At 38.4% G+C, this 57671-nt stretch carries 63 protein-coding genes, 1 pseudogene and 1 riboswitch (1 of these 65 running past the window's edge); of the genes and pseudogenes, 46 read left to right on the forward strand and 18 right to left on the reverse strand.

Going from position 1 to position 57671, the window contains the following annotated elements:
* Positions 1 to 897: 897 nt before the first annotated feature.
* The 5 genes from glgB (at position 898) to RTR43_RS03915 (ending at position 8867) form a co-directional block, all read left to right on the forward strand.
* A complete protein-coding gene (gene glgB, locus RTR43_RS03895) occupies positions 898 to 2847 on the forward strand; it encodes a 1,4-alpha-glucan branching protein GlgB (protein WP_312469813.1) in 1950 nt (649 codons plus the stop codon).
* Positions 2789 to 3934 carry a glucose-1-phosphate adenylyltransferase gene (locus tag RTR43_RS03900; RefSeq protein WP_312469814.1) on the forward strand — a complete coding sequence of 382 codons (1146 nt, stop codon included), beginning with the start codon at positions 2789 to 2791 and terminating at the stop codon, positions 3932 to 3934. The genes glgB and RTR43_RS03900 overlap by 59 nt, the downstream gene beginning before the upstream one ends.
* A gap of 70 nt (positions 3935 to 4004) precedes the next feature.
* Complete coding sequence (locus RTR43_RS03905) at positions 4005 to 5036, forward strand: GlgC family sugar phosphate nucleotidyltransferase (protein ID WP_312469816.1); 1032 nt, start codon at positions 4005 to 4007, stop codon at positions 5034 to 5036.
* The gene (glgA, locus tag RTR43_RS03910) at positions 5033 to 6484 is read left to right on the forward strand and encodes a glycogen synthase GlgA (protein WP_312469817.1); all 1452 of its coding nucleotides are present in this window, start codon (positions 5033 to 5035) and stop codon (positions 6482 to 6484) included. The genes RTR43_RS03905 and glgA overlap by 4 nt, the downstream gene beginning before the upstream one ends.
* On the forward strand, positions 6474 to 8867 hold the full coding sequence (locus RTR43_RS03915; protein ID WP_312469818.1) for a glycogen/starch/alpha-glucan phosphorylase: 2394 nt from the start codon (positions 6474 to 6476) through the stop codon (positions 8865 to 8867). The genes glgA and RTR43_RS03915 overlap by 11 nt, the downstream gene beginning before the upstream one ends.
* A gap of 40 nt (positions 8868 to 8907) precedes the next feature.
* On the opposite strand, the gene RTR43_RS03920 is transcribed toward RTR43_RS03915, so the two are convergent.
* Positions 8908 to 9843 carry a 1,4-dihydroxy-2-naphthoate polyprenyltransferase gene (locus RTR43_RS03920; RefSeq protein ID WP_312469820.1) on the reverse strand — a complete coding sequence of 312 codons (936 nt, stop codon included), beginning with the start codon at positions 9841 to 9843 and terminating at the stop codon, positions 8908 to 8910.
* A gap of 420 nt (positions 9844 to 10263) precedes the next feature.
* Between RTR43_RS03920 and RTR43_RS03925 the strand changes: the two genes are divergently transcribed.
* From RTR43_RS03925 to RTR43_RS03975, 11 genes are all read left to right on the forward strand, one after another.
* The gene (locus tag RTR43_RS03925) at positions 10264 to 11664 is read left to right on the forward strand and encodes an isochorismate synthase (RefSeq protein ID WP_312469822.1); all 1401 of its coding nucleotides are present in this window, start codon (positions 10264 to 10266) and stop codon (positions 11662 to 11664) included.
* A gap of 1 nt (position 11665) precedes the next feature.
* On the forward strand, positions 11666 to 13414 hold the full coding sequence (menD, locus tag RTR43_RS03930) for a 2-succinyl-5-enolpyruvyl-6-hydroxy-3-cyclohexene-1-carboxylic-acid synthase (RefSeq protein WP_312469824.1): 1749 nt from the start codon (positions 11666 to 11668) through the stop codon (positions 13412 to 13414).
* Positions 13414 to 14223 carry a 2-succinyl-6-hydroxy-2,4-cyclohexadiene-1-carboxylate synthase gene (menH, locus tag RTR43_RS03935; protein ID WP_312469825.1) on the forward strand — a complete coding sequence of 270 codons (810 nt, stop codon included), beginning with the start codon at positions 13414 to 13416 and terminating at the stop codon, positions 14221 to 14223. Before menD ends, menH begins: the two co-directional genes overlap by 1 nt.
* An 18-nt stretch (positions 14224 to 14241) precedes the next feature.
* Entirely contained in the window at positions 14242 to 15060 is an 819-nt protein-coding gene (gene menB, locus RTR43_RS03940; protein WP_312469827.1) for a 1,4-dihydroxy-2-naphthoyl-CoA synthase, read from the forward strand.
* Positions 15061 to 15234: 174 nt separating this feature from the next.
* Entirely contained in the window at positions 15235 to 16386 is a 1152-nt protein-coding gene (gene tnpB / locus RTR43_RS03945) for an IS200/IS605 family element RNA-guided endonuclease TnpB (RefSeq protein WP_312469829.1), read from the forward strand.
* Between the two features lie 123 nt (positions 16387 to 16509).
* Positions 16510 to 18012, forward strand: a complete 1503-nt coding sequence (locus RTR43_RS03950) for an o-succinylbenzoate--CoA ligase (protein WP_312469830.1) — start codon at positions 16510 to 16512, stop codon at positions 18010 to 18012.
* Positions 17993 to 19099, forward strand: a complete 1107-nt coding sequence (gene menC, locus RTR43_RS03955; protein ID WP_312469831.1) for an o-succinylbenzoate synthase — start codon at positions 17993 to 17995, stop codon at positions 19097 to 19099. The genes RTR43_RS03950 and menC overlap by 20 nt, the downstream gene beginning before the upstream one ends.
* Before the next feature lie 205 nt (positions 19100 to 19304).
* Positions 19305 to 19820, forward strand: coding sequence for an AAA family ATPase (locus tag RTR43_RS03960; RefSeq protein WP_312469832.1), 516 nt, complete (start codon positions 19305 to 19307; stop codon positions 19818 to 19820).
* Positions 19821 to 20117: 297 nt separating this feature from the next.
* Positions 20118 to 20651, forward strand: a complete 534-nt coding sequence (locus RTR43_RS03965) for a GNAT family N-acetyltransferase (protein WP_312469833.1) — start codon at positions 20118 to 20120, stop codon at positions 20649 to 20651.
* 94 nt (positions 20652 to 20745) lie between these two features.
* Entirely contained in the window at positions 20746 to 21096 is a 351-nt protein-coding gene (locus RTR43_RS03970) for a hypothetical protein (RefSeq protein WP_312469834.1), read from the forward strand.
* Positions 21097 to 21224: 128 nt separating this feature from the next.
* Positions 21225 to 21485, forward strand: a complete 261-nt coding sequence (locus tag RTR43_RS03975) for a hypothetical protein (protein ID WP_312469835.1) — start codon at positions 21225 to 21227, stop codon at positions 21483 to 21485.
* A gap of 192 nt (positions 21486 to 21677) precedes the next feature.
* Here RTR43_RS03975 and RTR43_RS03980 read toward each other — a convergent pair whose 3' ends face one another.
* The gene (locus tag RTR43_RS03980; protein ID WP_312470025.1) at positions 21678 to 22160 is read right to left on the reverse strand and encodes an HXXEE domain-containing protein; all 483 of its coding nucleotides are present in this window, start codon (positions 22158 to 22160) and stop codon (positions 21678 to 21680) included.
* A gap of 492 nt (positions 22161 to 22652) precedes the next feature.
* Between RTR43_RS03980 and RTR43_RS03985 the strand changes: the two genes are divergently transcribed.
* The 6 genes from RTR43_RS03985 (at position 22653) to RTR43_RS25600 (ending at position 26076) form a co-directional block, all read left to right on the forward strand.
* Entirely contained in the window at positions 22653 to 23015 is a 363-nt protein-coding gene (locus tag RTR43_RS03985; RefSeq protein WP_312469836.1) for a hypothetical protein, read from the forward strand.
* A gap of 514 nt (positions 23016 to 23529) precedes the next feature.
* Entirely contained in the window at positions 23530 to 23850 is a 321-nt protein-coding gene (locus tag RTR43_RS03990) for a PadR family transcriptional regulator (protein ID WP_312469837.1), read from the forward strand.
* Positions 23851 to 23921: 71 nt separating this feature from the next.
* Positions 23922 to 24263 (forward strand): DUF1048 domain-containing protein, encoded by a 342-nt coding sequence (locus RTR43_RS03995; RefSeq protein WP_312469839.1) that lies wholly within the window; start codon positions 23922 to 23924, stop codon positions 24261 to 24263.
* 171 nt (positions 24264 to 24434) lie between these two features.
* Positions 24435 to 25196 carry an ABC transporter ATP-binding protein gene (locus RTR43_RS04000; RefSeq protein ID WP_312469840.1) on the forward strand — a complete coding sequence of 254 codons (762 nt, stop codon included), beginning with the start codon at positions 24435 to 24437 and terminating at the stop codon, positions 25194 to 25196.
* Positions 25197 to 25946 (forward strand): ABC transporter permease, encoded by a 750-nt coding sequence (locus RTR43_RS04005; RefSeq protein ID WP_312469841.1) that lies wholly within the window; start codon positions 25197 to 25199, stop codon positions 25944 to 25946. It begins immediately after the preceding gene.
* Between the two features lie 10 nt (positions 25947 to 25956).
* Complete coding sequence (locus tag RTR43_RS25600) at positions 25957 to 26076, forward strand: carboxymuconolactone decarboxylase family protein (RefSeq protein ID WP_396954530.1); 120 nt, start codon at positions 25957 to 25959, stop codon at positions 26074 to 26076.
* 305 nt (positions 26077 to 26381) lie between these two features.
* Here the strand turns inward: RTR43_RS25600 and RTR43_RS04010 are convergent, their stop codons facing one another.
* Positions 26382 to 26843 carry a transposase gene (locus RTR43_RS04010; RefSeq protein WP_312469843.1) on the reverse strand — a complete coding sequence of 154 codons (462 nt, stop codon included), beginning with the start codon at positions 26841 to 26843 and terminating at the stop codon, positions 26382 to 26384.
* Positions 26844 to 26865: 22 nt separating this feature from the next.
* Positions 26866 to 27015 (reverse strand): hypothetical protein, encoded by a 150-nt coding sequence (locus tag RTR43_RS04015; protein ID WP_312469844.1) that lies wholly within the window; start codon positions 27013 to 27015, stop codon positions 26866 to 26868.
* 278 nt (positions 27016 to 27293) lie between these two features.
* Here RTR43_RS04015 and RTR43_RS04020 point away from each other — a divergent pair, with 278 nt between their 5' ends.
* From RTR43_RS04020 to RTR43_RS04035, 4 genes are all read left to right on the forward strand, one after another.
* Positions 27294 to 27539: a hypothetical protein gene (locus tag RTR43_RS04020; RefSeq protein ID WP_312469845.1), complete on the forward strand. Its 246-nt coding sequence runs from the start codon at positions 27294 to 27296 to the stop codon at positions 27537 to 27539.
* A gap of 220 nt (positions 27540 to 27759) precedes the next feature.
* Positions 27760 to 28110: a VOC family protein gene (locus RTR43_RS04025; protein WP_312469846.1), complete on the forward strand. Its 351-nt coding sequence runs from the start codon at positions 27760 to 27762 to the stop codon at positions 28108 to 28110.
* Positions 28111 to 28292: 182 nt separating this feature from the next.
* On the forward strand, positions 28293 to 28694 hold the full coding sequence (locus tag RTR43_RS04030) for a DUF3139 domain-containing protein (RefSeq protein ID WP_312469848.1): 402 nt from the start codon (positions 28293 to 28295) through the stop codon (positions 28692 to 28694).
* A gap of 189 nt (positions 28695 to 28883) precedes the next feature.
* Positions 28884 to 29666 carry a hypothetical protein gene (locus tag RTR43_RS04035; RefSeq protein ID WP_312469850.1) on the forward strand — a complete coding sequence of 261 codons (783 nt, stop codon included), beginning with the start codon at positions 28884 to 28886 and terminating at the stop codon, positions 29664 to 29666.
* A 164-nt stretch (positions 29667 to 29830) separates the two neighbouring features.
* Here the strand turns inward: RTR43_RS04035 and RTR43_RS04040 are convergent, their stop codons facing one another.
* Positions 29831 to 30100, reverse strand: a complete 270-nt coding sequence (locus tag RTR43_RS04040) for a hypothetical protein (protein WP_312469852.1) — start codon at positions 30098 to 30100, stop codon at positions 29831 to 29833.
* Between the two features lie 83 nt (positions 30101 to 30183).
* A complete protein-coding gene (locus RTR43_RS04045) occupies positions 30184 to 31212 on the reverse strand; it encodes an IS1595 family transposase (protein WP_312469854.1) in 1029 nt (342 codons plus the stop codon).
* Between the two features lie 225 nt (positions 31213 to 31437).
* Between RTR43_RS04045 and spoIIP the strand changes: the two genes are divergently transcribed.
* From spoIIP to RTR43_RS04060, 3 genes and pseudogenes are all read left to right on the forward strand, one after another.
* Positions 31438 to 32592, forward strand: a complete 1155-nt coding sequence (spoIIP, locus tag RTR43_RS04050; protein WP_312469856.1) for a stage II sporulation protein P — start codon at positions 31438 to 31440, stop codon at positions 32590 to 32592.
* 235 nt (positions 32593 to 32827) lie between these two features.
* A pseudogene (locus RTR43_RS04055) lies at positions 32828 to 32982 on the forward strand (PEP-utilizing enzyme); the annotation flags it as partial.
* 357 nt (positions 32983 to 33339) lie between these two features.
* The gene (locus RTR43_RS04060) at positions 33340 to 33693 is read left to right on the forward strand and encodes an acylphosphatase (RefSeq protein WP_312469857.1); all 354 of its coding nucleotides are present in this window, start codon (positions 33340 to 33342) and stop codon (positions 33691 to 33693) included.
* Between the two features lie 296 nt (positions 33694 to 33989).
* On the opposite strand, the gene RTR43_RS04065 is transcribed toward RTR43_RS04060, so the two are convergent.
* Both RTR43_RS04065 and RTR43_RS04070 read right to left on the reverse strand, forming a co-directional pair.
* Positions 33990 to 34148 (reverse strand): DUF1540 domain-containing protein, encoded by a 159-nt coding sequence (locus RTR43_RS04065; RefSeq protein ID WP_312469859.1) that lies wholly within the window; start codon positions 34146 to 34148, stop codon positions 33990 to 33992.
* Between the two features lie 123 nt (positions 34149 to 34271).
* Positions 34272 to 35216 carry a metal ABC transporter solute-binding protein, Zn/Mn family gene (locus tag RTR43_RS04070; RefSeq protein ID WP_312469861.1) on the reverse strand — a complete coding sequence of 315 codons (945 nt, stop codon included), beginning with the start codon at positions 35214 to 35216 and terminating at the stop codon, positions 34272 to 34274.
* Positions 35217 to 35419: 203 nt separating this feature from the next.
* Between RTR43_RS04070 and RTR43_RS04075 the strand changes: the two genes are divergently transcribed.
* Positions 35420 to 35992: a beta-class carbonic anhydrase gene (locus tag RTR43_RS04075; protein ID WP_312469862.1), complete on the forward strand. Its 573-nt coding sequence runs from the start codon at positions 35420 to 35422 to the stop codon at positions 35990 to 35992.
* Here the strand turns inward: RTR43_RS04075 and yidD are convergent.
* Positions 35989 to 36216: a membrane protein insertion efficiency factor YidD gene (yidD, locus tag RTR43_RS04080; RefSeq protein WP_312469864.1), complete on the reverse strand. Its 228-nt coding sequence runs from the start codon at positions 36214 to 36216 to the stop codon at positions 35989 to 35991. The genes RTR43_RS04075 and yidD overlap by 4 nt on opposite strands.
* Before the next feature lie 142 nt (positions 36217 to 36358).
* Between yidD and RTR43_RS04085 the strand changes: the two genes are divergently transcribed.
* The gene (locus RTR43_RS04085) at positions 36359 to 36832 is read left to right on the forward strand and encodes an S-ribosylhomocysteine lyase (protein WP_248737792.1); all 474 of its coding nucleotides are present in this window, start codon (positions 36359 to 36361) and stop codon (positions 36830 to 36832) included.
* 39 nt (positions 36833 to 36871) lie between these two features.
* Here the strand turns inward: RTR43_RS04085 and ytzI are convergent, their stop codons facing one another.
* Together ytzI and RTR43_RS04095 are read right to left on the reverse strand one after the other, a co-directional pair.
* Positions 36872 to 37048: a YtzI protein gene (gene ytzI, locus RTR43_RS04090; protein WP_312469868.1), complete on the reverse strand. Its 177-nt coding sequence runs from the start codon at positions 37046 to 37048 to the stop codon at positions 36872 to 36874.
* Positions 37049 to 37159: 111 nt separating this feature from the next.
* Positions 37160 to 37417, reverse strand: coding sequence for a DUF6154 family protein (locus RTR43_RS04095; protein WP_312469870.1), 258 nt, complete (start codon positions 37415 to 37417; stop codon positions 37160 to 37162).
* 214 nt (positions 37418 to 37631) lie between these two features.
* Here RTR43_RS04095 and RTR43_RS04100 point away from each other — a divergent pair, with 214 nt between their 5' ends.
* Positions 37632 to 37955: a hydrolase gene (locus RTR43_RS04100; protein WP_312469872.1), complete on the forward strand. Its 324-nt coding sequence runs from the start codon at positions 37632 to 37634 to the stop codon at positions 37953 to 37955.
* Positions 37956 to 38119: 164 nt separating this feature from the next.
* Positions 38120 to 38599 (forward strand): RNA deprotection pyrophosphohydrolase, encoded by a 480-nt coding sequence (ytkD, locus tag RTR43_RS04105; RefSeq protein ID WP_312469873.1) that lies wholly within the window; start codon positions 38120 to 38122, stop codon positions 38597 to 38599.
* A gap of 21 nt (positions 38600 to 38620) precedes the next feature.
* Here the strand turns inward: ytkD and RTR43_RS04110 are convergent, their stop codons facing one another.
* Genes RTR43_RS04110 through RTR43_RS04120 form a run of 3 tightly spaced genes read right to left on the reverse strand, consistent with a single transcriptional unit; the run spans position 38621 to position 41222 of the window.
* Entirely contained in the window at positions 38621 to 39415 is a 795-nt protein-coding gene (locus RTR43_RS04110; protein WP_396954532.1) for an ABC transporter permease, read from the reverse strand.
* Positions 39408 to 40184 carry an ABC transporter ATP-binding protein gene (locus tag RTR43_RS04115; protein ID WP_312469876.1) on the reverse strand — a complete coding sequence of 259 codons (777 nt, stop codon included), beginning with the start codon at positions 40182 to 40184 and terminating at the stop codon, positions 39408 to 39410. Before RTR43_RS04115 ends, RTR43_RS04110 begins: the two co-directional genes overlap by 8 nt.
* 21 nt (positions 40185 to 40205) lie before the next feature.
* Positions 40206 to 41222 carry an ABC transporter substrate-binding protein gene (locus RTR43_RS04120; RefSeq protein ID WP_312469878.1) on the reverse strand — a complete coding sequence of 339 codons (1017 nt, stop codon included), beginning with the start codon at positions 41220 to 41222 and terminating at the stop codon, positions 40206 to 40208.
* A 120-nt stretch (positions 41223 to 41342) separates the two neighbouring features.
* Here RTR43_RS04120 and RTR43_RS04125 point away from each other — a divergent pair, with 120 nt between their 5' ends.
* The 4 genes from RTR43_RS04125 (at position 41343) to RTR43_RS04140 (ending at position 44016) form a co-directional block, all read left to right on the forward strand.
* The gene (locus tag RTR43_RS04125; RefSeq protein ID WP_312469880.1) at positions 41343 to 42131 is read left to right on the forward strand and encodes an alpha/beta hydrolase family protein; all 789 of its coding nucleotides are present in this window, start codon (positions 41343 to 41345) and stop codon (positions 42129 to 42131) included.
* Positions 42132 to 42171: 40 nt separating this feature from the next.
* Positions 42172 to 42414, forward strand: coding sequence for a DUF2584 domain-containing protein (locus tag RTR43_RS04130; protein ID WP_312469882.1), 243 nt, complete (start codon positions 42172 to 42174; stop codon positions 42412 to 42414).
* 125 nt (positions 42415 to 42539) lie between these two features.
* Positions 42540 to 43064, forward strand: coding sequence for an RNA polymerase sigma factor (locus RTR43_RS04135; RefSeq protein WP_312469883.1), 525 nt, complete (start codon positions 42540 to 42542; stop codon positions 43062 to 43064).
* Entirely contained in the window at positions 43045 to 44016 is a 972-nt protein-coding gene (locus tag RTR43_RS04140; RefSeq protein WP_312469884.1) for a hypothetical protein, read from the forward strand. The genes RTR43_RS04135 and RTR43_RS04140 overlap by 20 nt, the downstream gene beginning before the upstream one ends.
* Before the next feature lie 64 nt (positions 44017 to 44080).
* Here RTR43_RS04140 and pckA read toward each other — a convergent pair whose 3' ends face one another.
* Positions 44081 to 45667 carry a phosphoenolpyruvate carboxykinase (ATP) gene (gene pckA, locus RTR43_RS04145; protein ID WP_312469885.1) on the reverse strand — a complete coding sequence of 529 codons (1587 nt, stop codon included), beginning with the start codon at positions 45665 to 45667 and terminating at the stop codon, positions 44081 to 44083.
* A 285-nt stretch (positions 45668 to 45952) separates the two neighbouring features.
* Positions 45953 to 46091, forward strand: a riboswitch (SAM riboswitch).
* Between the two features lie 200 nt (positions 46092 to 46291).
* Between pckA and metK the strand changes: the two genes are divergently transcribed.
* Positions 46292 to 47491 (forward strand): methionine adenosyltransferase, encoded by a 1200-nt coding sequence (gene metK / locus RTR43_RS04150; protein WP_312469887.1) that lies wholly within the window; start codon positions 46292 to 46294, stop codon positions 47489 to 47491.
* Between the two features lie 447 nt (positions 47492 to 47938).
* The gene (gene asnB / locus RTR43_RS04155) at positions 47939 to 49843 is read left to right on the forward strand and encodes an asparagine synthase (glutamine-hydrolyzing) (protein ID WP_312469888.1); all 1905 of its coding nucleotides are present in this window, start codon (positions 47939 to 47941) and stop codon (positions 49841 to 49843) included.
* A gap of 166 nt (positions 49844 to 50009) precedes the next feature.
* Here the strand turns inward: asnB and RTR43_RS04160 are convergent, their stop codons facing one another.
* Positions 50010 to 50522: a gamma carbonic anhydrase gene (locus RTR43_RS04160; RefSeq protein WP_312469889.1), complete on the reverse strand. Its 513-nt coding sequence runs from the start codon at positions 50520 to 50522 to the stop codon at positions 50010 to 50012.
* A 141-nt stretch (positions 50523 to 50663) separates the two neighbouring features.
* On the opposite strand from RTR43_RS04160, the gene RTR43_RS04165 reads away from it, so the two are divergent.
* Positions 50664 to 51467 (forward strand): alpha/beta hydrolase, encoded by an 804-nt coding sequence (locus RTR43_RS04165; RefSeq protein WP_312469891.1) that lies wholly within the window; start codon positions 50664 to 50666, stop codon positions 51465 to 51467.
* A gap of 5 nt (positions 51468 to 51472) precedes the next feature.
* On the forward strand, positions 51473 to 52567 hold the full coding sequence (locus RTR43_RS04170; RefSeq protein ID WP_396954531.1) for a tetraprenyl-beta-curcumene synthase family protein: 1095 nt from the start codon (positions 51473 to 51475) through the stop codon (positions 52565 to 52567).
* 113 nt (positions 52568 to 52680) lie between these two features.
* On the opposite strand, the gene mnmM is transcribed toward RTR43_RS04170, so the two are convergent.
* Together mnmM and mnmL are read right to left on the reverse strand one after the other, a co-directional pair.
* Positions 52681 to 53253 (reverse strand): tRNA 5-(aminomethyl)-2-thiouridylate-methyltransferase MnmM, encoded by a 573-nt coding sequence (gene mnmM, locus RTR43_RS04175; RefSeq protein ID WP_312469894.1) that lies wholly within the window; start codon positions 53251 to 53253, stop codon positions 52681 to 52683.
* A complete protein-coding gene (gene mnmL / locus RTR43_RS04180; RefSeq protein ID WP_312469895.1) occupies positions 53250 to 54218 on the reverse strand; it encodes a tRNA modification radical SAM protein MnmL/YtqA in 969 nt (322 codons plus the stop codon). Before mnmL ends, mnmM begins: the two co-directional genes overlap by 4 nt.
* A gap of 211 nt (positions 54219 to 54429) precedes the next feature.
* Here mnmL and RTR43_RS04185 point away from each other — a divergent pair, with 211 nt between their 5' ends.
* The 5 genes from RTR43_RS04185 to RTR43_RS04205 form a co-directional block, all read left to right on the forward strand.
* Positions 54430 to 54693, forward strand: coding sequence for a YtzC family protein (locus RTR43_RS04185; RefSeq protein WP_312469897.1), 264 nt, complete (start codon positions 54430 to 54432; stop codon positions 54691 to 54693).
* A 16-nt stretch (positions 54694 to 54709) separates the two neighbouring features.
* Entirely contained in the window at positions 54710 to 54877 is a 168-nt protein-coding gene (locus RTR43_RS04190) for a glycogen biosynthesis protein GlgD (RefSeq protein WP_312469898.1), read from the forward strand.
* Between the two features lie 403 nt (positions 54878 to 55280).
* Positions 55281 to 56096, forward strand: coding sequence for a hypothetical protein (locus tag RTR43_RS04195; protein WP_312469899.1), 816 nt, complete (start codon positions 55281 to 55283; stop codon positions 56094 to 56096).
* 106 nt (positions 56097 to 56202) lie between these two features.
* Positions 56203 to 56715: a NapC/NirT family cytochrome c gene (locus RTR43_RS04200; protein WP_312469900.1), complete on the forward strand. Its 513-nt coding sequence runs from the start codon at positions 56203 to 56205 to the stop codon at positions 56713 to 56715.
* A 2-nt stretch (positions 56716 to 56717) separates the two neighbouring features.
* Positions 56718 to 57671: the 5' portion of an ammonia-forming cytochrome c nitrite reductase subunit c552 gene (locus RTR43_RS04205; RefSeq protein ID WP_312469902.1), read on the forward strand. Its footprint extends 498 nt past the window's final position; the window shows 954 of its 1452 coding nt (coding positions 1–954); it begins with the start codon at positions 56718 to 56720; the stop codon falls past the right edge of the window.

A 57671-nucleotide genomic window follows, 5' to 3' on the forward strand; every position in this document is an offset into this window, starting at 1 on the left:
TTAAGACACCGCCCTTTCACGGCGGTAACACGGGTTCGAATCCCGTAGGGGTCATACAAAAAAACTGATGATAACTAGTCATCAGTTTTTTTGTGTTCTTTTTTAAAGTCTCATATTTCATAGATTGTTGCTTTTATTAAAATTAAGGATGATCTGACCTTACCCTTCGAGTCGCTGATAAAAGTAACAAAGTCGCTGATATATCATAAAAGTCGCTGATAAAAGTACCTAAAACGCTGATAAACCATTTAAATTTGCTGATAAGCTGAATATAGCAAGACCTTTTAGAGAAAAATTGGTTGAATTAGCATGTAAAATCATGAAGCGAATCAAATTTTTCATCCTAATCAAAGGAATTAAGCAAAATTAGTAAGAAAAGCAACAGTATTGGCGAAATCAGCCTTTTAAAAAGGTCTTGGTAATGTTTGATGGTGATATTTTAAATTACCTAAAGCCCGAAAAGGCGGTGGAGCTGGGAATACGGTTACCTCTCAGATATTTATATGACCGAGATGGTCATAATGATTGAAAACCGACCCAAATCCAAAATAAATAATTATATCGATATAATATAAATCCATCTTCCTCTGTTGTAGAAATATTGTTACCGCTTACAAATCCCCTTTGCAGACAGATTTCAGATTATTTAATTATTAAAAAACAAATAATTTTTTTCCGTGAATTTTTATTAAAATTAATAAAAAACTTTATAGGTTTCTGTAGATTAATGTAAGATATTTTGTCGTCTTGTGCTGGAAAGTGATGAAGAATCCCTCTTTATATCCAGATAAATCAGTTGTTGTCAGAAAAGATAAAAAAGTATTTTGAGGATTATCATACATTTGCACTTATAATTGGTCTTTGAAATACATATTTTCATTGAGGATGAGGAGAGCCATGAAAGTGAACACAATATTTCCGACTGATTATCAGCTGCACCTATTTCATGAGGGAAACTTTTTTCACAGTCATCAGCTTTTTGGCGCTCATATCTTTAAGAATTCCGACAAAGTTTATACACGATTTTGCGTATGGGCCCCTAATGCCAGCAAGGTAAGGCTAACAGGAGATTTTAATAACTGGAATGGTGAAGGATATGAACTGCAGAAGGTTAATGATGAAGGAGTTTGGATTATTGTTGTAAATCAAGAACTGGAAGGAAGCCTTTATAAGTATGAAATTATCTCACAAACTGGAGAAAGGTTTCTGAAAGCAGATCCATTTGCCTTTTATTCAGAATTACGGCCAAATACTGCTTCGATTATTTATTCGTTCGCCAAATATGAGTGGCAGGACGAACATTGGATGAATCGAAAAGGGAAAAAGAACTTCCTATCAGAACCTGCAGTTATTTATGAAGTGCATCTGGGTTCCTGGAAAAAGAAAGCAAATGGTGATTTTCTTAGCTATAAAGAACTGGCCTCGGAGCTTATTCCATATATAATGGAGCATGGCTTTACCCATATAGAATTATTGCCGCTTGTCGAGCACCCGCTCGACGATTCGTGGGGATACCAAGGTACAGGTTATTATTCAATAACATCAAGGTACGGAACACCAGATGAGCTTAGATATTTTATTGATCAGTGTCATCAACATGGGATAGGTATCATACTTGATTGGGTTCCAGGGCATTTTTGCAAGGATGCACATGGATTATACCGGTTTGATGGAACACATATTTATTCTTATCGTAATGAGGGTGACAGAGAGAATGTCGTATGGGGCACTGCTAACTTCGACCTTGGAAAGGGAGAGGTACAAAGCTTTCTAATCTCAAACGCCCTCTTTTGGATGGATTATTACCATATTGATGGCTTTCGGGTAGATGCCGTTGCCAATATTATTTATTGGCCGAATTCACCAGAAAACAAGCGCGAAAATCTATTTGGAATTAACTTTTTGAAAAAGTTAAACAAGGTAGTCCACGAAAATGATCCACACTTCTTAATGATTGGCGAGGATTCAACCGATTTTCCTATGGTAACAACACCCGTCCGTTACGGGGGTCTTGGATTTGACTATAAATGGAATATGGGTTGGATGAATGACATGCTTGAATACATGGAAACACCACCTTATTCACGCTCAAAAGTCCATTCAAAAGTTACTTTTTCACTTTTATATGCTTTTTTAGAAAACTTTATGCTTCCATTTTCGCATGATGAAGTGGTCCATGGGAAAAAGTCGCTGCTAGATAAAATGCCGGGAGAGTATTGGGAAAAATTCGCCCAGCTAAGGCTTTTACTAGGCTATATCTTTGCTCATCCAGGAAAGAAACTATTGTTTATGGGCTTTGAATTTGGTCAGTTTTCCGAATGGAAGGATAAAGAACAATTAGATTGGAACTTAATGGAATATGACATGCATCAAAATTTAAATTCATATGTAATAGTATTAACAAAGCTTTATAAACGTTCGAAAGCACTTTATGAATTGGATCATTTGCAGGATGGTTTTGAATGGATTGATGTGAACAACCGTGATCAATCGATATTCTCCTTTATTCGAAAAGGGAAAAGACAAGAGGATTATTTAATTATTGTTTGCAACTTTACTGGTATTAGTTACCCAAGATATAAGATTGGTGTCCCTAATCCCGGTGAATACCGAGAAATACTAAATAGTGATCAGGACGAATACGGTGGAACTGGATTGATAAATAAAAAGACTATGATCGCATTAGAAGAGCCATTCCATAGCCAGCCATTTTCAATAGATTTAATGATTCCCCCGTTTGGCTTTCAAATCATACGACCGGTTAAAAAGCGAAAGGAGAGAAAAGGAAATGGTAAAGAAAAAATGCGTAGCTTGTGTTTTAGCAGGGGGGAAAGGAAGCAGACTTAATTCGCTGACAAAGGATCTTGCGAAGCCTGCAGTCCCGTTCGGGGGGAAATACCGAATTATTGATTTTACATTGAGCAATTGCGCCAATTCGGGCATTGATACGGTAGGAGTTCTTACCCAATACCAACCGCTGTTATTAAACTCATATATTGGAATTGGCAGTGCCTGGGATCTTGACCGCAAGGATGGAGGGGTTACTGTTTTACCCCCTTATAGTGAGTCGTCTGAAGTTAAGTGGTATACAGGGACGGCTAGCGCTATTTATCAAAACCTAAATTATCTTAAACAATACCAGCCTGAATATGTATTGATCTTGTCTGGCGACCATATCTACAAAATGAATTACGAGAGTATGCTCGAATTTCATATTGAAAAAAGAGCAGATGTCACCATTTCCTTAATCGAGGTTCCTTGGGATGAAGCGAGCCGGTTTGGCATTATGAATACGAAAGATGATATGAGAATTGTAGAATTTGAAGAGAAGCCTAGCAATCCGAAAAATAATCTTGCATCGATGGGTATTTATATTTTTAGCTGGAATATACTTAAGGAATATTTAGAAAGGGACGACCGAAATCCTGATTCAAGCCATGATTTTGGGAAAGATGTCATTCCATTGTTACTTGAGGAGAATAAGAAGTTGTTTGCTTATCCGTTTAAAGGGTATTGGAAGGATGTAGGGACGGTTCAAAGTCTATGGGAAGCGAACATGGATTTATTAAAAGAGGAATGCGATTTAGATTTGTTTAATCAGGACTGGAGAATTTACTCAGTCAACCCGAATCAGCCGCCACAATATATTTCTTCTGATGCAATTGTAAAGGAGTCACTGATAAATGAGGGATGTACCATCGAAGGGCATATCGATAAATCTGTATTATTTCAAGGCGTAACGGTTGGTAAGGGAACCATCATCAAAGAGTCTGTCATCATGCCAGATGCTATCATAGGCAATAATTGTTTAATTGAAAGGGCGATTGTCCCATTTGATGTAAAGATACCGGACGGGACTGTGATCCGTTCTTTTGATGATGAAATTATTCTAGTTACAGAGGAAATGTTAAGTGGACTATATTCTGCTTTTTAAATATTAGATCAGGAGCCTCAAGGGGTAACGCTCCAAGCTATTTTAGTAAAAAAAAGGAGGGGAATTAGGAGTGAAAAGAAAGCTTTTAGGCGTCATCGATGCCACAACCTATCACGATGATCTGGAAGATTTATTAACACATCGTTCACTAGCTGCACTGCCTTTTGCAGGCCGGTACCGGATTATTGATTTTGTCTTGTCAAACATGGTGAACTCAGGGATTCGCAGTGTAGCGATTTTTCCAAAAATGCAGTATCGTTCGTTAATGGATCATCTTGGGTCAGGGAAAAATTGGGATTTAAACCGCAAGCGCGATGGTCTATTCTTTTTTCCATCACCAATAGTAGATAGCGATGGTAATAGAATTGGTTCATTTGAACATTTTGCTGGTAATATAGACTTTTTTTACCGCAGTACCCAGGAGTATTCAATCATTTCAAATTGTTATACGATTTTTAATATGGACTTCAGACCAATTCTAGATTGGCATCGTCAGTCTGGCTGTGATATCACCGAAATCCACCATCAGGATGGCGGCTCAATGGAAATGTACTTAATTAAAACTTCCCTGCTAATAAAATTGATCGAAACAAGAAATGAAACAGGGTATACATGTATGAAGGATATCGTGAATAACCTTCACCATTTTTACAACATCTGCCACTATGAATATAACGGTTATGCCGTAATGATAGATTCAATCGAAAACTACTTTTCTACTAGTATGAATTTGCTCCAATCCGATATTTGGAAGCAATTATTTATTAAAGAACAGCCGATTATTACAAAGGTAAAGGATGAGCCACCAACCAAATATATAAAAGGGTCATATGTAAAAAATGTGATGATTGCGAATGGCTGCTTAATTGGCGGGACGGTGGAAAATAGCATCGTTTCCCGTGGCGTAAAGATTGGAAAAGGAGCCGTCATTAAAAACTGTATTATTATGCAAAAGTGTCATATTGAAGATAATTGTTATTTAGATTCAGTTATTTTAGATAAAGATGTAAAAGTGGACGCAGGAACCCATTTAACCGGAACAACTCGTTCACCTTATGTAATTCGTAAGGGGACAAAGCAAGGAGCGTTGATGAACTCGTGAAAGTATTATTTGCTGTTTCAGAATCGGGGCCATTTGCAAAATCGGGCGGACTTGCCGATGTTGCCGGTTCCCTTCCAAAAGAATTAACAAGCTTAGGAACAGATGTCAGGGTTATTCTCCCTAAATACGGAACCATTTCTGATAATTATAAGAAAGAAATGAAGAAACTCAGAGAATTTTCCGTTCCGGTCGGTTGGAGAAATCAATACTGTGGGATTGAGGAGCTTACACATCAGGGAGTAACTTTTTATTTTGTCGACAATGAATACTACTTTAAACGAGACCATTTATACGGCTATTTTGATGACGGAGAAAGATTTGCTTATTTTAACCGAGCCGTCTTAGAAGCAGTGGCACAGCTTGGCTTTTTTCCGGATGTGCTGCACTGCCATGACTGGCATACAGCGATGATACCTTATCTGTTAAGAACGGAATATTATAAGAAAAAAGGCTACGGTCAAATGCGAACGGTGTTTACCATTCATAACCTTCAATTCCAAGGTATTTTCCCACAAGAAGTAATAGGAGATTTATTAGGGATGGATGATCAATCCTTTCCATCGGATCATTTGGAATTTTTCGGAAATGTAAATTTTATGAAGGGAGCACTTGTTGCAGCTGATAAAATTACGACTGTGAGCCCGACCTATCGAGAAGAAATTCAAACTGTGGTCTATGGAGAAAAACTAGATGGTCTCTTAAGAGAAAGAAACGAGGACATTGTTGGAATAGTAAATGGAATAGATGTGGACTTCTATAATCCAGCTGATGATCCATTGATTTTTCAACCCTATACTGCTGATATTCCAGAAAATAAGGCTATTAATAAACGAGAAATTCAAAAACGATTTTCCTTGCCGCAAAGTTCGAGTACTCCTTTATTGGTGATGATTTCGAGGCTGACAAAGCAAAAAGGACTCGATCTAGTGAAATGTGTCCTCCGTGAAATTTTGCAAGAGGATTTACAGGTAATCATACTTGGGACTGGCGATTTTGAATATGAAGAACACTTAAGGCAGGCTGCACGCATCTACCCAGAGAAATTAAAGGTTCATACCGGTTTTAATGAGGACCTTGCCCATAAGCTATATGCAGCTGCAGATATGTTTTTAATGCCGTCCCTGTTTGAGCCATGTGGTCTTTCCCAGTTGATTGCTATGAAATACGGGGCAATTCCGATCGTTCGTGAGACGGGCGGCTTAAAAGACACAGTAGAGTCCTGGAACGAATTTACTGGTGAAGGAAATGGCTTTTCCTTTCGAAACTTTAATGCTCATGAAATGCTCGCTACCATTCAAAGAGCAATAAGGTTTTATCATGAACCCGATACGTGGGACTCGATAATAAAACAAGCAATGGACATGGATTATAGCTGGGTTCAGTCAGCATTTAGCTATAACCGCTTATACGCAGAACTCATCTCAAGGAGTGAAACCCATGTTTTCTAGTACAGCTGAATTTAAGGGGAACTTTCTAAAAAGACTTGAGATGCTATCCGGTAAGAGTGTTTCGGAAAGTGCACCAAAAGATTTGTATCAAACCTTGGGTCAAATGATTCGTGAATTTGTGAGCCATGACTGGATTACAACAAATGAAAAGTATTTGGCATCAAAGGGAAAGCAAGTGTATTACTTGTCGATTGAATATTTATTAGGGAAACTATTAAGGCAAAATTTAATCAATCTGGGGGTTGAAGAAACCGTTCAGAAAGGCCTTAAGGAACTTGGGATTGATTTGACGGAGCTGGAGGAATTAGAAGCAGATGCAGGCTTAGGAAATGGCGGCCTAGGAAGATTAGCCGCTTGTTTTTTAGATTCCCTTGCCACGTTAAATCTCCCTGGCCATGGCCACGGCATTCGTTATAAACATGGCTTATTTGAACAAAAGATTGTTGATGGTTATCAAGTGGAACTGCCAGAGCAATGGCTGCGTAGTGGGAATGTTTGGGAAATTCGAAAAGCAGATTGTGCGGTGAAAGTTCCGTTTTGGGGTAAGGTGGAAGCAAAGCAGGAAGACGGCCGTCTCGTCTTTCATCATCTGAACGCCGAAACCGTTACCGCTGTACCTCACGACATGCCAGTACTTGGTTTTCATTCAAAAACAGTTAATACGTTAAGACTTTGGAATGCAGAGCCTTCCCAATTTCCGATTCATGTGGATATCTTAAGATATAAGCGTGAAACAGAAGCGATTTCTGAGTTTTTATATCCGGATGATACCCATGATGAGGGGAAGATATTAAGGCTAAAGCAACAATACTTTTTAGTGTCGGCAAGTATACAATCGGTTTTAAAAAACTATCGCAAACAGCACATAAGCCTGAATCAGCTCCATGAACATATATGTATTCACATTAATGATACCCACCCTGTCCTGGCGATTCCAGAGTTAATGAGGATCCTTATTGATGAGGAGAGATTTGAATGGGAACAGGCATGGCAGATTACGAAACAAACTATTTCCTATACCAATCATACGACCTTATCAGAGGCATTAGAGAAATGGCCGATTCGTATATTTCGTCCGTTACTTCCAAGAATTTATCTGATTGTTGAAGAAATAAATGAGAGGTTTTGCCAAGAGCTATGGGAAGAGACTCCAGGTAATTGGGCGCGGATTGCCAATCTCGCTATCCTTGCAGATGATTACGTGAAAATGGCTCATTTAGCCATCGTCGGAAGCTTTAGCGTGAATGGTGTCGCTAAGTTGCATACGGAAATTCTAAAGAAACGGGAGATGAAGCAATTCTATCAGTTGTTTCCCGAGAAATTTAACAATAAAACTAATGGTATCGCCCACCGGCGCTGGCTATATAAAGCAAATCCAGCATTGTCTTCCCTTATCACGGAAACGATTGGACCTGACTGGACACATTCGGCAAATAACTTGAATCAGCTCCTGAATTATCAAGATAATCCTGCGTTTTTGGAACAGTTACTAAAAATTAAACAGGAAAATAAGCAAACCCTCGCTAAGATTATTTTCGATAAGACGGGAGTTGCTGTAGATACTGGAGCTATTTTTGATGTACAGGTCAAACGGCTTCATGCCTATAAACGTCAGCTACTAAATATATTACATATTATCCACCTGTATAATCGGATAAGAGAGGATTCAAGTTTTTCTCTAGTTCCAAGGGTGTTTATTTTTGGAGCCAAAGCGTCTCCTGGTTATTATTATGCCAAAAAAATTATCAAGTTAATAAACACGGCTGCTGAAAAAATAAATAATGATCCATTAGTCAATGATAAACTAAAAGTGATATTCCTTGAGAACTATCGAGTCTCGATTGCTGAAAAAATCTTTCCTGCAGCAGATGTAAGTGAACAGATATCCACGGCTAGTAAAGAAGCTTCCGGAACGGGGAACATGAAATTTATGATAAACGGTGCCCTTACAGTAGGAACATTAGATGGTGCGAATATTGAAATTCATGAATTGGTAGGGGATGAAAATATTTTTACCTTTGGGTTAACGGCAGAGGAAGTTCTTCACTATTATCAGCATGGAGGATATCACTCGGTTGAATACTATCATCATGATTTTCGTATTCGTCATGCTGTGGATCAGCTTGTAAATGGTTTCTTTCCTGGGGTAAATAATGAATTCGAACCGATTTTTGATTCACTTTTGGAGGAGAATGATCAATATTTTGTCTTGAAGGATTTTGCCTCCTATGCAGACATTCAGGGCAAAATAGGTGAAACGTTTCAGGATTCATTACAGTGGCAAAAAATGTGCTTAAACAATATTGCCCATGCGGGATATTTTTCCAGTGACCGCACGATTAAGGAATATGCGGATAATATTTGGGGGATTAAACCTCAATAAGAAAAGGCTCCTGCCACTTAAATGGCAGAAGCCTTTTTGCTTAGACAAAATGTCCAATGAAAATTCCAATTGCAAGGAGAAACCCAAAAATCGTATTGGTTTGCGCAGTTGCCTTCATTGCGGGTGCCATTTGAATGGGCAAAGTGTGTTCAATAAACCCTTTTGTGGCTTTAATGGCTTTTGGAGCACTTAGGATTACAATGGCTGTCCAAACCGGAGCCACACCGCTGATAATGAGGACTAATACCCATAAATAAGAGAAAGTAAACATCCCAGCTAGTAAATGAATGGCTCTCTTTTTTCCTAACAGAATCGCAACCGTTTTCCGGCCATTTTCTTTATCTCCATCAAGGTCGCGGATGTTATTGGATAACATAATCATGCCAACCAAAATCATACTAGGAACCGAAACAAGGATACTTGTACTATCAACTGTCCCGGTTTGAATGAAAAAGGAAATTAAGATAATCAGCATTCCCATAAAGAAGCCGGAAAAAATTTCACCCAATGGTGTATAGGCAATCGGAAAAGGACCGCCTGTATAAAAATATCCAACAGCCATACAAATAAGACCAATAACTGCTAGCCACCAGCTGCTATACATACAAATATAAACCCCTAATAATAAGGCAATACCATAAAAGCCAAACGCTAGATTAAGGACGGTCTTAGGCTTAATTCCGTCACGGACAATTGTCCCGCCAATCCCTACGGAGTGTTCAGTGTCAAGGCCTCGTTTGAAATCGAAGTATTCATTAAACATGTTGGTCGCCGCTTGAATTAATAAACTGGCTATTAGCATAGCGAAAAATAGCCCGAAATGAATTTTCCCGTTCCGAAGCGCTAATGCCGTACCAAGTAAAACCGGTACGAACGCAGCAGTCAGTGTGTGAGGACGGGTCATTTGCCACCAAACTTGAAAGCCGCGGTTTGATTTAACAGCAGGTTTCGAACTGTGCTGTAAATTTGGCTGCATATTGTTCTCTCCCTTTTTTAAAATTTTCTCTATATAAAGGTTACATTTATAAGATTATGGCTTCTATTCCCAACCATAAGTGTATGGAATTCCCGTATTAGTGTCAATTGATTTTTGCTTTCAAAATTAGAAGATAATACCTACATAATTTTCAGGAAATGGTTAACGGGAAAATGAAAATAGGGAAAAAGCCATTTTCAACCTAATTGTAACAATTTTGATATATAATATGGAATGAATCAGGGATTGGTAGTGACAAGTATTATAGACTTCATTACAATGGGAATAGTATGGTTAGAAAAGTGGAAGCGCCCGTTTAGCGAAGTACAGAGTACATTAGTCGCTTTGCTCTAGAGCTAGACAGTATTAAGCTTAAAATGAATGGATAACAGTCATTTCGGCTGTTTTGGAGGGATTTGTTTGGTTACCATTCAAGAAATTGAAATAAAGGAAAGGGGTCTTTTGGCTGTTAGTCGTGCGAAAGAACTTGGCCGGCCAATTTTAGTAAGTGAAGTTCATAAAATGGACCCGGTTAATCCTTTAGCATTTTTTAATGCAGGAAAAGAACTCTATTGTGGGGAACGTTTTTTTTGGAAAGACCCAACAGACGAGATTGTGCTTGTTGGACTGGGAATTTCTAAACAAATTCAGTCTGATCAGGCTACTGACCGCTTTTTTCATGTTGAAAAAGAGTGGGAGGACTTTTTAAAGAATAGTCTCATTTTTAATACTTATACGGATATCGCCGTTGGCCCTGTCATGTTCGGAGGATTTTCCTTTGATCCATTAAAAGAAAAAACAGAGCTCTGGTCCAAATATGCCGATTCTTTATTCCATATACCTAAATATTTATTAAGCATTATTAAAGGGCAGACCTATTTAACAACAAATACCGTCTGTACCCCTCATGATGATTTGTCTTTATTTAGTAAGATCATCGAAGAAAGAAATCTGATTTTGCATTCTATAAAAAGTTCTCATCAGAACAATACGGCATCGCTTTTAGAAACCATCGAGATTTCTCCTGATCAATGGAAGGAATCCGTTGATGAAGTTGTGAAGGAATTAACAAACGGTCTATTAAAGAAGGTAGTTCTTGCACGTGAGCTTAGGCTCATTTTTGACGATCAGGTTGGGGCTGAGAATGTACTTAATCGTTTATACAATCAACAACATGAAAGCTTCATTTTTGCCTTTGAATCAAATGGGGATTGTTTTATTGGAGCGTCGCCTGAAAGACTTGTGAAAAAGAGTGGAAACGAAATCTTTTCAACCTGCCTTGCCGGTTCGATTTCTCGAGGAGAGACCGAACAGGAAGACAGGCTTTTAGGCGAGAAATTATTAAATGACCAGAAGAATCTTATTGAACATAGGTATGTTGTGGAAATGATTAAGGAAGCACTAGAAGAATCATGCGAAGAATTAATCCTTCCCGATAAACCACAGCTTATGAAGATACGGGATATTCAGCATCTGTATACTCCTGTCATCGGTAAATGCTACAAAGATACTTCTCTGCTGCAACTAGTTGAAAGACTACATCCGACACCGGCACTTGGTGGGCTGCCAAAGAATGCAGCCGTGGAAAAAATCAGACAGGTAGAAGCACTTGACCGCGGTTTTTATGCAGCCCCATTAGGCTGGGTGGATTATCAACGGAATGGTGAATTTGCAGTTTCGATTCGTTCAGGGCTCTTGCAGGGGGAGGAAGCATCGCTGTTTGCCGGCTGTGGTGTCGTTGCCGATTCGGAAGCAGAAAGTGAATATTTAGAGACGAGTTTGAAGTTTACACCAATGCTTCGAGCTCTTGGGGGAAAATAACATGAATCATCAGGAATCATTAACAGCCTATATTGCAGCCTTTGTGGCAGAACTATTTTCTTCAGGGATTACCGATGTTGTCGTAAGCCCAGGTTCGAGATCTACTCCGATGGCAATGGTGATGGCCGAACACCCTCAGTTAAATGTCCATATTCATGTAGATGAACGTTCTGCTGCTTTTTTTGCCTTAGGAATGGCTAAGGCCTCAAACAGGCCAGTTGCCATCCTTTGTACCTCAGGTTCGGCTGCAGCGAACTATTTTCCGGCGATTGTCGAGGCACATTATTCTCGGGTTCCGCTGGTGGTATTAACCGCAGACCGACCACATGAACTAAGAGAAGTGGGTGCACCTCAGGCGATTGATCAAATCCATTTATATGGGAAGCATGTGAAGTGGTTTGCAGAAATGGCTTTACCCGAGGAAAATATGGAAATAATTCGCTATGCACGGACAGTATGCGCACGGGCAGCAGCGATTGCGACACAGGCCCCTTCAGGACCAGTCCATTTGAATTTCCCCTTTCGGGAACCGCTGATTCCGAAACTGGATGATGCGCTTTTCCAGCTGGCGGAAAGGCAAAAAGGATATGTAAAGGTCCAAAACGGGGATTTAACCATTGATCATGAACATTTTCAAGAAATGGCTGAAATCGTAATGGGGAAAGAAAGAGGGATAATTGTTTGTGGAAACATGGCTGACAATCAATTTGCTGAGGCCGTAACTCAGCTTTCAAAGGTCTTAAACTTTCCGATTTTGGCTGATCCGTTATCACAACTGAGAAGTGGCAAACACAGTCTGGAAAATGTGATAGAAACCTATGATACCTTCTTAAGGAATGAAGACGCCAAAACCTTCCTGAAACCAGATGTCGTTTTACGATTCGGAGCTATGCCCATCTCGAAAGCGTTATCGATTTTCTTAAAAGAAAATCACGCCGTAGAGCAAATTGTGATAGATGGCGGCGGAGGCTGGCGTGATCCAGCAGCATTATCAACGAACATGCTATTCTGTAACGAAACGATTTTTTGCGAAAAACTGGTAACCTTTCTAGAAACCAAATCTTCATCAGGATATATGCAGTATTGGAAAAAGGTTAATAGGCTTACAAAAGAAAATATGGCTCCTATTAAGGACTTAACTGCATTAAGTGAAGGTAAACTATTTTACCAATTAGCTGATATGCTGCCTGAAGGAGCTACCTTATTTGTTGGGAATAGTATGCCAATTCGTGATTTGGATAGTTTCTTTCTCAATAATGATAAATCTATTAAGGTAATGGCGAACAGGGGGGCCAATGGTATTGATGGGACGGTTTCAACAGCGATAGGAGCTGCATTATATTCGAAATCCTTGTATCTTGTCCTTGGCGACCTAACCTTCTTCCATGATTTAAACGGACTCATTGCAGCGAAGCTGTATAATATTGATATCAATATCATTCTTGTAAACAATAATGGCGGTGGGATTTTTTCTTTTCTGCCACAATCTGAACACCCTAAAAACTTTGAACTTTTGTTTGGTACGCCTTTAGACATTGAATTTGAACACGCCGTTCGGATGTTTACCGGAAAATTCACAAAAATAAAGGATTGGGACCACCTAGACAAGGAAATGAAGAACACGATTGAAAATACAGGAATCAATGTTTTTGAGGTTGTGACAAAAAGAGACAGTAATCGAGACCAACACCGCGAATTTTGGCAGTCAGTTTCCCAGGAAATATCAATTTTTGTCAAAGGGGCTCAGTAATGAATGTGTTGATTGACGGGATTCACTATCATGTCGAAGTTTGCGGTGAAGGGTTTCCGCTTTTACTGTTGCATGGATTTACCGGGGATTCATCGACGTGGACATCGTTTTGTCATGACTGGGGGCAACACTCGAAATTAATTGTCCCAGACATCATTGGACATGGTATGACGAAATCCTCCGAAGAAATTCAACGTTATCAAATAGAATCTGCTGCCCATGATTTAAAAGGTATTCTAGATGAATTGGGCGTGAAACAAATAGATTTGCTTGGTTACTCCATGGGAGGTAGGCTTGCGCTAACCTTTGCCGTCTTGTTTCCGGACAGGATCCGAAAACTTGTCTTAGAAAGTACTTCACCTGGTCTTTCAACGGAGGAAGAGAGAGAGTTCCGCCGCATGAAGGATGCAGAACTGGCAAAGTTAATTAAGGAACAAGGAATCAAGTCGTTTGTTGATTACTGGGAGGAACTTCCGCTATTCTCAACCATGAAACGTCTTCCTTCAGTTACAAAGGAAAAAATCAGAGCTCAGCGTTTACACAATTCACCGGAGGGTCTCGCCAATAGTTTGCTTGGTATGGGAACGGGTTCACAACCATCCTGGTGGGGTCCCCCTATTAGGCAACTGGAATGTGAGATATTATTGCTGACGGGTGGCGAAGATGGTAAGTTCTGTAGGATTGCTGAAGGAATGATGAAGGATTTAAAAAACGGTACTTGGATTATGTTTGAAAACAGTGGCCATGCAATTCATGTGGAAGAACCTGAAAAGTTTGGTACAATAGTAAGTGACTTTTTGAATACATAAATAAAGGAGGATTTCATTTTGACAGTAGAATGGGTTGCAGCAGGCAAGTATGAAGAAATTTTATATGAAACATATAACGGAATCGCTAAAATCACAATTAATCGCCCTCATGTACATAATGCCTTTACACCGAGAACCGTTAGTGAATTGATTGACGCTTTTGCTTGTGCACGTGATGATGCCAGTGTTGGTGTTATTGTATTAACAGGTGCCGGAGATAAAGCATTTTGTTCAGGTGGAGACCAAAAAGTAAGAGGACATGGCGGTTATGTTGGGGAGGACCAAATCCCACGTTTAAATGTTCTTGATCTTCAACGCTTAATTCGCGTTATTCCTAAGCCGGTTATTGCGATGGTTAAGGGTTATGCAATTGGAGGCGGCCACGTTCTTCATATCGTTTGTGATTTAACGATTGCTGCTGATAATGCCGTTTTTGGACAAACAGGTCCGAATGTGGGAAGCTTTGATGCCGGGTATGGCTCAGGCTACCTAGCAAGGATTGTTGGTCATAAAAAGGCACGTGAAATTTGGTTCTTATGCCGCCAATACAATGCACAGGAAGCACTTGATATGGGCTTAATTAACACGGTTGTTCCTCTTGAGAAAGTAGAAGAGGAAACGATACAATGGTGTGAAGAAATCCTTGAGAAAAGTCCTACTGCTCTGCGTTTCTTGAAAGCAGCCATGAATGCTGATACAGACGGTTTAGCTGGTCTTCAGCAATTCGCTGGTGATGCGACATTACTTTACTATACAACTGACGAGGCAAAAGAAGGCCGTGATTCCTTTAAGGAAAAGCGTAAGCCAGATTTCGGTCAATTTCCGCGTTTTCCTTGATCAACAGTTTATCACAGCAGCTTGATGGCGGTATCCATCAGGCTGTTTTTATGAATAAGCCGTGAACACCCGTGACTTTAGCCGTGGGATGAATCGGCTTTTTTCTTTCCAGAACTCATGTTCGGTGATATGATGATACCATAAACGTTGCGAATGATTAGGGGGTGTTATCGAATGAACAAAGCCTATAAATTTCGTTTGTATCCCACTAAAGAACAAGCCACTCTTATCCATAAAACCCTTGGTTGTACACGGTTTGTATATAATTTTTTCCTTGGGAAGCAAAAAGAAAAAGACGCATACTGGTATATTGTTGAAGAAATGAAGCAAAACGGTCAGTTACCATCTAACGAATGGAAAGGCGGATTTTTCAATAAGTATGAGTCTGTCAAAGCGGTACGGGAACTAAAGAAATATTATCCTTTCTTAAAAGAAGTAGATAGCATTTCCTTACAAAAAGCGGTAGAAAACGTGAGTGACGCTTACACCCGCTACTATAAAAAGCAAAACGATGTTCCACGATTTAAGAGTAAGAAAAATAACATTCAATCTTACACCACAAAACACACGAACGGTAACATTGCCGTGGTAGGCAATCATATTAAACTCCCGAAACTCGGGTTGGTTCAATTTGCCAAAAGTCGTGAAGTGGAAGGAAAAATCCTATCTGCCACGATTAGAAGGAACCCAAGTGGTAAATACTTTGTCTCTATCTGTACAGAAGTGGAGATTCACCCCCTCCCCAAAACCAACCGCGAGGTCGGTATCGATATGGGTTTAAAGGATTTTGCTATCCTCTCCAATGGAGAGGTATTTAAAAACCCTCACTTCCTTCGGAAAATGGAACAAAAACTCATACAAGAACAACGTACTCTCTCAAGGCGAACTATTGGGGGTTCAAATTGGCATAAGCAACGAATGAAAGTCGCTCGAATCCACGAAAAAATCGCCAATACACGTAAGGACCACTTGGATAAAATCTCCACCTATATTGTCAAAAACCACGACCTTATAGTAATGGAGGATTTACAGGTAGCCAACATGAAGAAGAACCATCGTTTAGCCAAGGCTATTAGCGAAGTGTCATGGGTTCAATTCCGCTCCATGATAGCGTACAAGGCTAAATGGTACGGAAAAACATTGGCAGTAGTGGGAAAGACCTTTCCGAGCAGTCAATTATGTTCCTGTTGCGGGTACCGCAATAAAGATGTGAAGAATCTTAACTTACGGGAATGGGACTGTCCTTCCTGTGGAGTCCACCATGACCGTGACAAAAACGCTAGTACGAACCTTCTTGTAGAAGGTAAAAGACTTCTCTCTGCTTAAACATGTAAGCCAACCGTGGGAACCACGGGGTTAGCCTACTCAATTAGGGTTCAATAGAACCCTGTACGTAGGAATCTCGGTACTTTAGTGCCGAGTAGTTCAAATAAAAGAGAAGGTGCCAATATGCTAAACGAGACAATGCCTAATTTTTTAAAGAAGCGAGCTTTTCTCACTCCCGAAAGAAAAGCAGTATATTTTCAGGAACAGTCATTAACATGTAATGAGCTTTATCATCGTTCACTTGAAGTAGGAGGTCAGCTACAGGCCCTTGGAGTCCAAAAAGACCAATATGTGGGGGTATTACTGAAAAATCATCTTGATACCGTGGTGATATTATTTGCTCTCCAGCTATTAGGGGTTAAGGCTGTGATGTTAAATAATCGTTTAACCTCTGCCGAACTAGTTTGGCAATTAAATGATTCAAAAGCATCATTTCTTATTCTTGAAGATTCTTTTGTAGAAATTGACCTTGAAATCAACCGAAAAATTGCCAGTATGAAAACGATTACGAAAGAACTTCTTTTTCGAATAGAACCTGTTGTTCCAGACATTGAAGACGAAATCAGTCTTTCAGACATCTGTACTATCATGTATACCTCTGGAACAACCGGGAACCCAAAAGGTGTCATACAAACATTTGGAAACCATTGGTGGAGCTCTGTTGGCTCGGCATTAAATTTGGGTTTTATGGAGAGCGATTGTTGGTTATGTGCTGTTCCACTTTTCCACATTAGCGGTTTCTCCATTCTAATGCGCAGTGTCATCTATGGCATGCCGATTGTCCTTCATGAAAACTTTAATGTGGAACGAACAATAGAAGATATTCATGAAAAAAAGGTTACCATTATGTCAGTGGTTGGAACAATGTTAACACGAATTGTTGAACAACTGGAGGTCAGACGGTTACCGGACCATTTCCGCTGTATGCTGCTAGGTGGAGGCCCCGCGCCGCTACCATTACTACAAGCATGTGTGGCAAAGGAAATTCCTGTATTTCAAACGTATGGGATGACAGAATCCTCTTCACAAATTGTGACACTTTCACCGGAATACAGCCTAACAAAGCTTGGATCAGCCGGTAAGCCTTTGTTCCCGGCGCAGCTTAAGATTGTCAAGGATAATGGCAGTCCTGCCGATGCTGGTGAAGCTGGTGAAATTGCTGTAAAAGGAGCGAATGTTACACCAGGCTATTTATATCGCCCGGAAGTGATGAAAGAAAAATACAGTGATGGCTGGTTTTATACGGGAGATATCGGCTATCTGGATGAAGAAGGCTTTTTGTATGTCATTGATCGTCGTTCTGATTTAATTATTTCAGGTGGAGAAAACATCTATCCTGCTGAAATCGAAGCGGTTTTATTAGCCCATCCTGCTGTTGCGGATGTAGGTGTAACCGGCATCGATGATGTTAAATGGGGGCAAGTGCCGATGGCCTTTATTGTAAAAAGACAAGGCATGGATGTTACAGTGGACGAGCTTCAACCATTTTGCCTTGATAGGCTTGCCAAATATAAAGTGCCGAAAACCTTTTATTTTCTTGAAAAACTGCCAAGAAATGCGGCCAAAAAACTGTTGCGAAGAAAATTGCGAGAGTGGGTGTCCGAAAATGAAGATAGCATTAGTTGAACTTTATGTGATTCAAATGCCCTTAAAGTCTCCATTTCTAACGTATCTAGGAGCTGTGAAAGACCGTGAGGGAATTATCGTAAAGGTAACTAATTCAGATGGACTTTCTGGGTATGGTGAGGGTGTGGCCTTTTCAACGCCGTGGTATACGGAAGAAACGGTTGCAACCAGTTTACATATGTTAACGGACTTTTTAATTCCACTTCTGAAGAAGCATCCAATTAAACACCCTAAGGAAGCTTCACACCTTTTCAGTTCGATTAGAAGAAACAATATGGCGAAGGCAGCCTTAGAAACGGCCTTATGGGATTTATATGCCAAAGGCGATTCAAAGTCGCTTGCCAAAACAATTGGCGGTACACGAGCTACCATTGCTTCAGGTGTGGTGGTAGCTACCGATTCAACAGCAAAAGCGTTGCAGCAAATTGAGCAATATCTTGAAGCTGGCTATCAGCGTATCAAAGTAAAAATTCATCCAAATCAGGATTATTCTTTTCTTGCAGAAATTCGTCGGCATTATCCTGACTTGCCGATCATGGCTGATGCCAATTCGGCTTATTCATTAAACGACATAGACCGTTTAAAAGCTTTAGATGACTTTAATCTATTGATGATTGAGCAGCCACTTGCACATGATGATATTATCGAGCATGCTTTACTTCAAAAAAAAATTCGGACACCTATTTGTTTGGACGAAAGCATCGTCACCTTTGCTGATGCGAGAAAGGCGATTGAGCAGGGAAGCTGCAAGGTAATCAATATTAAAGTGGGCAGAGTAGGTGGTATTTTTGAAGCGAAGCGTATTCACGATTACTGCCATGAAAGGGGAATTCCTGTCTGGTGTGGAGGAATGATTGAATTTGGCATTTCTCGTGCCCATAATATTGCACTGGCATCACTGCCTGGGTTTTCCATTCCCGGAGATATTTCCGCTTCTGAGCGATTTTGGGAGAAAGACATTATTTCACCTGAAGTAATCGTTGAAAATGGGTTTATTACTGTACCGTCAAGTCCAGGAATTGGCTTTAGTATAAACGAAAATAGGCTGAGAGAAATACTATTATCAAAAAGTATCTTTGCTTTTTAATAAAAAAATAAACCAGGCCAATAATATCAATAGGTTTACTTCAGAGGTGCAAACATTAAAATCACAAGGGAAAACACATGACATTTCACAAAAGGAATTTCATGTGTTTTTTTTATTGTAACTAGTTTAAGAAGTAAAAGGAAATTTCTTTAGCTATATAGAATAAATTTACATAGGCATTAATTGGGGACGAGGGTGGTCTAATTTGAAAAAGGAAATTCCTAAAAGAATACATATTATTGGTTCCGTTGGAAGTGGAAAGACGACGTTAGCAAAAGAGTTATCCTCAAAGTTAAATGTCCCTTTTTATGAATTAGATAATGTTGTTTGGAAAAGGTTTCAATCTGGGGATATAAGAAGAACCGATGAAGAAAGAGAAGATTATTTGAATTCTATTATTCATTCTAAAACTTGGATTATAGAGGGAGTTCATAATGAGGAATGGGTTACTAATAGTTTTCAAAATGCAGAATTGATTATTTTCTTAGATACAAAATATTCAATAAGAACCTATCGAATAATAAAGAGGTTTGTGTTACAACAACTTGGAGTAGAAAAGTCACATTACAAACCCACAACAGAAATATTCTTTAAAATGTTTAAATGGAATAGACATTTTGAAAAAGTGGGCAAGCCTAATTTCTTTAACAAATTCGGGGTATATAATGACAAGTTATTAGTTGTAACTAATAAAAAATGTATTGAGAATTACTTCAACTAATGGGTACGCTCGACAAGTTCTGCGATAAGCGCTTTAGGTGTGAAATGCAGGAAGTTTCACTAATAAACTTTAACTTTATAACGGAGAATGGAAATGACAGAACCATGTTTCTCGAAACCATTCCGCCAGTACTCCTGTATGCGTCATAACTGACAGGTTATGGGGTATGAAGCCAGGTGGAGTCGGCAGAACGAAGGCTAAAGCCATTTTTTAGGAAGGTATGCTAACGGGAGTTGAAGAAGGATATTACAATGGGGAGTAGAATATAAATATAATATTTAATGAGGAGGGATCTAATTGTCAATTTTAAACGTTAGTGGGAGATATATTGTTCGTACTGGAAAAATAGAAGATGCAGAAGTAACTTTAGACATACAAAGATCAGTAGTTTGCGAAGGTGAATATCTAATTGCTTATCCTGAAGAGTTTACTAAAGCTCCAAACCAACAGAGAGAATGGATACAGTGCATATTAGAAAATGAAAATGAAACAATTATTGTAGCTGAAAAAGATGGTGAGGTTGTTGGGTGGATTGTATTTGAAAGTACCCAAAATAGAAAACGAATGTCACATACAGGTTCTATTGGAATGTTAATCAAAAACAATTATAGAGGACAAGGGATTGGGAAAATGCTGCTACAAGTTTTATTAGAATGGGCAGAAAAAAATCCTTTAATTGAGAAAGTAAGTTTAGCAGTTTTTTCAACAAATCATAGGGCAATATCTTTATATAAAAAGATGGGGTTTATTGAAGAGGGACGTAAAATTAATGAATTTAAATTTGATGATAATGAATATGTGGATGATATTCTTATGTATAAATTAGTTTAGCATTAATTTGTCTTTTTTCTGCGAATGTGTTTCTACATAAAGTTGAAACGCATTTTTTCTTAAACTAAATGGCAGGATAGTTTAAAAACAAGGGGTGATTAAAATTAGAAATACATCAAAATTTTTAGGGGTAGTAGGAGGGGTTTCCAGCATAATTTTATGGATTGTATTTAACTTCTATAATCCTTATTCAAACCTAAAAGAAACTGAACCGATGATAACTACATTTTTAATGTTGGTTCTTCCTGCTTGTTTAGCAATTATAGCTTCTATAAAACCAAAAAAATTATTAATGTTAATCGCATTTTTGTGGTCATTACCAATCAGTTTATATTTAATCGGTACACCTGGAATTTTTGCTTTGTTTGGAGTGACCAATATTATTTATTTAATTAGTTTTCTTTTTATGATATTAGCAAAGAAAAGGGATGCGTTAGAACAATAAATTTTATTCAAGTAACGGGTGCATTCCTTCAACAAGGGATGCAGTTTTGCTTATTGAAGTAACAGGCAGGATAACAAAGGAAGAGATTATTTTGGTGAAGGAGTATGTTAATTGGAGGAGTATGTTAATTGAAGGGTTACGATAAGCTAACAAATAAACAAAAAGAGTTATTCCAGGAAGCATACAAAGTTCATTTATCCAGTATGGATGAGGAAGGAAAGAAGATACTTGCTAAGGAGAATATTGTCGAAATTAAATGGGATGAGCAAGAAGACCGTTTAGAAGTTCTTTTTATTTGGAATGACAAATTTGTAAAAGTCGGTTATGACAATGGCTATTGGGGCTATTATTATTACATGTTAATAGAAAAGGGGTTTGAACCACTTTAGAAAAAGGAATGATTGTTTGAACGAATGGGGTTAAGAGTTCAAGAACTAAGCTGCTATTTAGGCGGTTTTTCTTATTGAGCTCTAACGGGGTGCTTTAGTTAAATATGACCATCAACTCGATGGTCTATTTTTTCTAAATTAAAAAGCCACTCTAAGGTGACTTTTAAGAATTAATTCACTTTATAATATATTTTATATAACTCTTTTCCCTAACCAATGAGTAAATAAAACAAGGGGAATTATAAGAAAACCAAATGGTAGACTTATAATAATAATCTTCCACGTTATGACTTCATTTACTAACAAAGCCTTATATAACACTAAACTGTATGGAAGTATGATTATTAACGACGTTATCGCTCCTGGAGTTATGGAACGGAAAAATATTGCTTGTCCAATATGGGTAAATGCATGGATGAAAAAAGTTAATGTTACTGCTGTAAAAAGATAGATATTAGCAAATGCTCCGTGAGCTAAGTATTGGTTGGCCATAATTGTAGAACTGCTAACAACTAAAAATATAATTAATACTGCAAAAGCAAATTGTGCAGTGGACATGGAAAATTGTTTAACTACTCGATCAGCTAATTTTTGGGGTAATCTTTTATAAACTTCACGCCTATTCTTATTTAGCCAATTTTCAACCATAATAATTTCTTCGAAGTCATGAAAAATAAATTAAATAGGAAACAACCAAATAAGAGTTTGAACATTTATCCATTGATCCATACTTCTACCTCTTTCATTCATATTTAGACTCAGTTTAAAATATGAAATTTTATAACTATTATACCAATCTTTAATTATGTAGTTATATATTGAAAGTGCAATTGAAAAAGCTCCTTATTCAACGGGCAGGTCACTTGAATTAGATTAAATTTTAAATGGCTAGAAATCACTTTATGGAATATAATGTAAGTTAAAGGGGGTGTTTTATTACCCTCATATTCCAACCAATCCAAATGCTAAGCCTGGTGACAGTTCAAACTATATGATGGGAGATAATAGATACACTGGTGGGGGGCAATAGTGCCTGAATCCTTATTGAAGTAACGGGTGCGATTCTTCTATAGAGAAGGGTCGCTTTTTCCTTATTCAAGTAACGGGAGTTTAGTGGAATAAGAAAATTATTAATCAGGGATAATAGTCCAGAGGTGGTAATAGTTAGTGAGAAAAATAGTCATAGTATTTGTTGGATTACTTTTGGTAGGTTGGTATGGAGTTCCCAAAAATGAATTACTTGAAGAAACTTTATATACAAGATACCATTCTTATCTCGACCAAACCTATTCAGATTTTATCCTGTGTCCAAAAATTGATAAAATCGAAAGAATAGAAGGTAATACTCGCAGACATATTGTTTATGCAAGTGCGTTAAATTATGACGGTCATCATGGAGATGTTCCCTATGATAGAATACATATTACATTGACTGATACTCCAGAAAAGGGTGTTAAAATCAATAAGGTTACAATACAAAAAGGTATTTCTGAAAAAGAAAGTCTTATACAATGTGGAAAGGTGAACTAAAAAATCTTGTTCAGCTAACGGGGGCGTTCAATATGGTTTAAAAGAAAGAACACATTAAGTGTTCTCGATCTCATTTTGTATTTTGGGGAGTCTTACTGTTTCCGTACTTAATCAATTCAACTGGTGGATATTCTTTAGGAAGATTCTTTATTTTTTGACTAGATGGTTAGACCGCAAAGTATAAAGTGTCAGTTCCAAAAATTTTTCCATTTCTGGATGAAGGAATTAAGGTGATTTTCAAGACATATGAGTATTTTTCCAAACCTTTGTACTATTTATTTCCTTTAAACGAAATAGATACCGTATCAATTTGTGAAGGTGTTGCATAGCCGTTAATATTGGTATCGAAATATTTTTAAGAAAAATGGTTGACACCCCTGCTACTCAGTGTTACAATGTACTTGTATTAAGTAATACTTAATAGTGTGATTTTTCAACAGCTATTATGTAAAAATTTACCTTAGTACTAAGTAATACTGAATATAAGTCAGACAAAATAGAGGTGGCTCTGAACATGGAAAATTTAACTGAAATGCTGAAGGGTTCGCTGGAAGGCTGCGTGTTGGAAATCATCAGCCGCCATGAAACCTATGGCTACGAGATTACCCGCCGCCTGAACGAGCTTGGGTTTACCGAAGTCGTGGAAGGGACGGTCTACACCATCCTCGTGCGATTAGAAAAGAAAAAACTGGTGAACTTAGAAAAGAAACCGTCAGATATGGGGCCGCCACGCAAGTTTTACTCACTTAATGAGGCTGGCCGCCAGGAACTTGAATTGTTTTGGAAAAAATGGGATTTTGTATCCTCAAAAATCAACGTCTTGAAGTCAATCTAGCGTCATAAGATATTACGTCCGATATTTTTGGAGTGTCTTGTTCAGCTTTATAAAAAAGGAGGAAAAATAACATGATGGATTTGTTCAAAAAAATGATTGGTGATAAAAAGGAATACAAGATGATGATGGCACGGGTTGAAGCCCTGCCAGAGGACTTCCAGTTTGTATTTAAGCAAATTCAAAACTATATGTGGAAGTTCGCAGCGGGCAATGGGATGGATATGCTGCACATGCAGTATGAATTAATCGAGTTGTTCGAAGCCGGTGCGGCGGAAGGCAGACAAGTGCTTGAAATCACTGGGGACGACGTGGCGTCCTTTGCCGACGAACTAGTGGCAAACGCTAAAACCTATGTCGCCAAGTATCGTGAAGATTTGAATCAGAGTATCATGAAGCGATTGGGAAAAAAATAAATCCAATAGATAATGCCGACTGAATAGCTGGTTACAAATGTGAATTGCCACCTTCGTTATTCAGTTATTTTTTTAACTTGGTACTAAGTTATACAGATTATCAGTCAGACTAAATAGGAGAGTGTAGGAAATCTAGCTCCGCAAGGCGCATTTTATAAGGAGGAAAAAAGTATGAACAATGCAGCGATTTTTGTAAAAGGGTTAAAAAAATCCTTTAAAGACAAGGAAGTCTTAAAGGGGGTAGATTTTGAGGTGCAGCGTGGCGAAATTTTCGCACTGTTGGGCTCAAATGGAGCGGGCAAGACGACGACGGTCAACATCCTCTCGACGCTTATGAAGCCCGATGACGGCGAAGTAGGAATTTGCGGCTTCGACGTCCAGCGTCAACCGGATCATGTTCGCCAGAGCATCAGCCTGACAGGGCAGTTTGCAGCTTTAGACGGCATGCACACTGGGCGGGAAAACCTGTTGATGATCGCCAAGTTGCGGGGAGTTTCCAATCCCGCTCAAGTCGCCGACAATCTGCTTGCAAGATTCAGCCTGACCGATGCGGCCAACCGCCGGGCGGACAAATATTCCGGCGGTATGAAGCGCCGGCTTGACATCGCCATGAGCCTGATCGGGACGCCAGCAGTCATTTTTCTTGACGAACCGACGACAGGGCTTGATCCCGAAGCGCGAATTGAAGTCTGGGATACCGTCAAGGAGCTTGCTGGCGGTGGCACGACCATCTTGCTGACGACCCAGTACCTGGAGGAAGCCGAACAACTGGCGGACCGTATCGCCATCCTGCATGGCGGAAAAATCATCACGACCGGTACTCTTACCGAACTCAAAGAGATGTTCCCGCCAGCGAAAGTGGAGTACATCGAGAAGCAGCCGACATTGGAGGAAATTTTCCTCGCGATCATCGGCAAAAAGGAGGAGATGTAAATGAAAAGCAAAACATGGGTATTACTAGGGCGTTTAATGCGCAACATCTTGCGCAGCCCGGATACGATTATCACGGTGGCGATTACGCCGATTATGATGATGCTGCTGTTTGTCTACGTATTTGGCGGAGCCATAAAGACAGGCACGGACAACTACGTCAATTATTTATTGCCGGGAATCTTGCTGATGGCTATCGCATCCGGCGTCGCTTACACTTCACTAAGGCTGTTTACCGATGTAAAGAGCGGGCTGATGGCGCGTTTCATTACCATGCCAATCAAGCGCTCGTCGGTATTGTGGGCTCACGTGTTTACCTCGCTTGTTTCCAATGCGCTTACTGTCGTGGTGGTTATCCTTGTCGCGCTCTTAATGGGCTTCCGTTCCAACGCTGATATTCTGGATTGGCTTGCAGTAGCTGGGATACTTGGGCTGTTTACGCTGGCACTGACATGGCTGGCGATCATTCCCGGATTGAAAGCGAAGTCTATGGAAGGGGCGACAGCCTACTCGTACCCGCTGATTTTCCTGCCGTTTATCAGTTCGGCCTTTGTCCCTACCGAAACCATGCCTAAAATTGTCCGTGCGTTCGCTGAGAACCAGCCCGTGACTTCAATCGTGAATACGATTCGTGCCCTCTTGTATGAAGGGTCTGTTGGCAACGGTATCTGGATCGCGCTTGCCTGGTGCGTCGGCATCATGGTCATCGCCTACTTCTTCGCCAGTAAACAATTTAAACGCCAGTTAGGGTAAGTATACCATTATGGGATTAGTCATATCAATAGTTAGCCGATGCGATGAATGCATTTGCTATCACATGGAAGGTTGTAAAAATGGCGGGGCAACCATCGACGAAATCATGGAACCCTCAAAATTAGTGTGATTGGTGGCGGTTCGATCATTTATCCCAACGCGAGGCTTGCCATGCATGCTTTAGAAGAATTTACAGCGGGTAGTGCTCTTTCGTAGGAAAGTAATTAAAAGAATAAAGGCCAAAGATATAATTGACAGTAAAAGAGTAAATTCCGAAGCAAACCACTTTGGTAATCAATGTCATTAACTTAAGGAACTATGGATTACAATTCAGTTGGATTGTGATTCATAGTTTTTTTCAATTGAAGGAAAAGGCAGCACGAAAAGAGAAAATTTCCCCCCCATATATCGGATTTTAAGTTGTTTTACTCCATTTTATCCATTAAAGGCTTTTCTTTTGTTTATGTGATGCCTGTTTTTCGAACACGTTGTCCGTTCATATTTCCTTCCCTTTCGAATAGGGACTATTTCCTTGAGAATCTTGTTGTGCAATCGATTATAGAGCTGCTCCCATTCCGATGGCTCTTCCCTCAACATAATGACAATAAAGTATCGTTTTATATACCCCACAGCCATATTTATGTTGATTTTCATTTTGTGCTTATAATTCTCTTGAACAATCTCCTTTTCAGCTTCATTTTGGACAGTTTGCAGAAGGTTAAAAACATACATCTGACTATAGATGTCCTGCTTAATAAGTTCTTCCTTACTACTTGAGATATTTGTAATCTTCATGCTTTCCTTTAAGTAGTGGTAGTTGGTTTCAATTCCCCAACGAAGGTTGTATAACCAGGAAATCTCATCCGTGTCGAATTCTTCCGATGTCAAGTTGGTCATCAGGTACTCAATCTCACCTGTCTTATGCCGGATTCTTACCAAACGGACTGCCAACGTATTGCCGGATTTGAAAAAAATCATATAATTCCTTGTTGGTCTTCTTGTAATAGTTCATTCGTTGACATTGATACTTGATCTCCATCCATTCATCAGCACTTGTTATCATTATCATTTTCTTTAACTCTTGTATTACTTGCTTTTCTTACTAAAGATACTAAGAATGATTCATTTCGTGGGAAACCATCTGCTTACTTATTAAAGTACATAATCTTGGTCTTTTATTTTGTATTTTAGATCTATTTTAAAGAATTAGGGTGTTGATCAAACAGATCTTCATCCTAATTTATTATTTGGACTTAATAAGCTGGCAGGTCGAAGAAGGAAAACTAATTATTATCTAGAATAAATATCAGTAACGACTTTATAAACTAGGAATTGAAAGGGGATGTTATGTACAGGTTATTTGGACTTTTAATAATTAGTTTATCATTACTTACATCCTCAATTGTATTTCAAGTTGCTATGGCAGCGGGGCAAGGGTTGCATACTATTTCTATTTGTCTAATTTTAATTGTTTTAATCTTGGGTATTTTATTGTTAATTCCTAAAAGTAAGAGTCAAAACAATGAAGAGGTATTTGTGTCAGACGAAGAAATAAAGGCAGAATTACTGAATTCTAATCATAAAAATAAATGAAATCGAGGGATGTGCTGTTCTGGTGATGTCAATGCATTTCTTTAAAGCATTAAAAAACGTGGCAGCATTCCTGTAATAAGTTTGTGAATAAATGAACCTAAACTAAAGGGAGCTTGAGTTTAGCAAAAAGTTATAACGGCAGCTCTTTATCTTGTTACACTAAAGGGCAGATCGTTTAACAATAAAATCTTTTATATATATCTAATAGGAGGTCAAGATTATGAAAATTAAAGGTTTCGGTGGGATTTTTTGGAGAACAAAAGATGTTGATTCATTAAAAAATTGGTATAAAGAAACTCTAGGTATATCGATGGGAGAGTGGAATGGTACTATCATCAAGCCTGATGCTGACAACGAAACAATCTTTTCTTTGTTTAAAGAAAGTAGTAATTATTTTCCAGAAGAACAATCTGTGATGCTAAATTTTCAAGTAGAAAATATTGAAGCGTGGATGGAACATTTCAATAAAATTGGAATTCCACTTTTAAAACAACCTGAAAAAAGCGAGTTTGGAACATTTATTTGGATTTCTGATCCAGAAGGAAGATGGATTGAAATGTGGGAGAAATAATCTTGAATTTAAATCTTTTTAGAGTAACGGATGCAAGAGTTGAAGATCTAGCTGCCAATTTGGTGGCTTTTTTCTTATTCAAGTAACTGGAGTTGAAGAGCGTAAATTAAATAAACATTCTCACCAATTGCCTGGTTTTAATTGTTATAATTAGTGTAAAATTACACCAAGGGGTGGTTTTGGTGTCCAAAAAGTTCTTTTTATCTATATGTGTATTTATATTTGTGCTAGCGGTTGTAATTGTTTGGGATATAAACTTTCCTGGATATGAAAAAATTGCGGAGGAAAGAATTGAAACATATATGAAAGCTCAGAAAGTAGATTTTGATAAAGAGTATCAAAAAAAATCATCTAAGGAGTTTAAAACAGGCAGATGGATGATTGTTTATAAGTTTGCCGATGAGCCCAATTTAATATATGAATATGAATATGATAAATCCTCTAATAGCGTCTTGCTAATTGTATATGAATCTCCTTTGATGATTGGAGGCAGCTCGATTGAAAGTGGAATGAAATATCCAAGTCTTAAAGATGGTTGGTCAAAATTTGATTCCAACGGAAATTTAATTTTAACTTCTAAATAAAAAGTATGAACCAAGCAAGATGATTTATATCCTTATTCTAACGGAGTTTAGTTCAACAAGAAAAGCTATTGAATGATGTTCTTTGTTGTAACGGAATCTGATTGATTTGCATCTTAGTTCTTTAAGTATTCAGTCTTAATATTAGGGGAAAATATCTAAAAAACTTACATCCAGAGGTGGCAAAAATTCGTGAAAAAACTAGTTATAATAGGTCTGGTGATTGCTGGATTATTTTCTCCAATGTTATTAGTAAAGGCTGATGTCAATCCAAAACTGAACGGAATTCACCCACTAAAAACTGAGGAAGTTAATTCAGTACAAGTAAAGCGGTTATCTGGGAGATCCCGGATATTTCAAATAAATGATGGTTATGAAGAAGTAATAATCAGAAAGGTTATTAATTGGATTAACACATCAAGACCTGCAAATGGAGTAACCGAGTTTGAATCTTATAAATCTCCAGTAAAACTTAAAGTGACAATGAGTAATGGGGATGTTGCAAGTTTAGAACCTGTATTCAACTGTATTACCGAAAACGATGGAAAGACCTGCACTTTAGTAGATAGTGAGGTCTTATATACCCAAAATAAAGTAAAAGTTCGATTAAAGTCGCAAGAGCTTTATGATTGGCTCCTAGTGGGGTGGAAATATGAAAGTTATGGAGCCTCTAAAGAAGAATTGCTTGATGAAACTTTATATTTCAGGTATTTTACTCAACTCGACGAAAAAAACTCTGATTTTATTATGTGTCCAAAGATAGATAGTATTGAAAGAATAGCTGGTGCTGATCGAAGACATATAGTTCAAGCAAGTGCGTTAAACTATGGAGCACATCATGGCGATGTTCCTTACGATAGAATCAATATAACTTTGTCCGATACTCCAGAAAATGGTGTTAAAATAACTAATGTTTCAATAGAAAAAGGTATTTCCGGAAAAGAAAGTCGTATTCAATGTAGACGAGAGAGCTAAAAAATCTTGTTGAACGGGGGCTTTACTTTAAGATAGGATTGCGGCTGCAACCATCTTTTTTTGTTATTGGCTCTGTTAAATCTTATTGTTGATTTTTAGCAATATTAAAGGGAAACTCTATTTTTCAAAGGTTTCCCGTTTCTTTTAAACTTACTTCTGAATTTTCAGACCCTTCCACCAATCCAATAAAGAACAATTCCTGCTATAAAAAGGATTGGACACAGAATGATAAGTAGCCCTATCATTGCAAATCCACTACCTTTACTTAATCCATAGATACTACTGATTAACCACGAAGCAATTGGTGCTATTATGAGCATAGTGGTTATTCCCCAAATTCTGAACTTCTTTGCTTTAGGTTTTCTCAGGCTGGATAAAGTGGCTATTAATATCCCAACTATTAAAATAATTACTGCGTAAATCTCGTATGTCATATTCCCTCTCCCCTCTCATTGTATAATTTACCACAATTCTCCAATTGTTTATTGAAGTTTTCAATTATTTTGGTTATACAAAATTAAACATTAAATTTTGACAACCTTAAACTATCATATGTGTCTGTCACTTCATATACAAATGATGTGAGAAGGAATTCTTTGATATGCTGTTTAGTGCTTTCGTTGCTACGACTATCGACAAATAAAAACCAAGCAAGGTAATTATCAAGATATTTTGTAGCCACGCCTTTAAAGCGGTCTATCCATTGTTTTAAACAAGAATGGAGACCGTTGACATTTTGGATATGATACAAGCCCTTAATAACGTGTTTGCCACTGTCTGACTTAATCCGATAATGCTCTAAACCTTTTTCTTTGGCATACGTTTTATATGCCCTCCAAGCATCAGTTACAAGCACATTTTCATCAGACAATTTAGAACCAATTAAAGTATCAACCTTTGTTTTCACAATACGACCCGTACAAGCGACTTTGGAGACAGTCGCTTTTGTGCGGTCTCTGGCAACGAGAACACAAACCTGTTTGTGACTGATACCTCTATGCTTAGATTTTCCGCCTCGTTTTCGAGGTTTGCGGTTAGTACTACCACGTTTCCCCTTTTCGGAGTATAGGAAATAGGTCTCGTCAATTTCAACGATACCTTCAAAATGCTTGAAATCCATTTGTTTTAAAGCGTTTAAAAGTTTGTGTCTCCAATAAAAAAGAGTAACCCAAGTAACCCCTACGATTTCAGCCGATTTTCGCAGGGAATATCCTTTGAACATACAATCAACAAATGTAATCCATTCATCACCTTTTCGAGTACGGTATAAAACGGTGTTGGTTGTGTCAGTAAAAGTTTTGCCACAACATTTACAGCGATAGCGTTGACGACCATTATATTTTCCAAACCGAACAACGTGTTCAGATGAACAATGAGGACACTCAAATCCTTCCTTGAAGCGAGTTTCTCTCATTTCATTGATTAAACGACCACCCACAGAGGAAGAAGGCTGAACATAGCGTTTTACCCATTGATATACTTTTTCTTTTTGGGTATGCGGTAATTTATCAATGTGTTTCAGTAGATTGCTAAACGCCTTGCTCATTCTTACTTCCTCCCGAATATTCGTTCTTAGGTCGATTATACTAATAATTCGGGAAAGTATTAAATATCAACATTTACCTTTAACAGAGCCTTGTTATTAAACTAGCGAGCTGTTAATTAAATATGAATTTTTATATTTAGTAATATTAATATGAAATAGGAAAAATGAAAATTTTGCCATAAAACTCTTTTTAGCCCATATAAATGAGTTAAGGGGGTTTTTCCAATGAATACGATAAAAATAATCTCACTAAAAATTACTTACCGATCTATTCTAATTGTTATACTAATGTTACTGATTATTTCGTTGGTTGTTTTAATGAATATTAAAATTTCTTCCCAAAAAATAAATAATTCAATTGGTATATTAAACACAGAAAAACTCTTTATTCAATTTTTTAAATATGAGAATCATACCTTTTTCCCTGAAATGGACAACCCTGTTTTCACAGCATCAAAAATTTCAAATCTAGCTATCCAGATAGCAACAACTATTAAACCAACAGATGCTAGAACGTTTTTAGGGAATGAATTACCTGGATTAAGAATGTATGACACTGAAATAGTAGTAGCAGGAGAAGGGACAGGCCTTGCCACACTACCATATGAATCGTCTCCACCTATTGAAGTTCTATTAAATGAAAGGAAAGTTTCTGAGGAGAAATTAAATCAAACCAAGATACCAGAAAACAATAGCCCTATAACGAATCCTGAAAAAAAGTCAGTATTTATTTATCACTCTCACAGTTACGAGTCATTTCTCCCTTTATTAAAAGATGCTAAAATTCCAAACGATGCAATTAGCAATGATGATAGGGTAAATGTAATTAGTCTTGGACAACACTTAGCTGATGACCTAATGAGGAAAGGGATAGGTGTTGAACACGATAAAACAAATATGACTCAAGAATTGCATAAAAGAAGATGGAGTACACTAAAGGCATATACAGTATCACATCAAATTGTTGAAGCAGTGGCGGGTAAAAACAATAATCTAAAATATTTTATTGATATACATCGTGATTCAGCTAGAGGAAAATTGACAACTAAAACAATAAACGGGAAGAGCTATGCAAGGCTATATTTTGTGATAGGTAAAGAGAACAAAAATTATCAAGAAAATTTAGAGTTTGTAAAAAAATTAAACGAAAAGTTAGAGACAAAATATCCTGGTATTAGCCGTGGAATCTTCCTTAAAACTTACAGTGAAGGGAATGGTATCTACAATCAAGATATTTCTAATGAGGCTATGTTGCTAGAAATTGGAGGCGTAGATAATAATTTTGATGAACTAAATAGGACTGTTGATGCATTTTCAGATGTATTTTCTAATTATTTTTGGAATTCAAAAGATGCAAAAGAGGTAAATGGTAATGGTTAGATTTTTTTCATCGTCTGTAAAATGGTTATTGTTTACTTTAATTAGCAGCACAGTATCTTATTGCTCTACAGGTTTATCTTATATAACTATAAGTGCTTTCATTACTGGTTTAATATTTTCAGTAGCATATTTATATCGGAACAACTTATAAAATATAGATTCACAATTTATTTTTCCTTGCTCGAAGAAGGGGTCGTCGAAAGGCGATCATTTTTGTGAGTAAACAGAATCGTGAGTTACCGAAGTTGGTGGACTGATGACCCATGGAGCAGTTATCGCGCGTGAATATGGTTACCAGCAGTTGTCGGAGTGGAGAATGCCACCAATCTGATAAAAGAAGGGCAACGAATTCGCGTGCATGGAACAGAAGGGTATATCAAAATATTATAATTGGTGAATACATCCAGATTTAATCATTTAATCATTAGCACCGCTCCAGTGGTTACCTGAGCGGTGTCTTACAATCTTTCTATTGGGACAAAAATATGGCCGACTTTCCAAATGTGGAGATCGGCTTTTTTTATATAAATTTGTGAATGCTATCACTTAAACTATAGGGTTCAAGAGTTAAATAGTGGGGGTGCTGGCGATCCCTTTGTTGTTGTACTAACGAAGCAGTTGAATAAGAAGGATAAGTTTTTCTTAATGGAGAATATATATTTAGCCTTACTTCTTAGAGGGAGTAAGGCTTTTGTTTTTGGTTCGGAGACGAGTGAGTCATAAACTAGAAGGAGGACGTTGTATTAAATGAGCGTTTTTAAGAAATTAAGAGACGGATATGTAATTAGTCATGCGAATCGTATAAAGTTTCCTAAATTTAATTCAGGCAGTTTTATCAGAAAAAGAGTTACTTTTTCTGGAAGAGTACAAAAGGTAGGATTTCGCTTGGAAATATATTGTATTGCTGAAAGAATGAAATTAAAGGGATGGGTGGAAAATTTAGAAGATGGAAGTGTGGAAGCAGAATTACAAGGGGAAGAATCGAAAATTTATTTTTTGGTCAATTGTATGCAGTCATTGAAACGGGCATCTGTAAAAAAAGTAACCATGATTGATGTACCTATTAGTGATGATGATGAAAATTTTACAATAGTGAGATAAAGTACTTATATCCACAATCAGGTGCGATTCTTCATGAAGAAGGTCGCCTTTTTCTTATCCACTAAAAAAGATTGTGAAGTTGTGTACTTAAACTTACGGGGTGCTTTAGTAAAAAACGATGAATAAAATAAAGAATGGCTTAGATAAAAAGGTCCGAGCCATTCTTTAATTGAAATATACTGTGAATCTCTAGGTGAATATTTTGTGATCAGTGGTGAGATTTTACTTGCGATTTACTGTTTTGCGCCTCACAAGTGAACCCGTTTGAATAAAATTGTCTGTTCATTTTATTTAATCTAAAGGTCACTTGGTTCAAAAGTTTTACAATCGGTCTCTTTTGTGGAATCAGCCGTTTGACCGGTATGGCTGACCACATAAATTTTATCGGCGCTGCATTTATTACCATTAGCCCAAAACGAGCAGTTATTCACTTCACATAAAACATCTTGTGCCATTTGGTATCACTCCTTAAAGTTTCGGTAATACTGTCATAGCATTTGCTGATTTAAGTGCCAGCAATCCTGTAAGTGATAGGGAATAAAAGTGAGTGAATGGCTATAAAACCAAATTTTTCAAGGTTAATGATTTAAAGCTGTTTTTAATGTTTCAAGATTTTTATTCATTAATGAAAAATACGTTTCTTTGTTTTTTATGTTCTCTTTAGATAAAATAGCGAGATTGTGAATCGGTAATGCTCGAGCACCAATTTCACTCTGAACGACCTTGCCTAGCTTTGATTGGACGTTTTGTTCGAAAAGAATATAGTGTAAGCCGTCATGGTCAGCGATAGAAATAATTTTTTCAAGTTCTTTTTGTGTTGGTTCGTTTGTAGTCGAAAGCCCTGAAATACTGATTTGTTCAATCCCATAACGATTTTCCCAATACCCAAACGCAGCGTGTGTGACAATGATTTTTTTATGCTTGGCATTCGTAATCGTCTGCTCAAATTGGGTATTGAGGTCATCTAACTCAGAAGCTAGTTTTTGATAATTTGTATTGAAAACGTCCTTGTTTTGCGGCATTTTTTTTGCTAAAGAATCTCGAATAACGGCAGCCATTTCCTTTGCATAAAGGGGATCGACCCATACATGCGGATTGATATCACCATGGTCATGGTCATCATGCGCTGCCTCTTCTTCTGTTGAATGATTATTTTTTGGTAAATTCAGCTTATCGGCAGTGGGCACTAAGGTAACATTCTCGTTTTTTAATGTTCCTTTTGCTTTTTCCACAAATCCTTCAAGACCTAATCCAATATAGAAAAATAAGTCTGAATCCGCCAAATTCATCATATCTTTTTGGGATGGTTCAAAGGTGTGTTCATCCGCCCCAGGAGGATAGATTGTTTTAACATCTACATATTTACCGCCAATCCGTTCAGTAAAATATTGAAGTGGGAATACAGTGGTATAGATGCTTAACTGGCCTTTCTTTTTTTGTACCTGGTCTTTTCCATTAGCGCAAGCAGACAAAATAAGACTTAATGGTAACAGAATCGAAAGGATAAGAATTATTTTTTTCATAAGGGCTCCTTAAAGTTATTAAATCGGATTAATTACGATTTAAATTCGAAAAATTTTTAGTATTCAGAAAAGAAATAAATGTATAATACGGAACGATTCCGATTTCCATATGTATCTTACAAAAAAAATAACTTAAATGCAAGTATATAATTTGTTATTAGCATTGTCTTTTATGTATGCTAAAAAAGAAAGGTGGGATTTATATGAACAACTCAACAATATTGAACGAGATTCTTGAACATAATGAAAATTTTGTAAAAAATCACGAATACGAGAAATATGAAACAACTAAGTTCCCTAATAAGCGAATGGTCATACTCACCTGTATGGATACACGATTGTTGGAATTATTGCCGAAAGCCCTAAACCTGGGAAATGGGGATGCAAAGCTAATTAAAGATGCTGGCGGCCTTGTCTCTCACCCCTTTGGAAGTGTGATGAGAAGCATTCTGATTGCGGTATATGAATTACAGGCTCAGGAGGTATTGGTTATTGCACATTATGATTGTGGAATGAGCGGCTTAAAAGCCGAGCCAGTGATTGAGAATATGAAAGAGCGAGGAATAACACAAGAAACCATTGATACGCTTATCTATTCTGGCATTGATATTCACCAGTGGCTTCATGGGTTTGATAATGTGACTGAGAGTGTGGAGCACAGTGTCGACATTATTAAACATCATCCGTTAATGCCCGAGGGAATTCCTGTCCATGGACTCGTAATTGACCCCAAGACTGGGAAGCTTGATTTAGTTGTAGATGGTTATAATAATTAGTCGTGCTTTTTTTCAGGAACAGGATCCAACCCTCCTGGATGAAAGGGATGACATTTTAATATCCGTTTAATGGTAAGCCAGCCACCTTTTAATGCACCAAACCGTTGAACTGCTTCTAAGCCATAGTGTGAACAAGTAGGATAAAATCGACATGTTGGTGGTTTTAATGGTGAGATAACGACCTGATAAAAACGAATAATGGAAAGAAAGATTTTTTTCAACATGGATTTTTATCTCCTTTTTATGATTACTTACAACATAACATATATTTAAACATACGTCTAAATTGTTAAATCTATGTAAGTAGATGAAAAAACTCGGATTTTATAGTAAGATAGGTAATAGATGAATAAAGGAGTGATATTTATGCCTTCAGTTGAAAGCTTTGATTTAGATCATAATGCCGTTAAAGCCCCTTATGTGAGACATTGCGGTGTCCATAAGGTCGGAAGTGACGGAGTAGTTAATAAATATGATATTCGTTTTTGCCAGCCTAATAAACAAGCGATGAAACCAGATGCGATTCATACGTTAGAGCATTTACTTGCCTTTAATATTAGAAAGCATTCCGAAAAATATGACCACTTTGATATTATTGATATTTCTCCAATGGGCTGCCAAACCGGTTATTACCTAGTTGTTAGCGGTGAACCAACAGTGGAGGAAATCATTGATCTACTTGAGGATACCATGAAGGATGCGGTTGAAATCGTCGATATTCCTGCTGCTAATGAACGACAATGCGGGCAAGCGAAGCTGCATGATTTAGAAGAAGCCAAACGGTTAATGCGGTTCTGGCTAGAGCAAAGCAAAGAAGACTTAAAACAGGTTTTTGCCTAATTAAATGAAAAATTCCTATTCAAACGAATAGGAATTTTTTTATACCTTGTTTTCCTCCTGATTAGGAACTTGCTGTTTATTCTCCTCGTCAATAATAGGAGTGTCTTCAATAGAATCCACGGTATGTTTAAAAGAGTATGCTTTTGAAGTAGTAATAACAGCTAATAGTAAAACGATAAATACAATAATAATACTAATCACTAGTACGGTATTCATGTCTGGCCCCCCTTTTACAACTACATTGTAACATGAATATCTCTAATGAATGACCTCAATGCACTAAAAAGGAAGCTATTCAGCCTCCCAATTGAACGGTGTTATGTAAAATCAATGAATATTTCTAGGGTAGTAAGTATTTGTGCGATGTTGTCCGTATTCTTCTTGGGCAAATTTCCCTTTTAAGCTTTCGATTAAATAAATACCCATTAAATCATAAAGTTCTTGTTTATCCATTTCTTGGATTAAGGCAAGCAGGTCCTCATGTGACATCTCTTCTAAAAAGGCAAACGCCAGCATGTCAATATCTTCTTCATCGCCAGTTAGCTTGTTTCGGTACATCTCAAATAATTCATCGACTAATTTCAATTGGAGCACCTCCTTATTTAATCTTATACCTATTCCATACCCATAAAAAGATAAAATCATCCCTCCTTTTCTTGTTTTTGAATTAACTGAAAAATCTGTTTTCTTGATTGTATGTTTATTATAACGTATTCATTTCAAAAAAATGAGTCGAATTTTGAAAAAGAATAAATTTTATCTATTTGTGGATTAATAAAGAGCAAAAGGGGATGACAAAATGGACGAGCAAAAGAAAACCTATTTTATAGATGTCGGGGCTGGGGAAATCTCCCAAAGTGCCACTGATTCGACTTGGAGCTATAAAATACATGCATCAGATCAAGAAATCACCGAGCTCCGTGAGCTGTTTAACCAAAATTATTCCACTGAATGGAAAAATTTTTTCAGAGCCCATGTTCCCTATGTTCAATATCATTATGACCGTGAAAACGATGCTTACGACAGTACCATTCAGCAGGTATATGGGATGCTGCACAAGCTGGGGGATGAAGAAGCCAAAAGTCATATTGATAGCATGAATATTTTGCAGAAAGAAGAATAGCCTCATAAAGGAAAATCCAAATCACAGGGGGTTTTCCCTTTTTTTCGTTTAGCTAATAGTAAAGTATAAATTCAACTATGCCTCATGAACAGTCCTAACGGCCTCGCCAATCGGTAAGTTACCATTTATAATAAAAGCATCAAAAAATTGAGGTAGGTTTTAACATGATACGGTTTTTAGATGATAACGGAAACAAGGTTGAACTCACCTTTTCCCAGAACAGTTTTCAAGTAGAATCGAAACATGTTCTGGTCATTTGCCAATTTGAGGATGGCTGGCTTTTAACCAATCATAAACAAAGGGGGATTGAATTTCCCGGTGGTAAAAGAGAATCCGGGGAAACCCTTGAGGAAGCAGCACGACGTGAGACCTATGAGGAGACCGGGGCTATTCTTGCCGATTTGAACTATTTGGCACAGTACATGGTTTATGATGAAATGGAACCTTTTGTGAAGACTGTTTTTTGGGGAAAGGTAAAAAGGATAGCTGAAACAAGCAGTTACTATGAAACAAATGGTCCCGTTATTGTTAAAGGTGATTTATTACAGCTGCGATTTGGTGAAGAATATAGCTTTATTATGAAAGATCAGGTTGTGGAAGAATGTGTTACCTATATCAATCAAAAGCAAAGTGAAAAAGAATAGCGGAAAGCCCTTGGCGAACCACTATTCTTTGATTAATTTTTTCTCTAATAATTCCACGAGCTGGTACATAATTGTGGCGAATACTGCGATAACCAAAAGCGATAGAAAAACAAGTGTAAAATTAAAGACCTGAAAGCCGTAAATAATCATATATCCGAGTCCTTTAGACGATACAAGGAATTCTCCAACGATGACACCGACCCATGATAGACCGACATTGACCTTCAAAGTCGAAATAATGGTTGGGAAGCTCGCCGGCATAATGGCTTCTTTAAAGCATTGAAAGCGCGTAGCTCCGAAGGTTTGCAGCACCTTTAAATAATTTGGGTCGACTTCTTTAAATGAGGTATAAACAACAATGGTCGTAATGATGATCGAGATAATCGCTCCCATTGCAATAATGGAGGGATATCCGGGACTTAAAGCGACAATCAAAATCGGCCCCAAAGCCACTTTGGGCATCGCGTTTAAGATGACAAGGTAGGGATCTAGAATTTTTGAAATCATTGGTGACCACCACAGAATGGCCGCTAATATTGTGCCAAGTAAGGTACCCAAAATAAAGCCAAGAACAGTTTCCGTTAAAGTTACACCTATATTCGTTATTAACGAGCCATCCTGGAGTTTGTTTAAAAATAAGTTCCATATTTTTGTAGGGGAACTGAAAATGAGCGGGTCAATCCACTGTTTTTGACTCGAAACCTCCCAGCTCGAAAAAAAGAGCAGGAAAATGATAGCCTGATATAACCGGACCCATCTTTTTTCAACTTTTAGGGATTGAAGGTAGTTTTTATGAAGGAGATCCACCTTATTCATTTCCTTGCTCAAGGGACTCCAACTCCTTCCAAATCATTTGAAAGATACTTGGGAAAAGTTCATGATTTCTCGTTTCAAAAGGGGTTAATCGGCGTAACTCCGCTGGCATATGAAATGTTTTATGGAGCCTTCCAGGATGCGACGAGAATAAAAAGACTCGATCACTCATGGCGATGGCTTCCCCGATATCATGGGTAACGAGAATCGCCGTTTTGCCAAATTCAGCTAATATTTGCGACACTAAATCCTCAAGCTTTAGCTTTGTTTGATAATCGAGAGAGGAAAAAGGTTCATCCAGCATCAGCAGTTTTGGTTCGGTTGCGAGCGTCCTAACGAGGGCAACCCGCTGCCTCATTCCTCCTGATAATTGCTTTGGCAGCTGTTTTTCTACTCCTGTTAAACCAATCTGTTTTAATAACCCGAGGGCATTTGATTTGGTTTTATCATTTATCTGCTTTGATAACTTAAGACCTAGAAAAATATTCTCTTCGATCGTTTTCCATGGAAACAAATAATCCTGCTGTAGCATATAGCCAATTTCATTTTTGGAAGTTGAAATAGGTTTATTCTCTAACAAGACAGTTCCTTCAGACGGTTTTATCAGACTGGATATGATGGAGAGCAGGGTTGTCTTTCCACATCCACTTGGGCCGAGGATGGAGACAAATTCTCCTTCCTCAACCGTAAGGGAAATATCGGAAAGGGCCGTGGTAGCAGAGGCTTTAGAAAAATAGGTGTGATGAATTCCTTGAACATGTAAAAAGCTCATATGAACGGCCTCCCTTTCCTATTATTTCTTGATAATCTTTTCGGCAATCGCTGTATTGACTAGCGTTTTATGATCGACTTCTTTTGGAAGCTCGCCAGCTTCTCTCATGATGTTCTGAAGATTATTCCATTCTTCTTCGTCCAGGATAGGATCTGTTGCGAACGAGCCTTGATTCTTATAGCGCTCGTCAACGGTTTTCATAATTCCGCGATCTGTATCCGGAAAATACGGTTCCACTGCCTTGGCAATTTCCTCGGCGCTATGTGTTTTCACCCATTGCTGGGCTTTGTAAATGGCTTTTGTGAATTTTTCAATCGTCGCTTTATTTTTTTTCATATAGCTTTCTTTTGCCATAAAGGTTGTATAGGGCACATGGCCGGATTCTTTACCAAATGATGCAACAATATGGCCTTTTCCTTCTTTTTCAATAATGCTAGCAGTTGGCTCAAATAATTGAACGAATTCACCTGAACCAGAGGCAAAGGCATTAGCAATGTTCGCGAAGTCGATATTTTGGATTAACGTTAAATCTTTGTGTGGATCAATTCCATGCTTCTTTAGCACAAATTCACCGACCATCTGCGGCATGCCGCCTTTACGTTGGCCGAGGAAGGTGGTTCCCTTTAATAAATCCCAAGAAAAATGGTCAATTTTTTCTCTGGAAACAAGGAATGTGCCGTCAGTTTGCGTTAATTGTGCAAAATTGATGACTGGATCATTAGCCCCTTGTGCGTATACATAAATCGATGTTTCAGAACCTACAAGGGCAACATCGGCTCCCCCTGAGATTAGGGCCGTCATCGTTTTGTCGCCCCCAGGAGTTGTCGTTAGCGTAATGTCTAAACCTTCGGCCTTGAAAAATCCTTTTGCTAAGGCGACATATTGCGGGGCATAGAAAATCGAGCGAGTTACTTCTGCAATCCGGACTTTTTCCAGTTTCTTTGTTTTGGTATCATCATTTGTATTGCAAGCAGCTAAGGTTAACATAAAAAAAGCTATGAGAAGTGAGGAGAAACTGAGTTTTACCCATTTATTCATAAAATGATGGACCTCCTTAAATCAATTATATTCTGGGCTGTTTTTACCTAAGATATCGTATGAAGGCGAATAAAATGTGTGAATGCCTAGTTCCAAAATTTTTAATAAGGATAGATAAAAATGAATGACTATAATGGAAAAATTGTTGCGTTTAATCGCTTTCCCTCCCCTAATCCAAAGGTAGAATTGAATGTAATTACCTACCTCTCAAATGGGTTGAGAGTAAAAGGAATGCTTGCTGAACCAAAAAACAAGGGCGTTTGTGATGGATTTCTTTATTTAAGAGGCGGGATCAAAAATGTTGGAAAAGTTAGACCTTCAAGGATTGCTCAGTTTGCGGCCGAGGGGTTTATTGTTTTTGCTCCCTATTATCGTGGAAATCAAGGCGGGGAGGGCAATGAGGATTTTGCAGGGGATGATAGGGAAGATGCGTTTTCAGCCTTTTTGCTGTTAAAGTCATTGCCAAGAGTTCGAGATATCCATATCTTTGGTTTTTCACGCGGCGGAGTGATGGCGCTGCTGACAGGGATTCACTTTCCGGATGCGGCATCTGTTGTGACGTGGGGCGGGGTTAGTGATATGACCTTAACTTATATGGAGAGAAAAGATTTACGAAGAATGATGAAGAGGGTCATTGGCGGCACTCCGGAGAAGTATCCAGAGCGGTATCAAGTGAGGACACCTCTTTATGAGTTAGAAAAACTAGCTGCTCCAGTTTTGATTATTCATGGAGTTATGGACGATAATGTTTCCGTAGAGCATGCCTACCGACTAGAAAGAAGACTTAGGTCATTAGACAAACAAGTCGAATGTTGGTATTTTGATGAGTTTACACACTATTTCCCACCTGTAATAAATAGAAAAGTTGTTCGAGATTTATCAAATTGGATGAAAAACCAATGCAAATAATGGTAATATATAGTTAATACAAACAGAGGAGCGGATTTTTATGGGTATGCCCCTTGAGTTAAATACGATGATTGTGACAAAAGGAAGAGAGAAGAGAGTCGAAGAAAACCTATTTGTTTTAGAAAAAGAAGGGCTCCGGCTATATCCAATTGAGATTCCAATTGATGTCAGAAAAACAATGGATGGAGACTCAAGCGGAACGGCTTTAATTAAAAAAGTGGAATGGCAAAATAACAGAACGACGATAACATATCAACTAATTTCATTGAATTCAACGAATTAAGCAGGGGCTGTTGAACCTGCTTTTTCTTTTGCAGAAAAGTGTAAAAAAAGTGTAAGAAAGGATCGACAAAGCCGTCTTATTTTTAAAGTCAAAAGTAAAAAGGGATTGGGAAAGGGGGTATTTGGTTGGAAAGGGACCATCAAATAGAGAAATGGTTTATCCAATATGAGAAGGATGTTACTAATTATCTTGTTTATTATACCGGTTCTTCGGATGTAGAAGATTTGGTTCAAGAAACCTTTTTGCGGGCATTTCGTGCCTTTAGTCGCTTTAAGAACGATTCAAGTCCGAAAACATGGCTTATTTCGATAGCCAGAAATACAGCGATTGATTATTATCGTAAAAAATCCGTTTGGAATCGGCTTAAACAGATTCTTGATTATGAATCTCCACAGCTTCATGAACAAGATACAGGAGGAAAAATAGTCAAAAAAATGGAATATGCCCATTTGTATGAAGCGATTAATGGGTTGAAGCCCAGTTATCGTGATGTAGTCTTACTAAAAGGCATTGCTGAAATGTCATCACGGGAGGCAGGTCAGGTACTCGGCTGGTCGGAAAATAAAGTGAATGTCACCTTTTTTAGGGCCGTGAAAAAACTAAATGAGCAGTTAAAGGAGGGAGAGTATTTTGAGTCATTTATCGGATAAAGGACTGCTTGAAGTGTTAGCGGATTTTCCAAAGCATGAACTAACAACGATCCAAAGAACAGAAATGTTAAAAACGATTAGTGATGCCGGAGTACGAAAGCCAAAGAGGCATTTTCCCTTGCAAAGAATCGCCGCTTTAGCAGCGGTGTTTATCTTGATTCTTATTGCTCCAATCCTTTATTTAACAAATAAAATGGAGGATAAGAACCAAAGAACTGGGACTGTTATTAAACAGGCTCAGGAAGGCAATTATTTTGCCTTGGTAGATAAAGATGGCACCCCACATTATGCAGATAGTAATTTTGGTATTCCGAACAAGGTTAGCCTCTTGGCGCCGAAGGAATGGGTAGTATGGGATAATCCCCGCTCATCGCGAATTACACAGGTTTTTTTATGGGGAAAGGATCTTAAATCGTATCAATATCTAAATGTTGAAGCAACACACGTGGAAACAGGAATATCAACTACCATTGGAGGCGGACAATTATCTGGTGGATTGTATGGTTCAGACGCTCATGCTTCGGTTGATTTGCGTATCTTCTTTGACAAACGAGGAAAATGGAACCTAGAATTCATTGTCGGCAATACTTCGGGTAAGCAGAAGAAAATTGGTAAATTTACTATTAATGTAAAGGACCATTATGTCTTACTCGGCGGTAATGCAACATTATTGATTTCCCAAGAAGATTTGTATGCCAAGTCTTATCAGGATGCTTACATTGAGGTTGTGGGGGAAAACCTGCCTGAAGAAATCGAATTAGAGATCATTAATGAAGATGAGCCAACTGACATCTCCAAGTTTACTTTTAGACATCAAACAGATTCCACTTCTGAAGATGGAAGAAAGACTTCTATGTACAAAGGAGATTTCCGAATTGAAAAGAGTGGTAAATATAGTTTTGGCGTAATGGGGGATTCGAATTTTGTTAGAGTTGGAAAGCCTTCAGATTAAAAAACTAAAGAAAGCGATTCTTGAATGGAATCGCTTTTTGAGTTGATAACATGGTTCAAATATTTTAAGCAATCGGTCCGCCTTTTTCTTCAATTTCAGCGGCAACATTGGTGAATTTCTTAAAATTCTCCCGGAACTTTGCTGCCAGTTCCTTTGCTTTCTTTTCATAGCCCTCTGGGTCTGCCCATGTTTTATTCGGCTGAAGAACTTCGTCAGGAACACCGGCAATATGAAGCGGAATATTTAAGCCAAAGATTTCGTCTTTGACCGTTTCAACAAGGTTTAGTTCACCTTCAAGAGCTGCCTGAACCATTGCTCTTGTGAACATAAGCTTCATCCGGTTGCCGACACCATATTCTCCACCAGTCCAGCCGGTATTCACAAGAAAGACATTTACATTGTGCTCAAGAATTTTTTCACCAAGCATTTCTGCGTAACGGGTCGCAGGTAACGGCAGGAATGGCGCACCAAAGCAGGTGGAGAAGGTTGCCTCTGGAGATGTTACACCACGCTCAGTTCCGGCAAGCTTTGAGGTATAGCCACTTAAGAAGTGATACATCGCTTGTTCCTTCGTTAATTTTGCAATTGGTGGCAATACTCCGAACGCGTCAGCTGTTAAGAAGACAATTGTGTTGGGATGACCGGCAATACTAGGCTGCACAATATTATCAATCGCTTGAATTGGGTAGGCTGCCCTTGTGTTTTCTGTCAACGTTCCATCATCATAATCAGGAATTCTCGATTTTTGATTCATGACCACATTTTCAAGGACTGTACCAAAACGAATGGCATCAAAAATTTGCGGTTCTTTTTCGCGGGAAAGATTGATGCATTTGGCATAACAGCCGCCCTCAATATTAAAAACACCATTAGAAGACCAGCCATGTTCATCATCACCAATTAAACGACGATTCGGATCAGCGGATAAGGTTGTTTTTCCTGTGCCGGATAACCCGAAGAAGAGAGCGACATCACCTTCTACCCCTACATTTGCTGAACAGTGCATCGAAAAAATATTGTTTTCAGGCAACAAATAATTCATCACAGAAAAAATCGATTTTTTCATTTCACCTGCGTACTCGGTTCCTCCGATTAAAACGATTCTGCGTTCAAAAGAGATAATAATAAAAGTTTCTGAGTTTGTTCCATCAATAGCTGGATCTGCCTTGAAATGGGGGGCAGAAATAACAGTGAATCCATGGTCATGGTCTAGCAGTTCGTCTGCAGTTGGGCGAATAAATAATTGCTGGGCAAATAAATTATGCCAAGCCAATTCATTGATAACTTGGATGGGCAAACGGGATTTTTTATCAGCACCGGCAAAGCCTTTAAACACAAAAATTTCATTAAGTTGTTTTAAATGATCTAGAACTTTATGATACAAATTAGTAAATACTTCCTCAGAAATAGGTTGATTTAATGAACCCCAAGCAATTTTATCCTTCGTGGACTCTTCCATTACAATAAATTTATCTTTTGGTGATCGTCCTGTATATTTACCGGTTGAGACACGAACTGCTCCAGTTGAGGTTAAGGTTCCTTCGTTACGACTTAAGATTTTTTCAACTATTTGAGGTACAGATAATTGGACATGGCTATTGCTTTCGTTTAACAAGTGGCTTAATTCATTTGGAATATGAACAGAATTCATTTAAAGAAACCTTCCTTTATTAGGGTTTTTATATTATTAATATTAGTAAATAGTATAACACATTAATTCTAATAGTCTATACTATTCAATGGAATTGAGTAGTGTTTTATACATTATTCGAAAAAATTTAAAACGGTAATGACAAATAGTTGATTTTTGAATATAAATGAAAAAATGAAGGCAATCTCTAGAACAGTTCATTTACGAAGTTGCTAGATATTTCTTTAAAAAACTCATTGACAATGTTCGCCATTGTAGAGTAATATTCTGATTTGAACGGATACTCTCTTATCCCGAGCTGGTGGAGGGACAGGCCCAATGAAACCCAGCAACCTGCTAAACGAAAAGGATGACTGCATAACAGTTCCTTTTCAAGTGCGAAGGTGCTAATCTGACGCAAGGCTCATGTCTTGAACGATAAGAGTGAAAGGCCCGGAACAACCTTTCCTCATAGTGGTAAGGTTTTTTGTTTTGTATAAGTCCTTTTATGAAAAGAGTTTCTAATAAAAATCCTTTGTTTATTTCATACTAAGGGAATGAGTACCGTATCAATCACGAGGTTCAAGAAGTATTCCTGTAACCTTCATAAAACCTCGATTATCTCATATTATAGGAGGATTTCAGATGTCAACAAAACGTCGTTTGTTCACTTCTGAATCAGTAACGGAAGGTCATCCTGACAAGATATGTGACCAAATTTCTGATTCCATTTTAGATGCTATTTTAGCGAAGGATGCTAATGCTCGTGTAGCTGCTGAAACCTCAGTAACGACCGGATTAGTTCTAGTTGCTGGCGAAATCACAACCTCTACTTACGTGGATATTCCGAAGATTGTTCGTGAAACAATTAAAGGGATCGGTTACGATCGTGCTAAATACGGCTTTGACTCCGAGACTTGTGCTGTTTTAACCTCGATTGGTGAACAGAGTCCTGACATTGCCATGGGTGTTGACCAAGCGCTTGAAGCACGTGAAGGCTTAATGTCTGATGAAGAAATCGAAGCAATTGGGGCAGGAGACCAAGGTTTAATGTTTGGTTTTGCTTGTAATGAAACAAAAGAGCTTATGCCTCTTCCGATTTCACTAGCACACAAGCTTGCTCGCCGATTAACAGAGGTGCGTAAGGATAAGGTTCTTGAATACCTTCGTCCAGACGGAAAAACTCAAGTTACGGTTGAGTATGATGAAAATGACAAGCCCGTCCGCATTGATACAATTGTTATCTCAACTCAACATAATCCGGAGGTAACGTTAGAGCAAATTCAACGTAACCTGAAAGAATATGTTATCAATCCAGTTGTTCCTCAAGAACTAATCGATGAAAACACGAAATATTTCATTAACCCAACAGGCCGTTTCGTTATCGGCGGACCACAAGGGGATGCAGGCTTAACCGGTCGTAAGATCATTGTTGATACGTATGGCGGATATGCTCGTCATGGCGGTGGTGCCTTCTCTGGTAAGGATCCTACAAAGGTTGACCGTTCTGCAGCCTATGCGGCTCGTTATGTAGCTAAAAACATCGTTGCTGCAGGCCTTGCTGAAAAAGTTGAAGTTCAACTTGCTTATGCAATTGGTGTAGCAAGACCGGTTTCCATCTCTGTTGATACGTTTGGAACTGGAAAGGTAAGTGAAGAGGTTTTAGTTGACTTAGTAAGTAAAAACTTTGACCTGCGCCCTGCCGGAATCATTAACATGCTGGACCTACGCCGTCCAATTTACCAACAAACAGCAGCTTACGGTCACTTTGGCCGTACAGATGTAGAGCTTCCATGGGAGCTTACAGATAAAGCTGATACTTTACGCCAGCAAGCAAATCTATAAACAAGAAAAGCGGAAGCGCCTTGACCAGGGGTGAGATAGGGCGAATTATCGACTGGCAAGCAAAGCGAAGCCAGAGATTAGTCTCCTTGAGCCCCTAGGCGCTGGAGCTAGACAAATGGGAAGGGGAGTTGCATTTCATATGTAACTCTCTTTTCTATTTTTCGGCCGAAAGGAAAGGAAAGTATTACTTTCCTTTCAGGCATAAGGGCAACTACGCCTCTGTCGTCGCCTAACGGCTTGCAAATCGGGGAGTTTACTTTATCTATTTTCTTGTTCAGTATATTGGTACCAATGAATAAAATGTTTAAGTAGGTCAATAGAAGTGAAAAATGAAGGTACACCAAATTTCTAAATGTTCACAGTGCCATTTTTGCAAAAATAGTGGTAGTATTAGAGAGATGTTTTTTGAGAATGTTTTATTTTGAAATGGAGTAGGTGAGGTACATAATGTGTGGTTTTATCGGTTGTGTACACGACAAAACACAAAACTATAGTAATGAACAAAGACAACAATTTAAAAATATGAACGATATCATTACCCACCGCGGACCTGATGATGATGGTTTCTTTTATGATGACCATATTCAATTTGGTTTCCGTCGTTTAAGTATTATCGACATTGAAAGCGGACACCAGCCGCTTACGTATGAAAATGAGCGATATTGGATTATTTTTAACGGTGAAGTCTATAACTATGTTGAATTGCGTGATGAACTGTTAAAGGAAGGCTTAACGTTTTCGACAAGTTCTGATACTGAAGTTATCATCGCACTTTATAGCCACTTGAAGGAAAAAGCGGTGGAAAAATTGCGTGGGATGTTTGCTTTTATTATTTGGGATAAGCAGGAGCAAACCCTTTATGGTGCGCGCGATCCTTTCGGAATCAAGCCTTTCTTCTATATGCAGGATGGAGAAAGAACTTTGTTTGCATCTGAGAAGAAAAGTATCTTGCTTGCCCTCGAAAATGATGTTTTAGACTATGATTCGCTTCAGCACTATTTAACTTATCAATTTGTTCCTGAACCAAACACTTTGTCTGAGGGAATAAAAAAATTAGAGCCAGGCCATTATTTCACGAAAAAAATTGGCTCACCTCTGGAAATCAAACGATATTGGAAGGCACAATTTAAGCCAGTCCAAAAATCAGAATCCGATTTTATCAAAGAAATTAAAGATGTACTATTCGACTCTGTCAAAATGCATATGCGCAGTGACGTACCAGTTGGTTCGTTCTTATCTGGTGGAATCGATTCTTCCATCATTGCATCCATTGCTAAAGAATATCATCCTGCCATTAAAACCTTCTCTGTGGGCTTTGAACATAATGGCTTCAGTGAAATTGATGTGGCGAAAGAGACGGCAGAAAAGCTGGGTGTAGAAAACATCAGTTATGTGATTTCACCACAGGAGTATATGGATGAAATTCCGAAAATCATGTGGCATATGGATGATCCGCTGGCAGATCCGGCCTGTGTCCCACTTTACTTTGTCGCGCGTGAAGCCCGAAAACATGTAACTGTGGTTCTATCTGGTGAAGGTGCTGATGAATTATTTGGTGGATACAATATTTACCGTGAGCCCCAAGATTTAGAGGTGTTCAATAAAATCCCGAGAGTAGGAAAAGTACTTTTAAAAGGGATTGCAAACATGATGCCTGAAGGAACAAAGGGAAAAAGTTTTATTGAACGTGGCGTTACACCGATGGAGGAGCGTTATATCGGGAATGCGAAGATGTTCAGGGAAGAAGAAAAACGTGATCTTTTGAGCGTATATCGAGATGGATTGAACTATTTAGACATTACGAAGCCGCTTTATGAGGAATCAAGAGGTTATGATCCAGTAGACCGGATGCAATATATTGATATTCATACGTGGATGCGCGGCGATATTCTGCTGAAAGCAGATAAAATGACGATGGCTCATTCACTTGAGCTGAGGGTTCCGTTCCTTGATAAGGCCGTGTTTGAAGTAGCATCTAAAATACCGACAAGCTTGAAAACAGCTAATGGAACAACCAAGTATATTTTACGAAAAGCGGCTGAAGGTGTTGTGCCGGCACATGTGCTTGACCGTAAAAAGCTTGGTTTCCCAGTGCCAATTCGCCATTGGTTGAAAAATGAAATGAACGAATGGGCGAAAAAAATAATCCGTGAAAGTAACACGGAACATTTAATCAATAAACCATACGTTTTAGGCTTGCTTGAGGACCATTGCCAAGGGAAAGCCGACAACAGCCGGAAAATTTGGACCGTGTTGATGTTTATGGTATGGCATCAGGTGTATGTAGAAGATGTCTATTCATTTCAACATGATTTTACCTTGCAAAAAGAATTACAAACAATGAAGCATTAATTTGAAAGCACCCATGTGTTGTGATGGGTGCTTTTCTCTTGATGTGATTTACAATTAATTGCCAAAAAAGCCATAAATAGAGGAAAATGAGCCAATCAATTAAGAAATTGAGCCATAAAACCAAAAAATGAGCCAATAACTATTAGTGTCCTTCGATTGTATAAAATTAAGATTGTTGCGACTTATAATATTGTGCTTTCTCCGCATATTCTGTATAAATGCGTTCCATATCTTTTCTATCTTCCGCTGTCAATTCTCTAATAACTTTTGCAGGTCTGCCGAATGCTAAGGTATTAGGGGGGATTTTCTTACCTTGTGATACAAGGCTGCCAGCGCCAATAAAAGCACCTTCACCGATTTCCGCATTATCGAGGATAATGGAACCCATTCCGATTAACGCTCTTTTCCTAATGATGCAACTGTGGAGGATTACCTGATGGCCTACGGTTACTTCATCCTCTAAAATTAGCGGGTTATTAGGACTTTGGTGTAAGATAGAATTATCTTGGATATTGACTTTATTGCCAATTCTCGTTGGTGCGACATCGCCTCTGATACTCGAGTTAAACCAGACACTAGAATGTTCACCAATTTCAACATCACCAGTAATCGTGACATAATCCGCAATAAATGCTGTCTCAGCAATTAACGGGTATTTATCTTTATAAGGGTAGATCATCTGTTTCGCTCCTTTTTGAATGATGATTCTATTTTATCGAATGCTTGAAGTATTTTTCAAAAAATTTACCTTTTTTTATTTTTTGATAAAAATCAAATGGGTTTTAAGAAATGCTTATAACTTTTCTAGGGGGAAATAAAAATGTGGAAGTGGGAAGCTGAAGGGGAAGCAAAGGCGGTCATCGTGATGGTTCATGGGGCAATGGAACATCACCTTAGATACGGCTGGCTGATTGAAATGTGGCGTTTATCTGGCTTTCATGTCATAATGGCTGATCTTCCTGGGCAAGGGATGACAACTAGAGCCCGCCGTGGCCATATTGATTCCTTCGATGAATATATATTTGAGGTAAAGGATTGGATCCAAGCTGCCTATCGTTATGAGTTACCCGTGTTTTTACTTGGGCATAGTATGGGTGGGTTAATCGCGATTCGCTTACTTCAAGAAGAACGGTTAAATGTTGCAGGGGTGATCCTTTCTTCGCCATGCTTAGGACTGGTCCATTCCCCTTCCAAATTTTTAGATGTTCTATCGTATGGCTTGAATGTGATATTTCCATCGTTACGGATGAATTCCGGTCTAACCGTTCAAATGGCGACTAGAAATGAAGATGTTAGAGAAGCAGACTCCAATGATACTCTTTATGTAACAAAAGTATCTATTAGGTGGTATCGCGAACTTGCCACTGCGATAAAGCAGTCGTTTCTCAATATCGACAAAACACAGGATATCCCCATGCTTGTCATGCAGGGCGGGGATGACAAAATTGTCAATAAAATTACCGTTAAGGAATGGTTCAATAACGTCCCATTATCTGAAAAGAGATTCAAGGAATGGCCAAAATGCTACCATGAAATTTTTAATGAACCAGAGCGGGAAGAAGTCTTTGAATACGCAAAAGATTTTGTTTTAAGTCAGTTAAAATCAATTGGTTATATCGTTTAGAAAGGATGTCGTTTTCCATGATGCCAATCACCCTCATGTCCAGGGTATATCGCAAAATACTTCCAGCAGTCCATCAAGAATTGGCTTATTGGAAAAGCCGCGCTGAAAAAATTCCGAATCCAGAGTTAAGAAACCAAGCCCTTGCCAGTATTGAGCATAAAACGTTCCACTGTGAAGGTGGAGCGATTCTTGCTCTCACAGCTGGAGATCATTATAAAAAAGCTGTCAAGTTTATCGTCGCCTATCAAACGATTAGTGATTATTTAGATAATCTTTGTGACCGTAGTACATCACTTGATCCTGAAGACTTTGCTACCCTCCATATGTCGATGGCAGATGCTCTTTTACTTAAAGCTGATAAGCAAAACTATTACCGACTTCGCGAGGATCAGGATGACGGGGATTATTTGTATGATTTATCGGAGACATGTCGTTCTGTTCTTAAAGAGATAGAGCATTACAATGTTATCAAAGAGTATCTTCAGGAGCTCTGTCAGTATTATTGTGATTTGCAAATCCACAAGCATGTGGTACAGGAGGAGCGGGTACCACGTCTTGAAGAATGGTTTCATGGTTACCAAAATCGACTTCCTGAGATGGAATGGTATGAGTTCTCGGCCTGCTCGGGTTCGACATTGGGCATTTTTTGTTTAATCTCGTATGCCATGCGTGAAGATTTTCGGGCGAGCGATGCGGAAAATATTCGAAAGGGATACTTTCCTTATATTCAGGGGCTACATATTCTCTTAGATTACTTTATTGACCAAGAGGAAGATATTGCCGGAGGAGACTTAAACTTTTGTTCCTACTATGATAGTCAAGAAACACTTTTTCATCGGCTAAAGCATTTTGTTGTGGAAGCAGACAAGCATACTGACTACCTTCCTCATAAAAAATTCCATCAGCTCATTAATCGTGGCTTGTTAGGAATTTATTTATCGGATGAGAAGGTCCGGAAACAGAAAAATGTCCGTAAGCTGGCAAAGGGAATCATGAAAACGGGTGGCTGGGTTAGTTATTTCTTTTATTTCAATGGACTTGCCTACCGTTCAGTTCAAAAATTAGTACCCGCATTTGTGACTAGGCTTATGATAAAGTAATAAATCGGCTCGAAAAATATTTGAGAATCTTTATTTACATAATTTAGGATGACGTCGACACAATTTCAACGGATAAACAAAATCGTAAAAAAACCAGGCTCGATGCCTGGTTTTTAGCGTTTTTCAATCGCAACAATAAAAGGTGGATAATTTTGCTGATTAATAAATTGATACTGCAGCACATGCGCTGTTTTTTGGTCAATATGTTGGCAATAGTTGAGCAATGAATCCCGTTCAACTGCACCTTCTTCATGACCATGATAAATCACAAGGACAATGATACCCTCGGGAGCCATAATTTCCAATAATTGCTCGATAGCAGCAATGGTTGTCTTTGGCCTAGTAACAATGGTTTTATCACTGCCAGGCAAGTATCCCAAGTTAAAAATTGCCCCTGTTATCCGACCATGATGAATAGGTGGAACCATTTGATAGAGGGATTCATGTCCTTTGTGAAAAATGGTTACCCGATCTGACAGACCGTGCTGTGTCAGCCGCTCTTTGCTTGCCATAATCGCTTCTTCTTGCACGTCAAAGCCATAAACTTTCCCGCTTTCACCTACAAGCCCCGCTAAAAAAACGGTATCATGTCCATTGCCAAGAGTGGCATCTACGACAACATCGCCGGATTGAACCGCTTTTTCGAGTAAATTTTTCGCAAACGGAAGAATACGTTCTATCTTCATCGGTTCAAAGTCCGTGCACTCTCTTGATAAAATTTACCTTGCCAGCTGTCTCTTCTCTTCAATTCGGTATCAATGGCATTTAATACTTCCCACTTATTTACACTCCACATTGGTCCAACCATCAAGTCAATCGGTCCATCACCCGTTATGCGGTGTACAATCATTTCCGGTGGTAAACTTTCTAATTGGTCGCATACTAAGTTTACATAGTCCTGTTGCGAAAGAAATTCGAGCATCCCTTTTTCATATTGCTTAACCATTGGCGTGCCTTTTAACAGGTGAAGCAAGTGAATTTTAATTCCTTGGACGTCTAATTTAGCGACTTCACGGGCCGTTTCCATCATCATGTCATACGATTCAAGCGGCAGTCCATTAATAATATGGGAACAAACCCGAATTCCATGCTTTCTTAGTTTATTAACTCCGTCTTTATAACATTGAAAATCATGGGCACGATTGATAAGTAATGCGGTCCGTTCGTGGACAGTCTGAAGCCCGAGCTCAACCCATAAATAGGTTCGTTCATTTAATTCTGCTAAATACTCGACGACATCATCAGGCAGGCAATCTGGACGGGTTGCAATCGAAAGGCCAACCACATCTTCCTGCTTTAGGACAGTCTCAAATTTTTCACGCAGAACATCCACGGGTGCATGGGTATTGGTGAACGCTTGAAAATAGGCCATATATTTGCCATCTTTCCATTTTGTGTGCATCTTTTCTTTTATTTCAATGAATTGGGTTTCCAATGTTTCGACACGGTTACCGGCGAAATCACCTGAGCCGGCAGCACTGCAAAAAGTACAGCCGCCATGCGCAACCGTACCGTCACGGTTTGGACAATCAAAGCCTCCATCAAGTGCTACTTTAAACACCTTATGGCCAAATTGCCCGCGTAGGTGGTAATTCCAGGTATGGTACCGTTTATCATCCAAAGCATATGGAAAAGGTTTTGTCTGAAGCATGTCAGAAAACCTCCTTTTTTAAAAAAATAAAATTTACATAAGGTCAATTTTAACATGAAGCAAAAGCCTTATCAAAATGTAATTGTTTATTGCCATAATTTATCCGACTGTTTGTGTAATAGGAAAATGAATCGAGAACACAATAAGAAATGAAGCGGTGTGCTTCACGAAGATTTTTAAAGTAGTTGGGTGAACTGAAGGGGGTTCTTAAATGGCTACTCGTGAATCAATGGATAATCTGATGCAACAGTGTGAGGATGCTATTCGATATGCCGAGGAACAATACAAACAAAGCAGCCTCCAAGAACAATATAACGATGATAATTATACACAAGCCTTACAAGGGCTCGAAGAAACTTATGGTGACATAGCAAAAATGGCTAATTTCGCCAATTCACAACAGCGCGAACAACTCCATAGAATGAGACTTCAGCTTCAGCAGCTGCAGAACTCGATGATTTTAAAAGGGCATTAAGAGGAGGAGAAGCTTTTTGAAAAAACGATCAAAACAACAAAATCCGGAACAAAAGACTCGAAATGGAATCAATAATCAAGATTTCGAACTAGGCCAGGATTTTGATTTGGTGAAACAAGCAAAAATAAAATATGAAAAATCAGGCGGCCAGCCGGTAAAATCTAAAATGCATCAAGAAAAGTGACAGTCATCTTAAAATTCGAAAGGATTCCTTAACAATTTTGTTGAGGGATCTTTTTTTTCTTTTTTTTTTACACTTTTTTTATTATGCGAAAACTGGTCTCCTAAACGTGGAAAAACAACTAAAAACGCTTTCAATACCAATTTTTTAATAAATACAACTTGAGAATAGAGTAATATCCTCGTTCACAGTTTGGAAATAACTCCAATTTAGAATGTGATGTAGGTCACAGAATGGGGTTGTTATTCATGGTTTAAATAAGGTATGGATTAGTAAACTCCTTTCCAGAACCTCCACTTTTTGTTAGGTGGACCAGTCCACCTAGTACTTTTTTTGAAACTTATGTGAACATGTTCACATTTTATCCACAAATTTGCTTAGCTAGTTTTTGAAAGGAAGTATGGAAATGAAAAAGTACTTATTAATCGTTAGCTTCATCTTAGCCTTTATATGTCCTTCGATTAGCTTTGCTGAAAATCAACCTATTTTAAGCATGGAAGAGCTAACGATTCAAGTTATGCCAGAGTTTGCCTATCATCCCAACGATCAAAAGAAGGCGCATCCACCGCTATTGATTGGTTATCAAGGATCGATGGTAAATAACTCCGATCAGCCACAAAAAGGACAAATTGAAATTCCACTACCAATGAAAGAGAAGAACTTTCGTATTGGTTTTGTTGCCGATTACTCAAGAGATTTAAAGAAGGCCTATGAAATCGAATATGTTATCGACCGTGAAAAAGGAACGATTTCCTGGACTACAAGCGAAGAGATTGCTCCGAAGGAACGATATAAATTTGTTATCGAATATTATACAGACAGCCTAAAGGTTAACAAGGAAAAGAAATCATTAACGTATCAGTTTAAAAGCTTTGTTGATATTGGACTCGTCAATATTACCTTTACACAACCGTCTAAGGCAAAAAAAATGAAGCTCTCGCCGGCTCCAGAAGAAAAACAGAACCATGGCGGGGCAAATGACACCTTCTCCTACCTTTATCAAGGAGTAAAGGCTGGTGAAGAAAAAAACTTCACCATAAACTATGTTCGCCTTGAGACAAAACCAGCCACAGAACTCATGAGTGAAAAACATTCATCCGAAGTGACCCAAAAAGGGAATAAGACATCTAATAGTCTAGCTGTCGGAGCCTTTAGTGGGATTAGTGTCCTATCTATAGGTGCATTGAGCATTCTGATCCGAAATCGAAAGAAAAAGCAGTAAAGAAAAAGCGTTCTCAAGAGCGTGATCCATTTGGATTAAGGTGCCTTAAAGGTACTTTAATATATATAGAGAGAGATAGAAAGATACTTATATGGGAGGTGAAGAAATGTTCAAAAAGCTTTTGAAGATGGACAAAAAGTTTTTAATTGTCTTAGCATTACTTATCGGGGTGTTTTTATCCTTTTCAACAGTCAAAACAATGGCCTATCTGGATTCACCTGGTTTCTGTCAAAACTGTCATACGATGAAATCCGTTTATGCGTCATTTGTGGATTCTACTCATTCCGATTTGCAGTGTAATGATTGTCATTTACCACACAAGAGTGAAGCAGGTAAGTTATTTTTTAAAGGCCGAGCAGGGATGACGCATATTTATTTCAACACATTTGGAACAAAAGATATTCCAGATGTAATCCAGGCGACAGACCGAACGAAAAGTATCATGAATGATAATTGTATCTCCTGCCACAAGAGTACGCTAAACAATGTGTCGCATGATGCAAAGGATAGTTGTGTATCTTGCCACAAAACTGTACCACATGGGAAAGGCTTTAAAGACGATCACTATAATAAGCCACCTAAATCAGGAGAGTTATTAGAAAATAAGGGAGGATTTTAAGAATGGGAAGGTTCCGATATGGGGCATATCTTCTCCTGCTAGCTTTAGTGTTGATTATCACTGGTTGCGGCAATGATTCCGGTGACAAAACAGCTTCGGCAGCAGGCAAGAAGACGACAGGCCTCTCAGCAGATGAAATAAGCAATGAAGCGTTTAAGGATATATTTCCGCTTCAATATAATAGCTACAAGAAAAATAATAAGATGGAAGAGACAAAATACAATGGTTCGGTGAAACGAAGCAAATTCGATCCAGATAAAGAGCCGTTACTGCCAATCCTCTTCAATGGCTATGGCTTTGCAACATACTATACTGAAGATCGTGGTCATACTTATGCATTAGAAGATATTCATAATCCTCCTCGGATTACCGATAAGTCTGTTGGTTCTTGTTACACATGTAAATCAACAGCTGTGCCAAAAATGATCGAAGAAATGGGAGACAGCTATTGGGGCGCCAATTTTAACAAGGAAATCTGGCCAAAAGGCGAAGCGATGGGTCACTCACCAATCGGCTGCTCCGATTGCCATGATCCGAAAACAATGGATCTACGTGTAACACGCCCTAGTCTTTTTAAAGCGTTAAAAGCAAAGGGTGTTGATGTTTCAAACCCTACGAAAAACGAAATGCGCACCTATGTTTGCGGCCAGTGCCATGATGAATACTACTTTGCTGCTAAAAATAAGGAAGTAACCTACCCGTGGACAAAGGGCTTTAAGCCAGCAGAAATGTATGAATACTACAACACCATTGCAAAAGAGAATGGTTTTGAAAAAGACTGGATTAGTAATATTTCCGGAGCACCGATGTTAAAGGCACAACACCCTGAATTTGAAACCCATTCATCAGGCACACATGGTAAAGCAAATGTATCTTGTGCAGATTGCCATATGCCATATGAACGTGTCGATGGAAAAAGAAAGATTACATCCCACTGGTGGACTTCACCACTTAAA

The organism is Neobacillus sp. (genome assembly GCF_031988165.1).
Taxonomy (GTDB): domain Bacteria; phylum Bacillota; class Bacilli; order Bacillales; family Cytobacillaceae; genus Neobacillus; species Neobacillus rhizosphaerae.

Coding starts and splice junctions, on each gene's coding strand:
- glgB (WP_312469813.1), top strand. CDS start 898: ATGAAAGTGAACACAATATTTCCGACTGATTATCAGCTGCACCTATTT.
- RTR43_RS03900 (WP_312469814.1), top strand. CDS start 2,789: ATGGTAAAGAAAAAATGCGTAGCTTGTGTTTTAGCAGGGGGGAAAGGA.
- RTR43_RS03915 (WP_312469818.1), top strand. CDS start 6,474: ATGTTTTCTAGTACAGCTGAATTTAAGGGGAACTTTCTAAAAAGACTT.
- RTR43_RS03920 (WP_312469820.1), bottom strand. CDS start 9,843: ATGCAGCCAAATTTACAGCACAGTTCGAAACCTGCTGTTAAATCAAAC.
- menD (WP_312469824.1), top strand. CDS start 11,666: ATGAATCATCAGGAATCATTAACAGCCTATATTGCAGCCTTTGTGGCA.
- menH (WP_312469825.1), top strand. CDS start 13,414: ATGAATGTGTTGATTGACGGGATTCACTATCATGTCGAAGTTTGCGGT.
- tnpB (WP_312469829.1), top strand. CDS start 15,235: ATGAACAAAGCCTATAAATTTCGTTTGTATCCCACTAAAGAACAAGCC.
- RTR43_RS03950 (WP_312469830.1), top strand. CDS start 16,510: ATGCTAAACGAGACAATGCCTAATTTTTTAAAGAAGCGAGCTTTTCTC.
- menC (WP_312469831.1), top strand. CDS start 17,993: ATGAAGATAGCATTAGTTGAACTTTATGTGATTCAAATGCCCTTAAAG.
- RTR43_RS03990 (WP_312469837.1), top strand. CDS start 23,530: ATGGAAAATTTAACTGAAATGCTGAAGGGTTCGCTGGAAGGCTGCGTG.
- RTR43_RS03995 (WP_312469839.1), top strand. CDS start 23,922: ATGATGGATTTGTTCAAAAAAATGATTGGTGATAAAAAGGAATACAAG.
- RTR43_RS04000 (WP_312469840.1), top strand. CDS start 24,435: ATGAACAATGCAGCGATTTTTGTAAAAGGGTTAAAAAAATCCTTTAAA.
- RTR43_RS04005 (WP_312469841.1), top strand. CDS start 25,197: ATGAAAAGCAAAACATGGGTATTACTAGGGCGTTTAATGCGCAACATC.
- RTR43_RS25600 (WP_396954530.1), top strand. CDS start 25,957: ATGGGATTAGTCATATCAATAGTTAGCCGATGCGATGAATGCATTTGC.
- RTR43_RS04010 (WP_312469843.1), bottom strand. CDS start 26,843: ATGACCAACTTGACATCGGAAGAATTCGACACGGATGAGATTTCCTGG.
- RTR43_RS04015 (WP_312469844.1), bottom strand. CDS start 27,015: ATGATAATGATAACAAGTGCTGATGAATGGATGGAGATCAAGTATCAA.
- RTR43_RS04020 (WP_312469845.1), top strand. CDS start 27,294: ATGTACAGGTTATTTGGACTTTTAATAATTAGTTTATCATTACTTACA.
- RTR43_RS04025 (WP_312469846.1), top strand. CDS start 27,760: ATGAAAATTAAAGGTTTCGGTGGGATTTTTTGGAGAACAAAAGATGTT.
- RTR43_RS04040 (WP_312469852.1), bottom strand. CDS start 30,100: ATGACATACGAGATTTACGCAGTAATTATTTTAATAGTTGGGATATTA.
- RTR43_RS04045 (WP_312469854.1), bottom strand. CDS start 31,212: ATGAGCAAGGCGTTTAGCAATCTACTGAAACACATTGATAAATTACCG.
- spoIIP (WP_312469856.1), top strand. CDS start 31,438: ATGAATACGATAAAAATAATCTCACTAAAAATTACTTACCGATCTATT.
- RTR43_RS04060 (WP_312469857.1), top strand. CDS start 33,340: ATGAGCGTTTTTAAGAAATTAAGAGACGGATATGTAATTAGTCATGCG.
- RTR43_RS04065 (WP_312469859.1), bottom strand. CDS start 34,148: ATGGCACAAGATGTTTTATGTGAAGTGAATAACTGCTCGTTTTGGGCT.
- RTR43_RS04070 (WP_312469861.1), bottom strand. CDS start 35,216: ATGAAAAAAATAATTCTTATCCTTTCGATTCTGTTACCATTAAGTCTT.
- RTR43_RS04075 (WP_312469862.1), top strand. CDS start 35,420: ATGAACAACTCAACAATATTGAACGAGATTCTTGAACATAATGAAAAT.
- yidD (WP_312469864.1), bottom strand. CDS start 36,216: ATGTTGAAAAAAATCTTTCTTTCCATTATTCGTTTTTATCAGGTCGTT.
- RTR43_RS04085 (WP_248737792.1), top strand. CDS start 36,359: ATGCCTTCAGTTGAAAGCTTTGATTTAGATCATAATGCCGTTAAAGCC.
- ytzI (WP_312469868.1), bottom strand. CDS start 37,048: ATGAATACCGTACTAGTGATTAGTATTATTATTGTATTTATCGTTTTA.
- RTR43_RS04100 (WP_312469872.1), top strand. CDS start 37,632: ATGGACGAGCAAAAGAAAACCTATTTTATAGATGTCGGGGCTGGGGAA.
- ytkD (WP_312469873.1), top strand. CDS start 38,120: ATGATACGGTTTTTAGATGATAACGGAAACAAGGTTGAACTCACCTTT.
- RTR43_RS04110 (WP_396954532.1), bottom strand. CDS start 39,415: ATGAATAAGGTGGATCTCCTTCATAAAAACTACCTTCAATCCCTAAAA.
- RTR43_RS04115 (WP_312469876.1), bottom strand. CDS start 40,184: ATGAGCTTTTTACATGTTCAAGGAATTCATCACACCTATTTTTCTAAA.
- RTR43_RS04120 (WP_312469878.1), bottom strand. CDS start 41,222: ATGAATAAATGGGTAAAACTCAGTTTCTCCTCACTTCTCATAGCTTTT.
- RTR43_RS04125 (WP_312469880.1), top strand. CDS start 41,343: ATGAATGACTATAATGGAAAAATTGTTGCGTTTAATCGCTTTCCCTCC.
- RTR43_RS04130 (WP_312469882.1), top strand. CDS start 42,172: ATGGGTATGCCCCTTGAGTTAAATACGATGATTGTGACAAAAGGAAGA.
- pckA (WP_312469885.1), bottom strand. CDS start 45,667: ATGAATTCTGTTCATATTCCAAATGAATTAAGCCACTTGTTAAACGAA.
- metK (WP_312469887.1), top strand. CDS start 46,292: ATGTCAACAAAACGTCGTTTGTTCACTTCTGAATCAGTAACGGAAGGT.
- asnB (WP_312469888.1), top strand. CDS start 47,939: ATGTGTGGTTTTATCGGTTGTGTACACGACAAAACACAAAACTATAGT.
- RTR43_RS04160 (WP_312469889.1), bottom strand. CDS start 50,522: ATGATCTACCCTTATAAAGATAAATACCCGTTAATTGCTGAGACAGCA.
- RTR43_RS04165 (WP_312469891.1), top strand. CDS start 50,664: ATGTGGAAGTGGGAAGCTGAAGGGGAAGCAAAGGCGGTCATCGTGATG.
- RTR43_RS04170 (WP_396954531.1), top strand. CDS start 51,473: ATGTCGTTTTCCATGATGCCAATCACCCTCATGTCCAGGGTATATCGC.
- mnmM (WP_312469894.1), bottom strand. CDS start 53,253: ATGAAGATAGAACGTATTCTTCCGTTTGCGAAAAATTTACTCGAAAAA.
- mnmL (WP_312469895.1), bottom strand. CDS start 54,218: ATGCTTCAGACAAAACCTTTTCCATATGCTTTGGATGATAAACGGTAC.
- RTR43_RS04185 (WP_312469897.1), top strand. CDS start 54,430: ATGGCTACTCGTGAATCAATGGATAATCTGATGCAACAGTGTGAGGAT.
- RTR43_RS04195 (WP_312469899.1), top strand. CDS start 55,281: ATGAAAAAGTACTTATTAATCGTTAGCTTCATCTTAGCCTTTATATGT.
- RTR43_RS04200 (WP_312469900.1), top strand. CDS start 56,203: ATGTTCAAAAAGCTTTTGAAGATGGACAAAAAGTTTTTAATTGTCTTA.